Annotated in this window: 44 protein-coding genes (1 of these 44 running past the window's edge); 16 read left to right on the top strand and 28 right to left on the bottom strand. The window is 67.1% G+C overall.

The features are described from left to right. Nucleotides 1-637: the 5' portion of a dTDP-glucose 4,6-dehydratase gene (gene rfbB / locus AC1DEY_RS12265; protein WP_476868168.1), read on the bottom strand. 362 nt of this gene lie to the left of the window's left edge; the window shows 637 of its 999 coding nt (coding positions 1-637); it begins with the start codon at nucleotides 635-637; its stop codon lies off the left edge, out of view. A gap of 154 nt (nucleotides 638-791) precedes the next feature. On the opposite strand from rfbB, the gene AC1DEY_RS12260 reads away from it, so the two are divergent. Then, nucleotides 792-2,618 carry a GH25 family lysozyme gene (locus AC1DEY_RS12260; RefSeq protein ID WP_476868167.1) on the top strand — a complete coding sequence of 609 codons (1,827 nt, stop codon included), beginning with the start codon at nucleotides 792-794 and terminating at the stop codon, nucleotides 2,616-2,618. Between the two features lie 22 nt (nucleotides 2,619-2,640). Here AC1DEY_RS12260 and AC1DEY_RS12255 read toward each other — a convergent pair whose 3' ends face one another. Beyond that, nucleotides 2,641-3,393 carry a glycosyltransferase gene (locus AC1DEY_RS12255; protein WP_476868166.1) on the bottom strand — a complete coding sequence of 251 codons (753 nt, stop codon included), beginning with the start codon at nucleotides 3,391-3,393 and terminating at the stop codon, nucleotides 2,641-2,643. Nucleotides 3,394-3,480: 87 nt separating this feature from the next. Here AC1DEY_RS12255 and AC1DEY_RS12250 point away from each other — a divergent pair, with 87 nt between their 5' ends. From AC1DEY_RS12250 to AC1DEY_RS12220, 7 genes are all read left to right on the top strand, one after another. Then, complete coding sequence (locus tag AC1DEY_RS12250) at nucleotides 3,481-4,716, top strand: polysaccharide biosynthesis protein (protein ID WP_476868165.1); 1,236 nt, start codon at nucleotides 3,481-3,483, stop codon at nucleotides 4,714-4,716. After that, the gene (locus tag AC1DEY_RS12245; protein ID WP_476868164.1) at nucleotides 4,703-5,644 is read left to right on the top strand and encodes a glycosyltransferase; all 942 of its coding nucleotides are present in this window, start codon (nucleotides 4,703-4,705) and stop codon (nucleotides 5,642-5,644) included. The genes AC1DEY_RS12250 and AC1DEY_RS12245 overlap by 14 nt, the downstream gene beginning before the upstream one ends. A gap of 77 nt (nucleotides 5,645-5,721) precedes the next feature. Beyond that, entirely contained in the window at nucleotides 5,722-6,471 is a 750-nt protein-coding gene (locus AC1DEY_RS12240; RefSeq protein WP_476868163.1) for a glycosyltransferase family 2 protein, read from the top strand. A gap of 2 nt (nucleotides 6,472-6,473) precedes the next feature. Next, complete coding sequence (locus AC1DEY_RS12235) at nucleotides 6,474-6,965, top strand: DUF2304 family protein (RefSeq protein WP_476868162.1); 492 nt, start codon at nucleotides 6,474-6,476, stop codon at nucleotides 6,963-6,965. A gap of 1 nt (nucleotide 6,966) precedes the next feature. Continuing rightward, the gene (locus AC1DEY_RS12230) at nucleotides 6,967-7,854 is read left to right on the top strand and encodes a glycosyltransferase family 2 protein (RefSeq protein WP_476868161.1); all 888 of its coding nucleotides are present in this window, start codon (nucleotides 6,967-6,969) and stop codon (nucleotides 7,852-7,854) included. Between the two features lie 24 nt (nucleotides 7,855-7,878). Then, nucleotides 7,879-8,973 carry an NAD-dependent epimerase/dehydratase family protein gene (locus AC1DEY_RS12225; RefSeq protein ID WP_476868160.1) on the top strand — a complete coding sequence of 365 codons (1,095 nt, stop codon included), beginning with the start codon at nucleotides 7,879-7,881 and terminating at the stop codon, nucleotides 8,971-8,973. 17 nt (nucleotides 8,974-8,990) lie between these two features. Beyond that, nucleotides 8,991-9,884: a glycosyltransferase gene (locus AC1DEY_RS12220; RefSeq protein WP_476868159.1), complete on the top strand. Its 894-nt coding sequence runs from the start codon at nucleotides 8,991-8,993 to the stop codon at nucleotides 9,882-9,884. Between the two features lie 32 nt (nucleotides 9,885-9,916). On the opposite strand, the gene AC1DEY_RS12215 is transcribed toward AC1DEY_RS12220, so the two are convergent. Continuing rightward, a complete protein-coding gene (locus AC1DEY_RS12215) occupies nucleotides 9,917-10,921 on the bottom strand; it encodes an acyltransferase family protein (protein WP_476868158.1) in 1,005 nt (334 codons plus the stop codon). 252 nt (nucleotides 10,922-11,173) lie between these two features. On the opposite strand from AC1DEY_RS12215, the gene rfbA reads away from it, so the two are divergent. After that, the gene (gene rfbA, locus AC1DEY_RS12210; RefSeq protein WP_390203977.1) at nucleotides 11,174-12,043 is read left to right on the top strand and encodes a glucose-1-phosphate thymidylyltransferase RfbA; all 870 of its coding nucleotides are present in this window, start codon (nucleotides 11,174-11,176) and stop codon (nucleotides 12,041-12,043) included. Nucleotides 12,044-12,121: 78 nt separating this feature from the next. Continuing rightward, nucleotides 12,122-14,191, top strand: coding sequence for a DUF6541 family protein (locus AC1DEY_RS12205; protein WP_476868157.1), 2,070 nt, complete (start codon nucleotides 12,122-12,124; stop codon nucleotides 14,189-14,191). Here AC1DEY_RS12205 and AC1DEY_RS12200 read toward each other — a convergent pair. From AC1DEY_RS12200 to glf, 6 genes are all read right to left on the bottom strand, one after another. After that, complete coding sequence (locus AC1DEY_RS12200; RefSeq protein ID WP_476868156.1) at nucleotides 14,188-14,889, bottom strand: hypothetical protein; 702 nt, start codon at nucleotides 14,887-14,889, stop codon at nucleotides 14,188-14,190. The genes AC1DEY_RS12205 and AC1DEY_RS12200 overlap by 4 nt on opposite strands. A 10-nt stretch (nucleotides 14,890-14,899) precedes the next feature. After that, the gene (locus AC1DEY_RS12195; RefSeq protein ID WP_476868155.1) at nucleotides 14,900-16,702 is read right to left on the bottom strand and encodes a hypothetical protein; all 1,803 of its coding nucleotides are present in this window, start codon (nucleotides 16,700-16,702) and stop codon (nucleotides 14,900-14,902) included. A 274-nt stretch (nucleotides 16,703-16,976) separates the two neighbouring features. Next, on the bottom strand, nucleotides 16,977-17,729 hold the full coding sequence (locus AC1DEY_RS12190) for an ABC transporter ATP-binding protein (RefSeq protein ID WP_476868154.1): 753 nt from the start codon (nucleotides 17,727-17,729) through the stop codon (nucleotides 16,977-16,979). Nucleotide 17,730: 1 nt separating this feature from the next. Next, nucleotides 17,731-18,600 (bottom strand): ABC transporter permease, encoded by an 870-nt coding sequence (locus tag AC1DEY_RS12185; protein WP_476868153.1) that lies wholly within the window; start codon nucleotides 18,598-18,600, stop codon nucleotides 17,731-17,733. Continuing rightward, nucleotides 18,601-20,592: a glycosyltransferase gene (locus AC1DEY_RS12180; RefSeq protein ID WP_476868152.1), complete on the bottom strand. Its 1,992-nt coding sequence runs from the start codon at nucleotides 20,590-20,592 to the stop codon at nucleotides 18,601-18,603. Next, nucleotides 20,589-21,776: a UDP-galactopyranose mutase gene (gene glf / locus AC1DEY_RS12175; RefSeq protein ID WP_476868151.1), complete on the bottom strand. Its 1,188-nt coding sequence runs from the start codon at nucleotides 21,774-21,776 to the stop codon at nucleotides 20,589-20,591. The genes AC1DEY_RS12180 and glf overlap by 4 nt, the downstream gene beginning before the upstream one ends. A gap of 215 nt (nucleotides 21,777-21,991) precedes the next feature. On the opposite strand from glf, the gene AC1DEY_RS12170 reads away from it, so the two are divergent. Beyond that, nucleotides 21,992-26,134, top strand: a complete 4,143-nt coding sequence (locus AC1DEY_RS12170) for an FtsK/SpoIIIE domain-containing protein (RefSeq protein ID WP_476868150.1) — start codon at nucleotides 21,992-21,994, stop codon at nucleotides 26,132-26,134. On the opposite strand, the gene AC1DEY_RS12165 is transcribed toward AC1DEY_RS12170, so the two are convergent. Then, nucleotides 26,102-26,497, bottom strand: a complete 396-nt coding sequence (locus AC1DEY_RS12165; RefSeq protein ID WP_476868149.1) for a hypothetical protein — start codon at nucleotides 26,495-26,497, stop codon at nucleotides 26,102-26,104. The two genes, AC1DEY_RS12170 and AC1DEY_RS12165, sit on opposite strands and share 33 nt — an antisense overlap. Before the next feature lie 476 nt (nucleotides 26,498-26,973). On the opposite strand from AC1DEY_RS12165, the gene AC1DEY_RS12160 reads away from it, so the two are divergent. Continuing rightward, nucleotides 26,974-27,222, top strand: a complete 249-nt coding sequence (locus AC1DEY_RS12160) for a WhiB family transcriptional regulator (protein WP_003804966.1) — start codon at nucleotides 26,974-26,976, stop codon at nucleotides 27,220-27,222. A gap of 88 nt (nucleotides 27,223-27,310) precedes the next feature. Here the strand turns inward: AC1DEY_RS12160 and AC1DEY_RS12155 are convergent, their stop codons facing one another. From AC1DEY_RS12155 to AC1DEY_RS12140, 4 genes are read right to left on the bottom strand one after another with little or no spacing between them, the layout of a single operon-like run. Further along, on the bottom strand, nucleotides 27,311-28,780 hold the full coding sequence (locus AC1DEY_RS12155) for a sensor histidine kinase (RefSeq protein WP_476868148.1): 1,470 nt from the start codon (nucleotides 28,778-28,780) through the stop codon (nucleotides 27,311-27,313). Between the two features lie 35 nt (nucleotides 28,781-28,815). Beyond that, nucleotides 28,816-33,690: an NAD-glutamate dehydrogenase gene (locus tag AC1DEY_RS12150; protein WP_476868147.1), complete on the bottom strand. Its 4,875-nt coding sequence runs from the start codon at nucleotides 33,688-33,690 to the stop codon at nucleotides 28,816-28,818. 57 nt (nucleotides 33,691-33,747) lie between these two features. After that, entirely contained in the window at nucleotides 33,748-35,082 is a 1,335-nt protein-coding gene (locus tag AC1DEY_RS12145; RefSeq protein ID WP_476868146.1) for a CpaE/TadZ family protein, read from the bottom strand. Further along, nucleotides 35,079-35,723, bottom strand: a complete 645-nt coding sequence (locus AC1DEY_RS12140; protein WP_476868145.1) for a CpaB family protein — start codon at nucleotides 35,721-35,723, stop codon at nucleotides 35,079-35,081. The genes AC1DEY_RS12145 and AC1DEY_RS12140 overlap by 4 nt, the downstream gene beginning before the upstream one ends. 153 nt (nucleotides 35,724-35,876) lie before the next feature. On the opposite strand from AC1DEY_RS12140, the gene AC1DEY_RS12135 reads away from it, so the two are divergent. After that, nucleotides 35,877-36,098 carry a helix-turn-helix domain-containing protein gene (locus AC1DEY_RS12135; protein ID WP_018775212.1) on the top strand — a complete coding sequence of 74 codons (222 nt, stop codon included), beginning with the start codon at nucleotides 35,877-35,879 and terminating at the stop codon, nucleotides 36,096-36,098. A 25-nt stretch (nucleotides 36,099-36,123) separates the two neighbouring features. Here AC1DEY_RS12135 and AC1DEY_RS12130 read toward each other — a convergent pair whose 3' ends face one another. Then, nucleotides 36,124-36,693: a hypothetical protein gene (locus AC1DEY_RS12130; protein ID WP_476868144.1), complete on the bottom strand. Its 570-nt coding sequence runs from the start codon at nucleotides 36,691-36,693 to the stop codon at nucleotides 36,124-36,126. A 281-nt stretch (nucleotides 36,694-36,974) separates the two neighbouring features. On the opposite strand from AC1DEY_RS12130, the gene AC1DEY_RS12125 reads away from it, so the two are divergent. Beyond that, nucleotides 36,975-37,802 (top strand): LysM peptidoglycan-binding domain-containing protein, encoded by an 828-nt coding sequence (locus AC1DEY_RS12125; protein ID WP_476868143.1) that lies wholly within the window; start codon nucleotides 36,975-36,977, stop codon nucleotides 37,800-37,802. 140 nt (nucleotides 37,803-37,942) lie between these two features. Continuing rightward, nucleotides 37,943-38,425: an Rv3235 family protein gene (locus AC1DEY_RS12120; protein WP_476868142.1), complete on the top strand. Its 483-nt coding sequence runs from the start codon at nucleotides 37,943-37,945 to the stop codon at nucleotides 38,423-38,425. Between the two features lie 173 nt (nucleotides 38,426-38,598). On the opposite strand, the gene secA is transcribed toward AC1DEY_RS12120, so the two are convergent. From secA to mtrA, 7 genes are all read right to left on the bottom strand, one after another. Beyond that, the gene (gene secA, locus AC1DEY_RS12115; RefSeq protein WP_476868141.1) at nucleotides 38,599-41,337 is read right to left on the bottom strand and encodes a preprotein translocase subunit SecA; all 2,739 of its coding nucleotides are present in this window, start codon (nucleotides 41,335-41,337) and stop codon (nucleotides 38,599-38,601) included. A gap of 103 nt (nucleotides 41,338-41,440) precedes the next feature. Then, nucleotides 41,441-42,655 carry a winged helix-turn-helix domain-containing protein gene (locus tag AC1DEY_RS12110; protein WP_476868140.1) on the bottom strand — a complete coding sequence of 405 codons (1,215 nt, stop codon included), beginning with the start codon at nucleotides 42,653-42,655 and terminating at the stop codon, nucleotides 41,441-41,443. Nucleotides 42,656-42,687: 32 nt separating this feature from the next. Then, nucleotides 42,688-43,413 carry a ribosome hibernation-promoting factor, HPF/YfiA family gene (gene hpf, locus AC1DEY_RS12105; protein WP_441407420.1) on the bottom strand — a complete coding sequence of 242 codons (726 nt, stop codon included), beginning with the start codon at nucleotides 43,411-43,413 and terminating at the stop codon, nucleotides 42,688-42,690. A 170-nt stretch (nucleotides 43,414-43,583) separates the two neighbouring features. Then, complete coding sequence (locus tag AC1DEY_RS12100; RefSeq protein ID WP_476868139.1) at nucleotides 43,584-44,570, bottom strand: ComF family protein; 987 nt, start codon at nucleotides 44,568-44,570, stop codon at nucleotides 43,584-43,586. 68 nt (nucleotides 44,571-44,638) lie between these two features. Beyond that, nucleotides 44,639-46,363 carry an LpqB family beta-propeller domain-containing protein gene (locus tag AC1DEY_RS12095; RefSeq protein WP_476868138.1) on the bottom strand — a complete coding sequence of 575 codons (1,725 nt, stop codon included), beginning with the start codon at nucleotides 46,361-46,363 and terminating at the stop codon, nucleotides 44,639-44,641. After that, entirely contained in the window at nucleotides 46,360-48,447 is a 2,088-nt protein-coding gene (gene mtrB / locus AC1DEY_RS12090) for an MtrAB system histidine kinase MtrB (RefSeq protein ID WP_476868137.1), read from the bottom strand. Before mtrB ends, AC1DEY_RS12095 begins: the two co-directional genes overlap by 4 nt. Before the next feature lie 64 nt (nucleotides 48,448-48,511). Further along, nucleotides 48,512-49,186, bottom strand: coding sequence for an MtrAB system response regulator MtrA (gene mtrA / locus AC1DEY_RS12085; RefSeq protein ID WP_026538469.1), 675 nt, complete (start codon nucleotides 49,184-49,186; stop codon nucleotides 48,512-48,514). A 181-nt stretch (nucleotides 49,187-49,367) separates the two neighbouring features. Here mtrA and AC1DEY_RS12080 point away from each other — a divergent pair, with 181 nt between their 5' ends. Next, nucleotides 49,368-50,075 (top strand): DUF4166 domain-containing protein, encoded by a 708-nt coding sequence (locus AC1DEY_RS12080; protein WP_476868136.1) that lies wholly within the window; start codon nucleotides 49,368-49,370, stop codon nucleotides 50,073-50,075. Nucleotides 50,076-50,122: 47 nt separating this feature from the next. On the opposite strand, the gene AC1DEY_RS12075 is transcribed toward AC1DEY_RS12080, so the two are convergent. The 6 genes from AC1DEY_RS12075 to AC1DEY_RS12050 form a co-directional block, all read right to left on the bottom strand. Continuing rightward, entirely contained in the window at nucleotides 50,123-51,166 is a 1,044-nt protein-coding gene (locus AC1DEY_RS12075) for a uroporphyrinogen decarboxylase/cobalamine-independent methonine synthase family protein (RefSeq protein WP_476868135.1), read from the bottom strand. Between the two features lie 2 nt (nucleotides 51,167-51,168). After that, a complete protein-coding gene (locus AC1DEY_RS12070) occupies nucleotides 51,169-51,585 on the bottom strand; it encodes a chorismate mutase (RefSeq protein WP_476868134.1) in 417 nt (138 codons plus the stop codon). Between the two features lie 131 nt (nucleotides 51,586-51,716). Beyond that, nucleotides 51,717-53,420, bottom strand: a complete 1,704-nt coding sequence (locus AC1DEY_RS12065) for an ABC transporter ATP-binding protein (protein WP_476868133.1) — start codon at nucleotides 53,418-53,420, stop codon at nucleotides 51,717-51,719. After that, the gene (locus tag AC1DEY_RS12060; RefSeq protein WP_476868132.1) at nucleotides 53,417-54,430 is read right to left on the bottom strand and encodes an ABC transporter permease; all 1,014 of its coding nucleotides are present in this window, start codon (nucleotides 54,428-54,430) and stop codon (nucleotides 53,417-53,419) included. The genes AC1DEY_RS12065 and AC1DEY_RS12060 overlap by 4 nt, the downstream gene beginning before the upstream one ends. A gap of 2 nt (nucleotides 54,431-54,432) precedes the next feature. After that, nucleotides 54,433-55,524, bottom strand: coding sequence for an ABC transporter permease (locus AC1DEY_RS12055; protein ID WP_441407411.1), 1,092 nt, complete (start codon nucleotides 55,522-55,524; stop codon nucleotides 54,433-54,435). Nucleotides 55,525-55,658: 134 nt separating this feature from the next. Beyond that, the gene (locus AC1DEY_RS12050) at nucleotides 55,659-57,287 is read right to left on the bottom strand and encodes an ABC transporter substrate-binding protein (protein WP_441407410.1); all 1,629 of its coding nucleotides are present in this window, start codon (nucleotides 57,285-57,287) and stop codon (nucleotides 55,659-55,661) included. Between the last annotated feature and the right edge of the window lie 384 nt (nucleotides 57,288-57,671).

The following is a 57,671-nucleotide window of genomic DNA, read 5'->3' as shown; positions in this document are numbered from 1 at the left end:
CGCGGACGTTCTCGCCCTTGCCGTACAGCTTGGGCCGGATGCCGTCTATCACGTTGGTGATCTGGCGCGGGATGAACTTCTCCACGTGCTGGTACGGGCCGTAGTTGTTCGAGCAGTTGCTGATGGTCGCCTGCAGGCCGAAGGACCGCACCCAGGCGCGGACCAGCAGGTCCGAACCCGCCTTGGTGGAGGAGTACGGGCTGGAGGGGTTGTACGGCGTGCTCTCGGTGAACCGCTCCGGGTCGTCGAGCTCGAGGTCGCCGTAGACCTCGTCGGTGGAAATGTGGTGGAAGCGCTTGTTGTGCTTCCGCGCGGCCTCGATCAGCGTGTACGTTCCGATGATGTTCGTGTCCAGGAACGGGCGGGGATCGTGCAGGGAGTTGTCGTTGTGGGATTCGGCCGCGTAGTGGACCACGACGTCGGCCGCGGCCACCAGGTTTTCAACCACAGCGGCGTCGCAGATGTCGCCCTGCACCAGCGTGAAGCGGTCTGCAGCCAGGCCCGCCAGTGATTCCACATTGCCCGCGTAGGTGAGCTTGTCGAGGACCGTGATGTGGTGGTCTGTGTTCTCCAGTACGTAGTGGACAAAATTGGAACCGATGAATCCGGCACCGCCGGTGACAAGGAGTTTCTGCATTAAGCCAGCTTACCGGCTGCCAAAAATCTCCCTTCGCCGGGACTGACACACCAATCGCAACATTGGCCACAGTGGTATCAATGGGGGCAATTGGTTACTCTTTACGCACATGCGGGGGTGATCTTGGCCTCTGTCCAGACCCTCCGGAGTAATGGTGAAGACAACTAGAATCCACAAACTACGGACCGCGGCGGCACTCTGCCTTCCCTTCGCGCTGGCGCTGACCTGGGCTAATCCTGCTTCTGCGGCACCAGCGCCCAGCCCGTCCCCCGCGGCCAGCACTAAGGCCCCTGCGCCCGCCGCCACCCCCAAAACTGCCGCTCCCAAACCGGCCGCGACGTCGGCCAGCAGCACCGCTGCTGCCACGGCACCCGCAACCGCGCCGGCCAGCGCCCCCGTCACGGCCCCCGCAACCGCGCCGGCCCAGGCCAGCGCAGCTGCCACCGCCCCGGCGTCGCCGTCCGCCCGGGTGCAGGCGGCAACCGCCGCGGAGTCCGCGCCGGAACAGGGCCAGGCCCGCATGGGCCGGGCCGGGCTCAACCCGGCGTCGGCCTCGGCTGCCATGGCCAGGACACAGCAGGTCCCGATCACCCAGGCCACCGAGCCCTGGGTGGCGGAGCAGCCCTCCTTCACCCGCGGGCAGCCGCTGGGCCTGGATGTCAGCTCCTGGCAGGGAAGCGTCAACTGGTCTTCCGTGAAGGCCAACGGCGCCCGCTTCGCCTACGTCAAGGCCACGGAGGGCACCACCTACCGCAACAGCGAATTCGGGACCCAGTACACCGGGGCGAGTTCTGTCGGGCTGCTCCGCGGCGCCTACCACTTCGGCCGGCCGGATGTTTCCGACGGCGCCGCCCAGGCCCGGTTCTTCGTCAACAACGGCGGCGGCTGGTCCGCCGACGGCATCACGATGCCCCCGGTCCTGGACATCGAAGACAACCCCTATGCCGGCCTAAACCGCTGCTACGGCGCCTCGCCGGGGCAGCTGGCCACCTGGGTCCGCGACTTCACCCAGACCGTGTACCGCATGACCAACAAACAGGCCATGATCTACACCAGCTACTACTTCTGGCGCGACTGCCTGGGCAACACCAGCGAGTTCAGCCAGGTGAACCCGCTCTGGCTGGCCTCCTACTACACCAGTTCGCCCGCCGTTCCCGGCGGTTGGCCCACCTATACGGCCTGGCAGTACGCCAACGCCTTCGCTGACGCGTCCCAGACCACCAGGGCCACGTTCCCTGGCGACCAGAACGTCTTCAACGGCTCGATGGACCAGCTGCGGAAATTCGCCTCCACGCCTGACACCTATCCCATCGGCCTGATCCCGGGCGCTACCTTGCTGAGCGGCAAATGGGCAGGAGACGGCAAGTCCTACACCGGCTGGTTCAAGGACGGATTCTGGTGCCTGCAGATGCCCTCCGCGCCGCGGCGCTGCTTCAGCTACGGCAGCCCGGGCGACAAGCCCGTCGTCGGCGACTGGAACGGGGACGGCCGGGCCGGGATCGGGGTCTTCCGGAACGGCATGTGGTGGCTCGTGGACGACATCAACACCCGGGCCATCACAAAGGTCGTCGGCTTCGGCGTCGGATCCGACACACCCATCGTGGGCGACTGGAGCGGCTCCGGCCGGGACGGAATCGGCATCTGGCGCAACGCCAGCTTCCAGGTCAGCTACAACGTCAACAACCCGGTGGTCAATGAGTACACCGGCTTCGGCGTTCCTTCCGATACGCCGATCGCCGGCGACTGGGACGGGGACGGGAAAACCAGCATCGGGGTGTGGCGCAACGGAGAGTGGTGGCTGAGCAACCGCATCAAGTCCCCTGTGGTGTCCAACTTCATCGCCTTCGGGGTCGGCTCCGACCGTCCCATCACCGGGGACTGGAACGGGGACAAGCTGACCACTGTGGGCATTGTGCGCGGCAACAGCTGGCAGCTGACCAACAGCCTGACCAAGCGGACAGTGGACGTCTCCTACTTCTAGGAGGGCCGCCAGGCCCGGGCGGCTAGGACTGCCGGAGCCTCCGGCGGGCCTCGACCATGAGGCGCACGAGCACCACCCGGGCAGCCAGGATCACGCGGAGCGAGCGCCAGCCACGCGGGGTCGCGTTGCTCTCATGCAGCCGTCGCAGCAAGGTCGGGGCGTCCAGGTGGCGGATCGAGCCGGCAGTGTTGCCCAGGATCGCCAGCCACAGGTCGTGGGACTCGCGCAGGTAGGCGGGAACGGGGACGAAACTGCCGAGCACTTCCCGGCGGAAGGCCATCCCGCAGCCGTAGTACGCGCGGTAGCCCACCAGGATGCCCCAGAGATTGGCGCGGTGCCGGCCGCTGTCGGCGGCGCGGAGCCGGGGAATCCGGGGACGTTCGCCGCCGCCGAGCACATCGAAGTTACTGGCCACGACGGCGTGGGTCTGAAGCGCCTCCAGCATGGCGTCCAGCCGCCCTTCAATCCAGACGTCGTCCTGGTCCGCAAGGAAAATTGCCGCTCCACGGCTGGCCCGCACGGCCTGCTCGAAGGAACGGACGTAGCCCTGGTTGGCGGCGGCCTCGATCAAGCGGATCCGGGGATCTGTGAGCTCCCGGATGGCCGCCACGGTGTGGTCCTTGGAGGCGTCGTCGACGATCACGACCTCGTCGTCGGGGCCCAGCTGGGCCAGGATCGAGGCGAGCTGCTCCCCCACGAACTCCGCGCCGTTGTAGGTGGCCATGCAGATGCTGGCGCGGAGCGGAACGTCGGGCAACTGGTTCTGATCGTTCATCTGCACCATCCTAGGGGACCCCGGGCAGCGCCCCGGCATCCCGTAGGATCGAAGGACGATGTCTCAGAAACAAGGATTCCGGCTCGAATGAGAACCATACTGTTAAGACTTTCAGGGTTCACCGTTCTGCCCCTGCTGTCCTTGATAACCCCGCTGCTGCTGATCCCGGTCATCTCCGGATTCGTCGGCGGCGAAGGAATCTCCAGCGTCATCTCCGGACAGGCGATCGGCACTTTCGCCGCCACGGTGCTGATGTGGGGCTGGAACGTGGACGGGCCCGTCGCCGTCGCCCGGGCAGCCACCAGCACCGAGCGGGCCAGTGTCTACCTGCGCAGCATCCGGACCCGGCTGCTGCTGCTCGTCCTGACCCTGCCCGCCGCCGCCGTCGTCGCCGCATTCGTGGCCGTACCCGCATTCCGGTGGGACGCCGTGGCCATGGCCTGGGCGGTCGCCATCGCGGGGATGTCGCCGGCGTGGTTCTGCATCGGCCTGGGCCAGCCACGGCTGCTGGCCGTCTACGACACCGTCCCGCGCTTCATCGCCACTGCCCTGGCGGTTCCCGTCCTGCTGATCACCCMTCAGCTGTGGTACTACACGGCACTGATCGCGGCCACGGCCCTGGTCTCGCTGATCTTCTTTCACCGGACCTACTCCCCCGGGGGCAACTGGTGGCCGCGCGATCTCCGCGGCGCCGTCCGCGAACTGGGAGGGCAGGGCCGGACTGCGGGGATCAGCCTCGCGGGCAATGCCTACGCCTCCACGCCCACCCCGATTGCGACCGCCACCACAGCCCCGGCGGCATCGGCTGCCCTGGCGACGGCCGACACCCTCTACCGGTTCGGCTTGTTCACGGTGGTGGCCCTCGGCAATGCCTTCCAGGGCTGGACCCTGGAGCGCGATGCGTCCGGGCGCAAGCGGCGCCACCTGGCAGCCATCTGGTCCCACATCGGCCTCGGCGTGATCGGCGCGGCGGTCCTGACGGCCGCCGGACCGTTTGTCAGCAGCCTCCTCTTTGCCGGGCAGGCCCAGGCAACTACCGAGTTGTGCCTCTACTATGGGCTCGCGTTCCTCTTCCTGAGCGCCAGCACGCCGTTCATCCGCAACCTGCTCATCCCGGCCGGCCAGCAGGGCCTGGTGCTGCGCTGGACGCTGATTTCGGCCGTGTTCGGGGTCGCGGCCATGATCTTTGCCGGGTCTAGGGGAAACGCCCCGGGCATCGCGCTGGGCATGGCCCTCAGCGAAGCCATTTTGTTCGTGACTCTACTGATCCCGGGGTCGAAAGTGCTTGCCAAAGAAAGTATGGACGCAGTTGCCGCCAAATAATCCGTCGCCAAATGATCCGTCGCAGACCGTTGTCGCCGTCGTCGCCGCCTATCGGCCCGATCCATCGCTGACCGACACGGTGCGTGCCCTCCAGCAGCAGGTGCAGTACGTCGTCGTGGTTGACGACGGATCTCCCGCCGGCTCCGAATCCGTGCTGGCCGGTCTCGCGGACGCCGGCGCCCTGGTGGTCCGGCAGCCGAAGAATTCCGGAATCGCTGCCGCGCTGAACGCCGGAGTGGCGGATGCCCGGACCCGCTGGAACCCGGACTTTTATCTCACCCTGGATCAGGACTCCCGTCCCACCGGCGAGTACGTCCGGCGGGGCCTGGCCACCTACGCGCAGGCCACCGCGGCCGGCGTCGGCGTCGGGTTCGTGACGGCCGCCTCGTACAGCGGACACCCCATCCCCGTGTTGCACGCCGATGGCCGGTTCGTTCACGCCTTCGATCCGATGCAGTCCGGATTCCTCATCCCGGCCGCCACCGTGGACCGGCTCGGCCCCTTTGAGGAGGCCCTGTTTATCGACGGCGTGGACTCCGAATTCACCATGCGCACACGCGCCGCCGGGCTCGCCGTACTCGTGGGCGAGGGCTGCGACATCGCCCACGACCTCGGACAGCGCGAACCCGGCCGGCTTTTCGGCCGCCCGCTGCGGGTCCTGGGCCGGGAAATTTCGTACAATTACCACTCCCCGAGCCGGGTCTACTACATCAGCCGGAACGGCACCCTGCTGACCCTGCGCTACCTGCGCAGATATCCGGGCTGGGTGCTACGGCGCCTGGTGGAGGAGCTGAAGGCGCACGTCCTGCGCTTTGCCTTCAGCCCCGGCCGCGGCAAGCTCCTGCGGGCTGCCGCCGCCGGATTCGCGGACGCGTTCCGGGGCTCGACCGGGCGCATTCCGGCCGAGCTGGAACGGCGCCTGCTCTGACGGGCTGGCCGCCCTGCCCCGCCTGGGCGGCCCCCGCCAGCAAGGAACCTGAACGCAATTGATATAGTTTGGACGATATGGAAGCCCTACCCTCCCCGCGCGTCTTGGTGATCATGCCTGCCTGGAATGAAGGCGACGTAGTCGGCAGCACCGTGCGGGAAGTCCTCCACACGAATGCCCGCTACGACGTACTGGTCGTCAATGACGGCTCAACGGACTCGACGGCGGACTCGGCAGCAGCTGCCGGCGCAACTGTCCTGAACCTGCCCTTCAACCTCGGCGTCGGCGGCGCCATGCGGGCCGGCTTCAAGTACGCCCAGCGCCTCGGCTACGCCCAGGTCATCCAGGTGGACTCGGACGGCCAGCATGATCCCCGGAACATCGACGAGGTCCTCGCGGGCCTCGAGCATGCGGACATCTCGATCGGCGCCCGCTTCGCCGACCGCGGCGAATACAAGGTCACCGGTCCCCGGAAGTGGGCCATGCAGCTGCTGGCGAAGGTCATTTCCGGCCTCGCCAAGACGCGCCTGACGGACGTCACCAGCGGCTTCCGGGCCGCCAACGAGCGCGCAGTCGCCCAGTACCTCGACCATTACCCCGCCGAATACCTGGGCGACACCATCGACTCCCTCGTCGTGGCCATCCGCTCGGGCTGCACGGTCACGCAGGTGCCCGTGGAGATGCGGGCACGCCAGGGCGGCAAACCCAGCCACAACCCGGTCAAGGCCGCCATCTATCTCGGAAGGTCCGTGTTCGCCCTGCTCTTCGCCCTCACCCGGAAGCCCACACGACTGGCCGCCCGGGCCGCTGAACCCGCAGGAGCCTAGGAATGGGAAATATCGCCGCCTTTTTGCTGGCGCTTGCCATCGTTGCCCTGGTCATCGAAATGCTCCGGCGCAAGAAGCTGCGGGAAAAGTACGCTGTCCTCTGGCTGATCGTCGGTGTCGCCACGCTGGTCCTCGCCGCCTTCCCTCGGCTCCTGAACATCGTCGCCGAATACGTCGGCGTCCAGATCCCCTCCAACCTGCTCTTCGCCATGAGCATCCTCATGCTGCTGGGCGTCTGCCTGCACCTGTCATGGGAAATCTCCGTCGTGGAGGACGAAACCAGGACCCTGGCCGAGGAAGTCGCCATCCTGCGCACCCAGCTCGAGTCGCTCGAGCAGCACCGCCACCTGGCAACCCTGGACACGGTCCGCCCGGCGCCCCATGCGGCGCCGCGGCCTGATCCCCTCCCGGCTCCCCATGCGGGCGCGCCCGCCCCGGCCGCCCCGGCCGGCACGCACACCACCGACCGTCCCGCCGAAAGCTCGGAAGCCTAAGATGCCCCTCGATATTTTCATTCCCTACTGGGGCGACCCCGATTTCATGAAGGAAACCGTCCGCAGTGTCCTGGCCCAGGACAACGGCGACTGGCTCCTGACCGTGGTTGACGACGCCTACCCCGGCACGGAAATCGCCGAGTACATGACCGGAATCCAGGACGAGCGGGTCCGCTACATCCGCAAGGACGTCAACGCCGGCATCACGGAGAACTACCGCACCTGCGTGGGGATGGCCAGCCAGGAAATCATGGTCATCCTCGGCTGCGACGACGTCCTGCTGCCGAACTACGTAGACGTCATCCTGGCCGCCCACCAGCGGTTTCCCGACGCGGCAATCATCCAGCCCGGCGTGCAGGTCATCGACGAACAAAGCCAGGTGGTGGCCACGCTCGCGGACTCCGTCAAGCAGAAGCTCGTCCGCCCCCGGGGCCGCGGCAAGCAGCTGATCGCCGGCGAGGCCATCGCCAGCAACCTCATGCACGGCGACTGGCTCTACTGGCCCTCGCTGGCGTTCCGGACCGACAAGATCCGCGAAGTGGACTTCCGCGACGGGTTCCCGATCATCCAGGACCTCGCCCTCATCATGGACATGATCTACAAGGGCGACCAGCTGCTGATCGAGCCCACGGTGTGCTTCCAGTACCGCCGGCACTCCAACAGCGCCTCCTCAACCAAGCTGGTGGACGGCTCACGATTCGCCGGCGAACGCGAGTACTTCGCCCTCTCCGCGGAACAGGCCGACGCGCTGGGCTGGAACCGGGCCAAGCGCGCCGCCCAGCTCAGGCTCACGTCCCGCGCCCACGCGCTCTCCCTGCTTCCGCAGGCCGTCCTGGACCGCAACTCCACAGCCGTCAGCGCCCTCGTGCGCCACTCCTTCGGCAAGTAAACGCCCCGCAACGAAAGGTCCGCTGTGACTTCTTCCGAAACCTCCGCACGCCCCGGCGGAACCGTCCTTGTCACCGGCGGCGCCGGTTTCATCGGCTGCGCCATCTCCGCCTCCCTCGCAGACGCCTTCGATTCGCTGATTGTGGTGGACAGCCTCCACCCGCAGATCCATGCCACGGGCGAACGTCCCGCGGAGCTCGACGCGCGGGCCGAACTGATCGTGGCCGACGTCGCCGAAGCCGGGACCTGGGACAAGGTCCTGGCCGCGCACACCCCCGACGTCGTCATCCACCTGGCCGCCGAGACCGGCACGGGCCAGTCGCTGGAAGAGTCGACCCGGCACACGCACGTCAACGTCGTGGGCACCTCCCAGCTCCTGGACGGCCTCAACCGCCACGGCAAGCTTCCGCGCAGGATCGTCCTGTCCTCCAGCCGCGCCGTGTACGGCGAGGGCGCCTGGAGCGAAGCCGATGGCAAGGCCTTCTACCCGGGTCAGCGCACCAGCGCCACCCTGGACCAGTCCCAGTGGGACTTCCCCGGCGCCACCCCGCTGCCCATGAAGGCCTCCGAGACGTTCCCGGCCCCCGTTAGCGTCTACGGCGCCACCAAGCTGGCCCAGGAGCACGTCCTGCAGGCCTGGGCAAAGTCCTACGGTGTTGAGACGGTCATCCTGCGGCTGCAGAACGTCTACGGTCCCGGCCAGTCGCTGATCAACCCGTACACGGGCATCATGAGCCTGTTCTGCCGCATGGCGATGGGCGGCAAGTCCATTCCGCTGTATGAGGACGGCGAAGTGCGCCGCGACTTCATCCTGATTGACGACGTCGCCTCCGCGATTGTCGCCGGCGCGCTCTCGGCCACGGTCCAGGGCGCGCCCATGGACATCGGATCCGGCGAGTTCCAGACCATCGGCACCGCGGCGCAGCTCATCGCAAAGCACTACAACGCCCCCGAACCGCACGTCACCGGCCAGTACCGGCAGGGCGATGTCCGGCACGCCTGGGCAGACATCACCGCGGCGAAGGCCGTGCTCGGCTGGACCCCGCAGTACAACCTGGCCCAGGGCATCGACCGGCTCGCCAACTGGATCGACGCCCAGCCCGACGTCCAGCCCGCCTGACCCGGACGGACACCCCAGTGCCCCAGACTGCCGCCGTCGTCTCGCTGTTCAACCCCGACGAGGGCGTGCTGGCCAACGCCGCCGCGCTGCTCGCCCAGGTGGATGCCGTGGTGGTGGTCGACGACGGCAGCCCCGAGGACCCCGCGCGGATCCTGGCCGAGCTGGAGTCCATGGGCTGCATACCGGTGCGGCTCAAGGAGAATTCCGGCATCGCCGCGGCGCTCAACGCCGGAATCTCCGCCGCCCTGGCGGCTGAGCCGAAGCCGGACTACATCCTGACCATGGACCAGGATTCGCTCCTGGGTGCCGGGTATGTGGGTGCGCTCCTCGCCGCCGCGGCGGCCGCCCGGCACGCCGGCGTCGAGGTCGGCATGGTCGCRCCGGCGTCGGTCCGAGGCCTGCCGGTGCGCCGCGGCCCGGTCCTCAACGGCATCCAGCTCGGCGGCGAGCCCATCCAGTCAGGACTCCTGGTGCCCGTACCGGTGCTGGAACGRCTCGGCCTCTTCCAGGGCACGCTGTTCATCGACGGCGTGGACAGCGAGTTCTTCCTCCGCTGCGAGGCCGAAGGGCTGCGCACCGTACTGGCGCCGGACGCTTCGCTCAACCACGCCCTGGGCAGCCCGGCAGCGGCCAACGTCTTTGGCCGTGACGTGTCCGTCGCGGGCCGTCCGCTGAAGGTCAGGACGGCCGCGGACTGGCGCTACTACTACCTCTTCCGGAACCGGATCCTGCTCGCCCGCCAGTACGGCCGGCGCTTTCCGCTGTGGACGCTCAAGGGCCTGCTGGCCGACTATCGTCACCTGGCGATCGTCACGCTGCTGGCCCCCGGCCGCGGCATCCGGCTGGCAAATGCTCTCCGCGGGGTGGCCGACGGCGTGCGCGGCGTCTCGGGCCCCCGCGCGCGCCGCTAGCGCCTGGCGTTTCGGCAGGGGCTGCGTGCCGGTCAGCCGGCTTTCTTGGCCCGCCTCATGACCGGGCGCTCAATCAAGAACCAGCTGGCCGCTGCCAGCGGGATCGTACACAGCGTGGCCGCCACGGTGAACCACAGCACGCCCCAGTGGTACGCCCCGAACACGGCCAGCATCTGCTGGACGGGGAACGCGTAGATGTAGGCGCCGTAGGAAATGTCGTGACGGGCCACAATGGCCGGTTGGGGAAGCCAGGTGGAGATCCACAGCAGGCCGTAGGCGATGAAGGGGGCGGCGAGCTGGCCGCCGAATCCGTCCACCAAGAAGATCGACAGGCCAGCCAGCACGATCGCGACCGGCCCCGCGACCTTGTGGATGCCGATCTTGCTGCTGAGCACCTGCACCACCGCGCCGCCGAGGAAGTACGGGACCAGGCGTGCAGCGAGTTCAAAATCCAGGTTCGACTGGAAGTAGGGCTTCAGGACACCGATGTTGGCCCAGAGGACCACGCTGGCGATGAATGCGGCGATGATGGGCCACGGGGTCTTGCGGACCAACGGGATGAACCCCATCATCGCGACCAGCAGGTAGCACATGAACTCAAAATAGAGGGTCCACAGTGAGCCGTTCCACGCGCCCGGATAGGGCACCCCGGCCGGGGTGCCGGCAATGTCATAGCTGACAATCCGGAGGGACAGGTTCGCGAAGATGGAATTCAAAGGTGTGGTGGCCGTCTGCAGGAAGCCGTGCAGCGAACCGTGCTGGATCACGTAGGCGATCGGGGCGAAGACGAACGCCATGAAGACCAGGCAGACGATGAAGGCCGGGAAGATGCGCGCGACGCGGTGGACCAGGTACCGGCCGATCCCGCTGCCAAACCGGCTGGCGGTGATGAGATAACCGCTGATGCCAAAGAATCCGGCCACAGCCCAGCCACCGAGGTTTTCACCGCGGAACCCCCAGCCGTTGCCGGCGCCGACGACATGCCAGCTGTGCGCCAGCAGGACCGAAAACGCCAGAATCAGCCTGATGAGGTTCAAGCTGTTCTTCCTCGGGTCCAGCCGGCTCCCCACTGCCGGAGCCGGCTTTGCGTTGGGTGTCAGTACAGCTGAGCTCAAATCCCGGTATCCTTCGTTGCGTAGTCCAGACCCGTTACGTAGTCCAGACCCGTAATTCTACCTTGCGCGGCCTCCCGCGTGCCCCCGGCCCCGGCCGCCGAGCGCCTCCCCCGGGCCCACTGAAAGCGGTGCCGGGTTTGCTGTGACCGGCTAAGGTACGGGAGGATTGGGCCCATGCGTGGAATAATCCTGGCCGGCGGTACCGGCTCCCGGCTTCACCCGATAACCCTTGGCATCAGCAAGCAGCTGGTCCCGGTCTATGACAAGCCGATGATCTACTACCCCTTGTCCACGCTGATCCTCGCGGGCATCCGGGACATCCTCATCATCACCACGCCGCACGACGCGGAACAGTTCCAGCGGCTGCTGGGCGACGGGTCCAAGTTCGGCGTCAACCTGACCTACGTCCAGCAGCCCTCGCCTGACGGTCTGGCGCAGGCGTTCGTGCTCGGTGCCGAGCACATCGGGAACGAGACCGTGGCACTGGTCCTCGGTGACAACATCTTCTACGGCCAGGGCATGGGCACGCAGCTGCGCCGGCACGCCGACATCGACGGCGGTGCCGTGTTCGGCTATTGGGTCCGGGATCCCAAGGCCTACGGCGTTGTGGAATTCGACGACGACGGCAAGGCCCTCTCGCTGGAGGAAAAGCCCGCAAAGCCGCGCAGCCACTACGCCGTGCCGGGCCTGTACTTCTACGACAATGACGTCATTGACATCGCCAAGAACCTAAAGCCCTCGGCCCGCGGCGAGCTGGAAATTACCGACGTCAACCGGACCTACCTGGAACGCGGCAAGCTGCAGGTGGAGATCCTCCCCCGCGGAACTGCCTGGCTGGACACCGGAACCTTCGATGATCTCAGCGACGCCTCAAACTTCATCCGCACGGTGGAAAACCGCCAGGGCCTCAAAATCGGCGCTCCGGAAGAGATTTCCTGGCGGCTGGGCTTCCTGACCGACGACGAACTTCGCCAGCGCGCGGAACCCCTGGTCAAGAGCGGCTATGGAGCCTATCTGCTGGGACTGCTGGACCAGACCATCTGACGTGCCCGGCTCTCCTGACGCGCCCGCCTGCGGCGGGCCGCTACTTACCGGTGCCCGCATCTGTCCCGGACTGAAACGTTGAACTGGCTCCAGACGCTGCCGTATGTGCTTGAGGCGATGCTGTTCCTCCTGCTGCCCGGAGCCCTCGTGACTGCCAGCCTCGGCCTGAGGGGGCTCTCCGCGGCGGCCCTGGCCGGACCGGTCACGATTTCCATCGCGGCGGTGCTGGCAGTGCTCCTCCCGTTCGCGTCCATCCCGTGGACCCCTGCTGCCGTCCTCGCCGGCGGACTCCTGCTCTCCGCCGTGATCGCCGGGATCCGGCTCCGCGGAATCCGGCGCGCGGGCTGCAGTCTGCGGCAGGCCTTCCTCCCCTGGCGCACCGAGGCCTCCCAGTCTCCGGCGTCCGAGTCTCCGGCCACCCAGTCGCCGGCGAGCCGTCCACGGAGCGGGGCGTGGGTCGCCGCGGCGTTCGCCGTGGGGGCGGCGATGATCCTGGTGGAACTCGCGCTGGCCTTTGGTTCCCCGGAGAACTTCTCCCAGACCTTTGACAACGTGTTCCACCTGAACGGCGTGCGGTACGTCCTGGATACGGGCAGCGCCTCCTCTCTGACGATGTCCAAGATGACCAGCGGCGACGCGGCCCCCTACTTCTATCCGGCGGCGTGGCACGGACTGGCTGCGGCCTTTATCCAGCTGACGGGGTTGCCCCTTACGGTGGCCGTAAACGTCCTGAACATGGCTATCGCGGCCCTCGTTTGGCCGCTGGGCTGCATGATGCTGACACGGACTGTGGCGGGCAACCGGCCCGTGGCAGTGGGGGCCGCAGCGGTCCTGGCTGCCCTGTTCGCTCCCTTCCCCATCCTGCTGCTGGACTTCGGCGTGCTGTATCCGAATTTCCTGGCCATCAGCATGCTGCCGGCCGTCCTTGCCAGCATTGCCCTCCTGTTCCGGGTGGCGCGGCAGCTGGAATGGCCACCGGCGCCCAGGTTCACGCTTCCGCTGCTGGTCCTTCCGGGACTGGCCCTGGCCCACCCGAACGGTTTCATGTCGCTGGTGGCCCTCTCGGTTCCGATCATCCTGCAGGCGTACGCACGCCTCGCCGGCAACCGGGAATACCGGTCCCGGCACCGGACTCCCTGGATCCTTGCCACTGTCGGCCTCGGCCTCGGCGCAGTGGCCCTCTACGCGCTGTGGACCACGATCCGGCCGCCGGAGGACGCCGCGTTCTGGGAGCCGCTGCAGACACCCCGCGGTGCGGTCTGGGATGTCCTGGTGAACGGCGCCATTGACCGCCCCGCCGCGATCGGCGTCAGCGTCCTCATGCTGATCGGCCTGTTCCTGTGCTGGCGGCGCGGCGGCAGGACATGGATGATTGCCGGCTTTGTGATCATCGCCGTGCTGTACGTCGTCGTCTCCGGCACCATGAAAAGCGATCTGCGCAGCGCCCTGACGGGAATCTGGTACAACGACAGCAACAGGCTCGCTGCGCTCCTGCCGCTGACCGCGTTGCCGTTTGCCGCCGTCGGCGTCGATTCCGTCGCCTGCTGGCTCCGCCGCCGGCTGGACCGGCTGGCACAGTCACGATCGGCCGGGTCGGCGCGGCCCGTCAAGGATCATGCAAGCCCCGGCCACGGCAGCACGGTTGCCTACGCGGTCATCTGCAGCGCGCTCGCCCTGGCGGTCGCTGCTTCCCAGATTCCCTCGATGAGGTTCGCAATCGGCTCGGCCCGCAAAAGCTACCTCGAGACCGAGCATTCGCTGCTTATCTCAACGGACGAACAGAAGATCATCGACAAGCTGGACCAGATTGTTCCCGCGGACGCGGCCATCGCCGTGAACCCGTGGACGGGCGGGGCGCTGGCGTATGCCATCGCCCATCGAGAGACCACGGCAAAGCACATCCTGACGGCCAACACGGCCGACGTCGAGACCCTCAACCGGGACCTCCGGAACGCCGACACCGATCCGGCCGTCTGCGCCGCTTTGAAGGCGACCGGCGTCCGCTACGTCCTGGACTTTGGATCCAACGAAGTCCACTTCGGCGACCACCCCTTCCCGGGGCTGGAGAACCTGAACAACTCGCTGGCCGTCCGGCTGGTGCTGGCGGAGGGCGCCGCCCGGCTGTACGAAGTCACGGCCTGCCGCTAGCTGAGCCTTGCCACTTCGGCCAGTTTGCCTTTCATTGCCTCGGGTTCGGCCGCGTCCGCCGGGAGGGCAAGCGTGGCCCTGACCACGGACAAACCATCCACCATCTCCAGGACGTATTCCGTGGTCCCGGTCAGGCGGTTGACCGAATACCACGCCTTGGCGCCGGCCTCCGGGACCGGCTCCGGCGTCATCATCAGCCGCGGCAGCTTGAGGCTGTCCAGCCCCGCCTGGTCCGGGACCGTGGTCCTCGAGACGATCAGTGCGTTGCCCACGTCGGCGGCCTGCCCGGCACCGACCGGGGCCAAAGCGAAGGTGCACACGAGTTCGTCAACGCCGTCCTTGGTGGAGGCCTGAACGTCGGCCGGTTGAACGCTGCCAGCCACCGTGCCCAGTACCCGGCGGATCTCCGCCAGTGCCGGCTGCGCGCAGTCGGAGCCCGGCGCCGGCACCACGGTCCGGCCGTCGTGTGTCAATGGTTCGTTGCCGGGGGCGACGCCGGCGGTCCCCGTCGGGGTGGGGGCCGCGGCGGGGGCCGACGGTTCCGGCGTCGTGACCGCAGCTGAAGGCGCGGGAGCCGGAGCCGCTGTGCAGGCGCCCAGGGCCAGGGTTGCCGCGAGGGCGAGCAGGCAGGTGTTCCGCGCCGGGCGCCGGCGGCCCGGGGTGGTGGGCCCTGATGCAGCCGGGCYGGCTGGACTCATGGTGGCTGGACTAGTTGAAGATGTCATTCGCCACCCCCATAACAAACCGGTCCCCGGAATGGGCCGTCCGAAGGTACTGCAGGAGGTCGCCATCGTTGAGCGAAATGCATCCCCAGGTGGGGAGGTTGTTGCCGTGGAGGAAAATCGCGAATCCCGCATTCATGGTGATGGGCGCATCTGGTGGCCGGTTGTAGTTGATGACGACGCCCTGCCGATAGTCATGGGATGGCCGTGTTGCGAAGTACCACATGTTCTCGTCCGGGAAGACGTCCGAGCTCGACTCGAAGTATTTATTGTAGTTGGCGTTGAGTCGGCCGCCCCAGCGCGAATAGGGGTTGAGGGTCCGGTACGGCAGGGCCGTCCCGGGGTTGCCCAGGCCGAAGGCTTGGGTGACGGTGAAGGATCCGGTCGGGGAGAACATCTGCCAGGTGGGTCCGGTGGCGACGCCGGGCGCGGCGAAGCCGGACTCGCCGGCGTGGCCCAGCGCGCCCCACTCCTTGGCGTAGCTTCCGTCCGGCTGGCGGACGCAGGTGACGAAGGTGATCCGGGTGGACCTGTAGTCGTCGGCGATCGCGAAGGACACGCGTGAGGCGCCGGCGGTGCGGTACTTCACGGCCCCGGAATTGATGGCCGGGCAGTAGGCGGCCGAGGTCAGCCGGTAGCGGACTCCGGCTCCCGGGATCCATTGGAGGCGGCCGTACTGGAAGGACTGACTGCAGTACCCGCTCCGGTCGCAGGCTTCGGCCGTCACGGGATACCCGAGGGCGCCGTCCTGGGCCTTGCGGCCGGTATAGAACTGTCCGAGTCCGCCCCACACCGCCTGGGTTCCGGCGCCTGCCGCATAGTAGATGCGTCCGCGCTGGAAGGCCTGGGAGCAGCCCCCGCCGCGCAGGCCGCATTTTTCCATTCCCGTCGGGTAACCCAGGTAGCCGCGGCTGCCGTCCAGGGCAAGATACCGTGCATTGATGGCGCCCCACACCGGGAAAGTGCCGGCGCCGGGGGCAGAGTACACGGTGCCCCGCTGGAAGCGCTGCGAGCAGGCCCCGCCGGCCAGGCCGCACGTCTCGACCCCTACCGGGTAGCCGAGGTATCCCTTGAGGCCGCCGAGGGAGTCGTAGGTGGCCCTGATGGCGCCCCAGACGGGATAGGTTCCCTTCCCCGCGACGCTGTACAGGCTGCCGCTTTGGAACGCCTGCTGGCAGACCTTGGGTGTTCCCCCGCAGGCCGCTGCTCCAAGCGGGTAGGCCAAATGGCCGGTGACGCCGCCGGCGTTGAGCCACGCATTTTCGATGCCCCCGGTCAAGAGGTGGGCGCCGCTGGCTTGGCTCCAGGCAATGGTTCCGTGGGCGAAGCCCTGCTGGCAGCCGCCGCCGGCCAGCCCGCACTTCTGCCCGGCCGTGGCCGGGCCGACGGGTCCCGCCGAGCCGCCGAGGCGCTCGTATTCGACGCCGATGGCGCCGGGGACGCGGATGGCGGCCTCCGCAGCTGCCCTGGCGGCGGAAGTGGTCGGCGCCTGTGCCACATCAGGGGTCTTTGCTGTTGGTCCGGCGGCCGGCGTCGTCGCGGCCGGCGTCGTCGCCTTACCTGTCGGCTGGGGTGAGGGCCCTGGCGTCGGCTTCGATGCTGCCGGGCGGGTCGGGGCCCCGGTGGCCGCCGCCGACGGCGAGGTGGTGAACCGTGCGGCCGGCTCGGAGGTGCCGGCCGCGGGCGATGCTCCCGGCTGCCCTGTTGCCTGCGGGGACGGGGAGCTGTCCGCGGAGGCTCCCTGAGCGAGGCTTGCCGCCACGATTCCGGTTGCGGCCGCGATAGCCACTGCCCTGGTCATTGTCCGCAGCGGGCCGGCCCATGAGGGCCCCCGCCGCCTGTCTCGCCGCTCGCTGGACCCCACAGCTGTCATTTTTTGCTCCCCCGCGTCCCCCAGTACGGGGCTGAGCCCCCGTTCCGGGCTCATCCTAGCGGACGCCCGGTCCGGGAGCGGGGCGGGCTCGCCGCCACGCGGTGCGGCTGCGCAGTGACGCTGCACTGTGCAGTTACACCTAGCAGTTACACCCGGCAGCCACGGGGCGCCACAGGGCGCCACGGTGCCTCTACAGGGCGAGGGACCTGCGCCGGAGCTCGCCGACGACGTCGTGCACTTCGCCGTCCATGACAATTTCGCCGTGTTCCAGGAGCACGCCGCGCTCACACACGGTGGCCACCAGATCCAGGTCATGGCTCACGACAAACAGGGTCTTCCCCATCTCCGAGAGCTCCTTGATCTTCGCGATGCACTTGCGCTGGAAAGGTTCGTCGCCCACGGCGAGAATCTCGTCAATCAGGAAGACCTCCGGGTCCGTGTGCACGGCGATCGAAAACGCCAGACGCAGGTACATCCCGGAGGAATAGAACTTCACCTCGGTGTCGATGAACTCGCCGATTTCGGAGAATTCGACGATCGAATCGAACTTCTCATCGATCTGCTTCTCGGTCATTCCCAGGATGGCGCCGTTGAGGTAGACGTTGTCCCGGCCGCTGAGGTCATGGTGGAAGCCTGCGCCGACTTCGATCAGCCCGGCGACACGGCCGCGCGTGCGCACGATTCCGCCGTCGGGCTGCAGGACGCCGGAGATGAGCTTCAGGAGCGTCGATTTTCCGGAACCGTTGAGCCCCATGAGCGCGACGGTCTCGCCCTGCTTGACCTCAAGCGAGACATCCTTGAGGGCCAGGAACTTCTTGGAGAGGTCACCCTTGCGGCCCTTCACGAGCCAGACGAGGGCTTCCTTCAGGGAACGGGTGTGGCGGAGCACGAACTGCTTCCGGATGTCGGTGCAGATGATGGCCACGTGGCCGTGCGCGGTCATGTCAGAGCTCCTGTGCGAAGTGGACGGACAGCCGGCGGAAGGCCAGCTGGCCGAGGAACAGCACCGCCATTGTGATCAGCAGTGCCACGGGCAGCCAGAGGGTCAGCATGCCCGGAGGCGAGGCGTCGTTGACCATCTGGTCCGGCTTGAGCGTCGGTTCCCAGAAGGCCCAGTGGAAGACCTCGACGGCGACTGTCATCGGGTTCAGCTGGTAGATCCAGAACCAGTCGCCCATCACCTTTTGCACCATCGACCAGAGGTAGAGGACCGGGGAGGCCCACGTGACCACCATGACGATCATGTCCACGATGTTTTCGGAGTCGCGGAAATAGACGTTGACGGCACCGAAGAGCAGGCCGAGGCCTGTGCCGAGGACGGCCACCATCACGAAGATCAGGACCACCGCCGCCAGCTGCAGCAGCGAGGGTGCCCACCCCACGATCACGCATGCACCGACAAGCACGAGCAGCTGGGGCAGGAAGTGCGCAGCCGACACCCACACGGTGGCCACCGGGAACAGTTCCCGGGGCAGGTAGATCTTCCGGATCAGGTCGCGGTTGTCCACGATCGACCGGGTGGCGTTGGACAGCGATTCCGTGAAGAAGTTCACCAGGACTATGCCGGAGAACAGATAGATCGCGTAGTTCGGCGTCCCCCGCTGGAGGTTCAGGAAAATGCCCAGCGCCACGAAGTAGATCAGGAACTGCACGAGCGGCTTCACGTAGGACCACAGCAGGCCCAGCACGGAGCCGCGGTAGCGCACCTTGATTTCCTTGCGTACCAGCAGCTTCAGGAGGAAGCGGTCCCCGTAGACGTCCAGCAGCCCGTGCCCGGTTCCGGGCTTGATCAGCTGGTCGGTTTGGCCAGCCATCTACCTGCCGTCCTCGGAATTCGCCTCGAACGTCTTCTTCCACGCGTCGATCGAGCTGATCTCGGCCACCGCGCGGCGGTACTGCTCGGCAAGGCTGTCCCATTCCCGGAACAGCTTCGCGTGCAGCATGGTCGCCTCCGTCAGCATCGCCTTGAGCTTCTTCGGGTCGCGCTGGTACCACGAGGCGCCGGTGCCCTCCGCGTTGGAGACCACCACGCTGTCATAGTGCGCCACCCGGTACCACCGGTTGTCCCGGTGGGCCAGGAAGCCCTGGGGCCGCTCGGCGCTTTCCGGTCCCGGCGCCTTGATCAGCTGGCGCGCCACGGTCTTGATGCCCCACGGGATCAGCTGCTTCTTGCTGGGCAGCCCCACGACGGTCCCGCCCATCGGCCCGCGGCCGATCTTCGGCGCCGGGAAGTCATCGACGTCTTCCTTCAGCTGGGCATCCGGGTACTGCGCCTTCAGGGCGTTGATTTCCGGCAGCTTGGTGCCGAGCACCTTGTGCAGGTCGTCGGGGCCCTTCAGGAGGTCGCGCAGCGCGTCGATCCGGCCGTGCTCGGTGAAGTACTGCATCGAGACGAGGTGCTTGACGTCGGACTGGAACGACTCGCGCAGCACGCGGCCGCCCTTGGGGTACGGGCTGTGGATCAGCGTGGTGATCAGCCTGTTGCGCGCGTGGAAGTAGGCCTGCCAGCCGACGAGGTCGTCCTTGTCGATCCAGGACACGTGCCAGACGGCGGCACCGGGCATCGAGACCGTGGCAAAGCCGGCTTCCTGGGCGCGCAGGCCATATTCGGCGTCGTCCCATTTGATGAACAGCGGCAGGGACAGCCCGATTTCCTGGATCACCTTGGTGGGGATCAGGCACATCCACCAGCCGTTGTAGTCCACGTCCACGCGGCGGTGCAGCCACGGGGTCTGGCGCAGGTTCGCGACGGAGAAATCGTGCCGCGTTTCCATGTCGGCGTGGGGCAGGGCCGGGACGATCCGGTACGGGTCCACGACCTCGCCGAAGGTGTGCAGGACGCTGCGGTTGTAGAGGTCGAACATGTGGCCGCCGACGATCGTCGGCTTGCGGCAGTGGTCGGCGAAGGCCAGGAGCCGCACGATGCTTTCGGGTTCGACGACGATGTCGTCGTCGAGCAGCAGGGCGTAGTCACTGCCGTTTTCGACCGCCTCGAACATGCCGCGTGCGAAGCCTCCGGAGCCGCCCAGGTTTGCCTGGTTGATGACCCGGAGTTTGCCGCCGAGGGCGTCCCGGACGTCGGCGAAGCCTTCCTGGTCCTCGACCTTTTGCGTGCCCTGGTCAACGATCAGGATTTCCTTGACGTTTGCCAGGACGTCCGGGTTCTCCGCCAGGATCCGGGCGTTGTTCAGGCAGAAGTCGGGCTTGTTCATGGTGGTGATCTCGAGGGTCACCTGGCCCTTGGTCGCGGGACCGCCCGTGGCCTCCCACGCACCATTTTTCAGGACCAGGTCCCCGGTGCTGGCGGCCAGGTCGAACCAGTACCAGCCGCCGTCGCCGAAGGGCTTGAGGGAGAGCTCGAACGTGGAGGTGGCCTCGCCGTCGACGTGTTTGCCGTCGACGCGCTGGACCGACCCGCGGGCGTTCGACTTGTAGACCGTGACCGTTCCCGGGCCGCTGGTTTCAACGACCAGTCGGATGTCCCGCACCGAGGTCCACCGGCGCCAGTAGCTGGCCGGGAAGGCGTTGAAATAGGTACCGAAGGAGAGCTGCTCGCCCGAGCGCACCCGCATGGAGTGACGGCCCAGGAGGTCCTCGAAGTGCGCTACCCGGCTCTCGGAGCTGAACATCTGCAGCTTGTCTTCGAGCAGTTTCGGGTTGCGGGCGAACTCGTCGTTCTCCCGGAGCCGGATGCCGCTGGCGGTCCCGGCATCGGCGTAGAGGGGTACGGTGTCGGTCTGGTCCGTCGATGGCAGGATGACCCGCTGAATCGGGTTCCAGCCGGGTGTCGCTTCAGCGGCGCTCATGCGTCCACTCCTCCGCTTTCAATCGTGGCGCCGGCCTCGAAATGCGGCCGGATCTTGTTCTCGAACATGGTCAGGGCAGAGCCGATGGCCATGTGCATGTCCAGGTACTTGTAGGTGCCGAGGCGTCCGCCGAAAAGGACGTCCTTCTCGGCCGCCGCGAGGTCACGGTATTTGAGCAACCGTTCCCGGTCCGCGGCGGTGTTGATCGGGTAGTAGGGCTCGTCGCCCTTCTCCGCCGCGCGGGAGAACTCGCGCATGATGACGGTCTTTTCCGTCTGGTATTCGCGTTCGGGATGGAAGTGCCGCGGCTCGATGATGCGCGTGAACGGCACGTCGTCGTCGTTGTAGTTGATCACGGAGGTGCCCTGGAAATCGCCGACGTCGAGGACTTCTTCCTCGAAATCGATGGTGCGCCAGGAAAGGTCGCCCTCGGCGTAGTCGAAGTAGCGGTCAACAGGCCCGGTGTAGACCACGGGGATGTTGCCGACCACCTTGTCCTTGCTGTACTCGTGCGACTCGTCGAAAAAGTCCGTGTTCAGCCGAACCTCGATGTTCGGGTGCTCGGCCATCTTTTCGATCCAGGCCGTGTAGCCGTTGGTCGGCAGGCCCTCGTACTTGTCGTTGAAGTACCGGTTGTCATAGTTGTACCGGACGGGAAGGCGGGAAATGATGCCCGCGGGCAGGTCCTTGGGATCGGTCTGCCACTGCTTGCCGGTGTAGTGCTTGATGAACGCCTCGTAGAGCGGCCGTCCGATGAGCTGGATGCCCTTGTCGTTCAGGTTCTGCGGATCGGTGCCCGCCAGTTCGCCGGCCTGTTCCTTGATCAGGTCCTGTGCCTCGCCGGGAGTGAGGTTGGCGCGGAAGAACTGGTTGATCGTGGCCAGGTTGATGGGCAGGGAGTAGACCTCGCCCTTGTGCACGCCGTACACCTTGTGGACGTAGTTCGTAAACGTGGTGAAGCGGTTCACGTACTCCCACACGCGGTCGTTGGACGTGTGGAAAAGGTGCGCACCGTAGCGGTGCACCTCGATGCCGGTCTGCTCTTCCTTTTCGCTGTAGGCATTGCCGCCGATGTGGTGGCGGCGGTCGATGACGACTACCTTCAAGCCCAGCTCAGTGGCGGCCTGTTCTGCGATTGTCAGGCCAAAGAAGCCCGACCCTACGATGACGAGGTCAGCGGTCACAAACTCTCCTGATTCGAATGCGGGCAGCCCAATGTTGCGCATTGTCTGCTGAACAAGCCTACCCGAGGCTCCCTTGCAGTCGGCGCCCGGCCCTTGCCGCACGGTCCACGCACGGCTGCCTCCTGGTTATCCACATGGCGCATTTCCCCGCGCGCAGCCGGGCCCGGGCATCCCTAACGTGGAACCGGGCGGCCACGTTAGGAAAGGATGCCCGGATGATCTTGCACTGCACTCTCGCACGGTGCGCCCTCACGTCAGGTTCGACGCCGGACGGGCAGCTCATTGAGCTGGCCGTCCAGGTTCCCGACCGCTGTCCGGGCGCGGACCTGGAGGCCGCCATCGCACGGCGCTACGGGACCGGCGGGCTGTCCGTCCGGGGAGCGCCGGTTGCCGCCATGAGCGTTGGCGTGCCTCCCCTGGTCCAGGGTGCCGTGCTGGTTGAAGGCGCTGGAGCATCCCTCCCCCGTCAAGGCCGGCCGCGCACCGCCACGCTGCTGCTCACGGTGGACAGCGGGCCCGGCGCGGGGACGCTTGTTGCCCTGTACAGGGGGCGGTTCCGGATCGGTCGCAGCGGCACCGAGATCGTGATCCCGGATGCCACCCTCTCGCGGGAGCACGCCCGCCTGGACGTGTCAGACTCGAAGGTCACGATCGTGGACCTCGGGAGTGCGAACGGAACCAGCGTCGACGGCCGGAGAGTGCGGACCGCGGCGGTGAGCACGGCGTCCTCGATCAGGTGCGGCGACTCCACGATTTCGCTCCGCCTCGGGCCGCCGTCCGTGCCTGAGAATGCCGCGGACTCCGTGACGGCTCTCGCGGGCTCCAGCGTTGCCGCCCCGCTGGTTGTCCGCGGCGCGGCCGCCCCCGGCCACCGGGTCGCCATGGCCCTGGCCGCGGCGCTGCCATTGCTGGTCGGCGTCGGGCTGGCGCTTCTTACCGGCATGTGGATGTTTCTGGCCTTCACCGCCGTGTCTGCCGTCTCCGTCCTCGTCCCGTTGCTGTCAGGGCGCCGCCAGCGCCGCGAACTGATCGCCGCAGTTGCCCAGGCCGCGGTGCAGGACGGGGAACGCCGCCGGCAGGCCGCCCCTTCCGCGGCCGACCTGGCCGTGGCCTGCGCGGCGGGACTGATCGCGGCGGGCCGCACAGCCGAGGGGCAGTCATCGGACATCTGTCTGCGGCTCGGGTTGGCTGATCAGGCGGCGAATATCCGGATTGAACCACCGGATTCCGCGTTCCGGCCACCGCCTCTGGGGCAGGTGCCCCTGATGTTGGACCCGGCACCGGAGGTGGTATCCATCCTTGGTCCCGCGACCGCCATGGCCGGGCTGGTGCGCTCGTTCGTCTTGCAACTGGCCGCCTATCCGGCCTGCGGCAGCACCCGCATGCTCCTGCATGGCCCGGCGGATACGCTACCGCTGTCGGCGCGTTTTCTGCCGGGCGTCACGTTGTCGGCACATGACGCCAGCACCGTTGCCATTTTGACCGGCGGTCCCGGCGGAACTGGCGGTACCGGCGGTCCCGGCGGCGGATTCGACCGCGGAGTCCTCATCCTTTGGGACTCACCCGGACTGCCGGGGACAGCTGCGAGGACACGGGCGGCCGGTGAGGGGCCGGCGTTCCGGTCCCTTGCCACAGCACACGGGTGGAGAGTGATCGAGTGCTCGCCGGAGCAGCGCCCCGGAAAAGACCCTGGAATTGTCCTCGGCCGGCGCAGCTTCCTCGTCACAGCGGGGACTCCGCCCAGGGTCTTCATCCCCGATCTGGTCCCTGCCGTGGTCTTTGACCGTTTCTGCCGGGGCTTCGGTGCTGCACCGCGCACCACGGCGACTCCCCCGCCGGCCGTCCCGGATCGCCGCAACCTGGCTGACGTCCTTCCCCTCGGAGCGCGGGAAGTCTCCCGGCGCTGGTCCCGGAGCGGTCCGGACGCCGGACTCGGTGCGCCCGTTGGCGCAGGGATCCTCGGGACTCTGCGGATCGATCTGAAGGCGGACGGTCCGCACTTCCTGGTCGCGGGAACCACCGGTTCAGGGAAATCCGAGTTCTTGCGGACTCTGGCCGCGGGCCTGGCGGCCAGCCACTCACCGGACCGCGTCAACCTTCTCTTTATCGATTTCAAGGGCGGCTCGGGTCTTGGCCCGCTGGCAGGGCTTCCGCACTGCGTCGGCATGCTGACGGATCTGGGCGCCGCGGAGGTGGAGCGGACGCTTGTTTCGTTGCGGGCCGAGGTCCGGCGAAGGGAGGAGCTCCTTGCCCGGGCGTTGGCTCCGGATCTCGCGGCGTATGAGTCGTCGCAGGCGGCCGGGCCGCCCGTCCCCTATCTGGTCATCTTCATAGACGAGTTCAGGATCCTGGTCGATGAAGTGCCCGGCGCCCTCTCCGAGCTCATGAGGATTGCCGCCATCGGCCGGTCCCTGGGGATCCATCTGATCATGGCCACTCAGCGCCCGCAGGGAGCACTGAACGCCGACATCAGGGCCAATGTCACCTCCTCCATTGCCCTCCGTGTCCAGTCCGGGCCCGAATCGTTTGATGTCATGGGCTCTGGGCTCGCGTCCGCCATCCCCATCACCCGACCAGGACGGGCGTTCCTGAGCCGCGGCGCACAGGACCCGGAGGAGTTCCAGACGGCCACGCTGACGCCCGGGGTCGCCGCGCTGACGGACGGAGCGGTCACTGTCCGTACGGTCACGGAGCATCTGATGCGGCCGCAGGCCGTTGCCGGGCTTCGCCCCGGTGACTCCCCCGGCCACGATGCTCCCGGCGGCGGCCCGGTCATGACTCCGGCCCAGGGGGCGGCGCCGCTCATCGACACTGTTGTGCGCCTGTGGCAGGATTCCGGCGGGCGGCGGCCCCGCCGGCCGGTGGCAGATCCCCTGCCGCTGCAGTTGTCATGTCCCGATTCCTGGTCCGGCGACCGAAACACGGTCCGGCTGGGGCGGGTGGACCTGCCGGAACTCCAATGCGTCGCTGCGCTGGACTGGAGCCCTGCCGGGCATGGGCATCTGGGCTTTGTCGAGGCTGGCGCGGGCACCGCCGACCCCGCCGTGGTCCTCGCTGTCGATCAGCTCCTGAACCGCACCGTGGAGTCGCACTTATACATACTCGACGCCGCCGGTGCCTTCAGCGCCGCCGCAGCGGCCCCCCGGGTCGGCGCCGTGGCCGGCCTGCACGAAGTGCGCCGCGCCGCCCGGGTGCTGCGGCGGGTCGCCGAAGAGGTCACATCACGGTTGAGTGCACCCGAGGCCGGACCGCGGCCCGGGCTCGTTCTGGTACTCAGTGGCTGGGGTGCCTGGGTTTCGGCCTTCCGTTCCGGGCCGTTGGCGTGGGCCGAAGACCTGGTTCATGACATCGTGCGGGACGGTTCCAGGGCGGCGATTACGGTCATCGCCTCCGGCGGGCGCGAGCTCGTGACTGCCAGGTTTTTCGCTGGCCTGCCAAACCGGATCTACTTTCCCGCAGGTTCCACCGAAGAGGGCCGACTTGCATGGCCGCGGCTGCCGGCGCTGGAACCGGTCTCCGGCCGCGTCGCTGTGTTCGGCGCCTTTGTGCAGGGCCCCCTGGCGAGCGGCCACGCGGCCCAGCTGTTTGAACCAGCGGTCACCGGCGCGCCGTACCCCACTGGCGGGGCAATCGCGACGAGGCCCTTCCGTGTGGACCCGCTGCCTCCGTTGGTGACCGTGGACGAGGTGCTGGCCCGCGGCGGCAGCCCCGGCCCGGGCCAGCCGGCAGCACCGCTGCTCCTCGGGGTCGGCGGCGACGAACTTCGGACGGAGGCAGTTCGGTTGCCGGACGGTGGCGTTCTCGCGGTCCTCGGCGGCCCCGGATCCGGAAAGAGCAGCCTGCTGGCTGCGCTCCCGCGGATGAACCCTGGCCGCACCTGGCTCGCGCCGCAGCCGGGCACCGATCCCGGCAAGTACTGGCCCGATGTCCACGCCAGCGCGCTCAGGGGCGTCCTGGACCGCACAGCGATAGCGCTCGCAGACGACGCTGACTTGCTTTCACACGAGGCCAACAGCGCCCTGGCGGCCCTGAACAGTCTTGGGTGGAGCGTGATCCTCGCTGCGGGATTCGGCCCGGCCTTCGGGCAACGGGTGGTCCTCGCTGCCATCGCCCGCAGCCAGGGACGGGCGATCCTGATTTGTCCGCGGGGGCTCATGGATGGAGAGCCGTTTGGGGTCCGGTTTGACGCGGAAGACAGCCCTCCGCCGGGACGCGCCGTCGTCATTTCCGACGGCCGGGCGACCCCGGTCCAGTTGGCTGCGGCGTGGCCTGCCGGCGGGCAGCTCCGCTTGCTCCCCGGGCAGCATGCGGCCCGCGGCGGCCCACTAGAGAGCGGGCGGGGCTCCGGCGGCCCGTGAGGCGAAGGCTATGACCCGCTTGTCGAACAGGAGCACGATCGCGGTCACAGCGGGGATAAGCATAGCCAGACCGGCCACCGGATAGCCGCCTGTCAGGGTCGGGAAGCCAATGGTCAGTACGAAGAGCTGGGCCACCAGGGCACCTGCCCGCGGCCAACGGAACCCGCGCAGCAAAAAGCGTGCCACGGCAAAGAGCCATATGGAGAACGCCAGGAGCAGGCACAGCGTGAAGACTGCGCCCCAGAAGGAGTGGACAGGCGCGCCGGTCAGGAGCTGAGTTCCGTACCAGCCGCCGGCCACGAGCAGCGCCGCGGCCTCCAGCGCGACGACGACCGCGACGACAATAATTCCGCGTGGCCGCACAGAGATTCCGGCAGAGTCCCCGGCGGCGGCTCCGGCCGGCTCGCCGGCTGGGCTCGGGAGCGAATTTCCACCGGCATTTTCACGCGGGTCTTCACCGGCATTTTCACGCGGGTCTTCACCGGCATTTTCACGCGGGTCTTCACCGGCATTTTCACGCGGGTCTTCACCGGCATTTTCACGCGGGTCTTCACCGGCATTTTCACGCGGGTCTTCAGGGTTCACAGGGGGCCTTGACACACTGGCACACTACCGGACATAGTCGTCTAGATGTGAGGACGCCGCCACTGAATGTGATGCATCGCTCACGGTCTCGAGGCATCTTGACCTCTATTACCCCTTGTTTACACAGCGTTAACATGACACGCTTAATCCAGATGACCGAGGGGGCCCCAATGGGCCCTTTTCTTATGAAGCCTCTAGTGAATAATTTCACAAAGGCATTTAACGAGTTCCCAGGAATGGAGTGACTGATCAGCATGGATTGGCGTAATCGCGCAGCCTGCCTTGACAAGGACCCGGAGCTGTTCTTCCCCGTAGGAAACACCGGCCCTGCCCTCCTGCAGATCGAGGAAGCGAAAAGCGTTTGCCGGCGCTGCCCCGTCGTGGACACCTGCCTGCAATGGGCCCTGGAGTCCGGCCAGGACGCCGGCGTCTGGGGCGGCATGAGCGAGGACGAACGCCGCGCCCTGAAGCGCCGCGCAGCACGGGCACGGCGCGCTTCCTGATCCCGCTGCCGGAATACCGGCCGCCAAGCACCAAACCGCAGCAATGGCCGCGGACCCACGGGTCCGCGGCCATTGCCCGTTTAAGCCCTCAACGCGCCGTAAGGCTCAGGACAATCTGGACTGCGGTTCCCCCGCCCTCCCTGGCCTGCCAGTGGATGGTGCCGCCAAGCTCGCTCATGACCAGTGTGCGCACGATCTGCAGGCCAAGACCCTCGGTGTACGGTTTGTCGGGCAGCCCGACGCCGTCGTCCTCCACCCTCACGGTAAGAAGTTCGTCGCCGTCCTCGGTTTCTGAGCGGTCGGCCAGCAGCCAGACAGTACCGGTCCGGCCTTCGAGCCCGTGTTCGACGGCGTTCGTGACCAGTTCGTTGATGACGAGGGCCAACGGGGTGGCGAAGTCGCTCGGCAGGTCCCCGAAGAGTCCAGAACGCTGGGTCTTGACCTGCTGCGAGGGTGAGGCGACCTCGGCCGAAAGCCGGAACTGGCGGCCGATCAGCTCGTCAAAGTCAACGCTCTGGGTCAGGCCCTGCGACAGCGTCTCATGGACGAGGGCAATGGTCGCCACCCGCCGCATGGCCTGTTCGAGCCCCTGCTTGGCCTCGTCACTGACCATGCGCCGCGACTGCATCCGCAGCAGGGCGGCCACAGTCTGCAGGTTGTTCTTCACCCGGTGGTGGATCTCGCGGATGGTGGCGTCCTTGGTGACCAGTTCCATCTCCCGGCGACGCAGCTCCGAAACGTCCCGGCACAGGACCAGGGCGCCGAACCGCTGCTGCTCGTCGCGCAGCGGGATGGCCCGCAAAGACAGGCTGACGCCGCGCGACTCAATTTCGCTGCGCCACGGCATGCGGCCCGTGACGACGAGCGGCAGTGTCTCATCGACCATGCGCCGGTCCTTCAGGAGCCCGGCGGTCACCTCGGCGAGGGACCGGCCCTCGAGGGACTCCCCGTCGCCGAGGCGGCGGAACGCGGAAACGCCGTTGGGGCTGGCGTACTGCACGATCCCCTCGGCGTCGAGCCTGATCAGGCCGTCACCTACGCGGGGGGCGCCGCGCCGCGAGCCCGTGGGCGACGCGAAGTCCGGCCACAGCCCCAGGGTTCCCATGCGCAGCAGATCGTAGGCGCATTGGCGGTAGGTGAGCTCAAGGCGCGAGGGCATCCGCGAACTGGAGAGGTCCATGTGCGAGGTCACGACGGCAAGGGTGCGGCCGTTGCGGACCATCGGGACCGCCTCGACCCGCAGGGCCATGTCGCTGCTCCAGTTGGTCTCGTTGGAGCGCTCGATCGCGCGGCTCTCCCAGGCCTTGTCGACCAGCGGCTGCAGGTCCGACCTGATCCCCTCCCCCACGAAGTCGGCGTGGAACACCGTGTGCGTGGTGGAGGGGCGGACGTGGGCGAGAGCCACGTAGCCGAACTCAGGATGCGGGAACCACAGGGCAAGGTCGGCGAACGCGAGGTCGGCGACCATCTGCCAGTCGCCGACCAGGAGGTGCAGCCACTCGGCGTCCCCCGGCCCAAAATCAGCATGCTCCCTGATAGGGTCCGTAAAGATTGCCACAGCACCTCCATTTGCGACACTGGGGACGGCAGCCCCTAGCGTCGAACGATTGACCTCAAGAGCCTCAATGCTACCGACAGCGAGGCCATGTCATCGGCCTCGAGGGCATTGACCTCGTCAAACATGGACTTCGCCCGGCCGAGCTGCTCCACATTCTGGCCTTCCCAGGCCACCAGCCTCTCTTCCGCGGGTGTCCCGGCAGGAGTGCTCTCCAGGACCGCCATCGTCATGTCCGAGACGGTGGAGTAGAGGTCATCGCGCAGGGCTGCACGGGCCAACGCCTGCCAGCGGTCCGCCCTCGGCAGCTTGGTGATGCGTTCGAGGAGCGAATCTGCGTGGAAGCGGTTGAACACCGTGTAGTACACGTGGGCAATGTCGGCCACGGATTCCGGGCTGACATGGACGATCTTGGCGATGTCCAGGAGCACGAAGCTCTCGAACAGCTCCGCCCAGCGGTGCGCCAGGTCCTCGGGAAGGTCCCAGCCGCGCGCCTTCTCCAGCCATTCGGCCACACGGGCGCGGTCGTCGCCGCGGAGGTAGTCCAGCAGCCGGGCCCGCATGGGATCCATGAGCGGCTTGAATTCGGCCACGATGTCGGCGATGGGACGGGACGCGGAGCCCTGGCCCAGGAGCCACCGGACGGCGCGGTCCAGGAGCCGCCGGATGTCCAGGTGGACGGTGCTCCAGTGTTCGGTCGGGAACGACGCCGGAAGTTCGTTGAGTTCCTTGACCATGATGTCCAGCTCGTAGACCTCGCGGAGGGCCACGAACGCCTTGGCTACGGCAGATTCAGTGGCCGAGGTTTCCTCAATCGTGCGGAACGCGAAGGTAATGCCGCCGAGGTTGATCATGTCGTTGGCAACCACGGTCGCGATGATTTCGCGGCGCAGCGGGTGGGTGTCGAGTTCGGCGTCGAACCTCTCCCGCAGCTGCTTCGGGAAGTAGGCCCGCAGCGTCGTGCGGAACCACGGGTCATCGGCGAGGTCGCTGTCGCGCAGCGCGCTGGCAAGTTCGATCTTGGCGTAAGCGGCCAGGACCGAAAGTTCCGGGGACGTCAGCCCCTGGCCCTGTTCCAGGCGCTCCTGCAACGTGGCAGTGGTGGGCAGCGCCTCGAGGTCGCGCTTGAGGTCGGCAGACTTTTCCAGCCAGTCCATGAGCCGTTCGTAGCTGGGGCTCCATTCGGAGACCCGCATGCGGTCGTTGAGCAGGAGGATGTTCTGGTCGATGTTGTCCTCGAGCACCAGCCGGCCGACTTCCTCGGTCATGGAGGCCAGGAAGTCCGCACGTTCGGCGGGGTCAAGCTTGCCGGCCGCGACCATCCGGTCCACGAAGATCTTGATGTTGACCTCGTGGTCCGAGCAGTCAACGCCGGCCGAGTTGTCGATCGCATCGGTGTTGAGGATGACGCCCTGGAGCGCTGCCTCTATGCGTCCGCGCTGGGTCATGCCCAGGTTTCCGCCCTCACCGACCACCTTGACCCGCAGCTCGCGGCCGTCGACACGGATGGAGTCGTTGGCCTTGTCGCCGACCTCGGCATTCGTTTCGGTGCTGGCTTTTACGTAGGTGCCGATGCCGCCGTTGTAGAGCAGGTCCGCCGGCGCGAGGAGGATGGCGCGCAGGAGTTCCGGCGGGCTCAGCTCCGTGGTGCCCTCCGGGAGGCCGAGGGCGGCGCGGACCTGTGCCGACACGGGGATCGATTTGGCCTGCCGGGCAAAGACGCCGCCGCCTTCGCTGATGAGCGACTTGTTGTAGTCGTCCCAGGATGACCGGGGCAGTTCAAAGAGCCGCAGGCGCTCCGCGTAGGACGTTGCCTCGTCCGGCGTGGGGTCCAGGAAGATGTGCCGGTGGTCGAAGGCTGCCAGCAGACGGATGTGCTTGGAGAGCAGCATGCCGTTGCCGAACACGTCTCCGGACATGTCGCCGACGCCCACGACCGTGAACGGTTCGGACTGTGTGTCGAGGTCCAGCTCGCTGAAGTGGCGCTTGACCGACTCCCAGGCGCCGCGGGCGGTGATGCCCATGGCCTTGTGGTCATAGCCCACCGAGCCGCCGGAGGCGAACGCGTCGCCGAGCCAGAAGCCGTATTCCGCGGCCAGGCCGTTGGCGATGTCGGAGAAGGACGCCGTGCCCTTGTCCGCTGCCACCACGAGGTAGGAATCGTCGTCGTCATGGCGCACGACGTCGGCCGGCGGCACCAGGGTTTCGCCTTCCGGCGTCGTGATGAGGTTGTCCGTGATGTCCAGCAGGCCGCGGATGAAGGTCTTGTAGCTTTCGATGCCCTCGGCCATCCAGGCGCTGCGGTCAGCGGCCGGATCCGGCAGCTGCTTCGCGTAGAAGCCGCCCTTGGCGCCGGTGGGGACGATCACGGCGTTCTTGACGGTCTGCGCCTTGACCAGGCCCAGGATTTCGGTGCGGAAGTCCTCCCGCCGGTCGGACCAGCGCAGCCCGCCGCGGGCCACCTTGCCGAAGCGGAGGTGGACACCCTCGACCCGGGGAGAGTAGACCCAGATCTCGAACATGGGGCGCGGGAACGGCAGGCCCTCGATCCGCGAAGGATCCAGTTTGAAGCTCAGGTGGGCCTTGTTCTGGTAGTAGTTGGTCCGAAGCGTGGCCTGGATCAGGTTCTTAAACGTTCGCAGAACCCGGTCGGCGTCGAGGGTCGCGACCTGCTCGATCGCCTCATCCAGTCCGGCGAGGACCTCGATCTCCTTGAGCACGCGGTCGGCGTCGCTGAGCGCCGGGTCAAAGCGTGCCGCGAACAGGGCGCTGAGTCCCCGGGTGACATCCGGGTTCGCCAGCAGGGTGTCGGCCAGGAAGCCGAAGGAGTTGGTGTTGCCCATTTGCCGCATGTACTTGGCGTAGGCGCGGAGCACCACCACCTGGCGCCAGTGCATTCCCTCGCGCAGCACCAGCCGGTCGAAGCTGTCCGACTCCACGGCGCCGGTGACAGCGGCGCCGAAGGACTCGGCCAGCAGCTGGCCCGTGGCGCGGGGATCCACTCCGGCGGGGTACTTGAGGCCGAGGTCGTAGAGGAAGAAGTCCCGGTGGTCCGCGGTCTCGATCTCGAACGGGCGTTCGTCCAGGACCTCGAGGCCCAGGTTATGGAAGTACGGCAGGATCTGGCTCAGGCTCTTTGGCTCGAGCATGTAGAGCTTGACCCGGGCGTCCTCTTCCAGCGTGGCTCCGGCACCTTCGGGCAGGTACACGTGGACGCCGGGCAGCTCCTTGGCGGCCTCCGCGGCACGTTCGGCCGCGGCGCCGTACTTCTCGAAGCGGTCGATGTCCTCCAGCGCGTCCTCGATCTCGTAGTCCACGCGATAGCTGGCCGGGAACGCCTCGGCCCAGACAGCGGCCAGTTCCTTGGACCCGTCCTCCCTGACGCCGGACCCGCCGCTGTCGGCGCGGGCGCGCAGGACCTCGGAGATGCCTTCGCCCCAGGAACGGGCGGCCCGGACCAGGCGCTTCTCCAGCTCATCGCTGTTGACGTGGCTGACGTCGGCGTCCTTCGGCAGCCGGATCCGGAAGAACAGGCGGGCCAGCGCGGATTCGGTCATCCGCGCCTCGTAGTCGATGGACACTGCGTTGAACGTCTCCCGCAGTTCCTGCTCAATGCGCAGGCGTACGTTGGTGGTGTAGCGGTCGCGCGGCAGGTAGACCACGGCGGACATGAACCGTCCGTAGATGTCGGGGCGCAGGAAGAGCCGGGTCCGTCGGCGTTCCTGAAGCCGCTGGATGCCAGTTGCGATGGCGGCGAGGTCCGGGATTTCGATCTGGAAGAGCTCGTCGCGCGGATAGGTTTCGAGGATGCCCAGCAGGTCCTTGCCCGAGTGCGAATCCGGCGGGAAGCCGGCGTCGTGCAGCACAGCGGCCACTTTTTCCCGGACCACCGGGATGTCCCGGACGGATCCGGCGTAAGCGGTCGTCGCGAAGAGGCCGATGAAGCGCCGCTCGCCGTTGACGTTGCCCGCGGCGTCGAAGCTCTTCACGCCGATGTAGTCCAGGTAGGCCGGGCGGTGCACGGTGGAGCGCGAGTTTGCCTTGGTGATGACGAGGGCGCGCTTCTCGCGGGCCTTCTTCCTGCCGGCCTCGGTGAGGTGCTGGATTTGACGGGTGTCCGCGCCGGCGCGGAGCAGGCCCAGTCCGCTTTCCTCGCGCAGTTCCAGCACATCCTCGCCGGACTCGTTCACGAGGTCGTATTCGCGGTAGCCGAGGAAAGTGAAGTTTCCGTCATCGAGCCAGCGGAGCAGGTCCTGGGCCTGGCGGAGCTCGGCAATTTGCGCCCGGTTGGCCAGCCGGTCCAGGTCCGCGGCGATTTCAAGGGCCTTGGTGCGCATCTTCGGCCAGTCTTCGACGGCGGCGCGGACGTCGCCGAGCACCCTGGAGATTCCCTTGACGAGTTCCGCGCGCTTGTCCTCGCCGGCGAGGTCGATTTCGACGGCGATCCAGGACTCCATGTGCGAGGCGTTGTCGCCCTCGGCGATCAGGTGGGAGAGGTTCGGCATGGCCGCGGTGTCTCCGCTGGAGATGCCCAGGTGGGAGGGGACGCGCGCGACTTTGACCAGTTCGCCGGTCTCGCGGTTGCGGGTCACCACGAAAAGCGGGTGGAGCACGAGGTGGATGGGGGCGTTCTGGCGGACCAGTTCGGCATTGACGGAATCCACGAGGAAGGGCATGTCATCGGTGACGATGTACAGGACGGTGCAGTCGGCCTCGTCGTGGATGGCAATGTTCGCGACGCCGGGCAGCCGGGTCGCCGCGATTTGGCGGTGGGTATCGGCCCTTGCCGTCAGGACTTCCTCCGGATATGCCCGGAAGTCCTCCTCCGCGAGGTGCTCGTAGTAATCCCCGAGGTAGCTCTTGCTACCACTGATCGAAACGGGCTGATCCTCCACGCTGGACCCAGACGACATCGAAACGCCTCCATAAAAGAAGTTCACAGCCGCCTCTTTGCGGCCCTTACGATGACCCTAACTGTTTGTCCGGCGCCGTGCTGTGGAAGAAAAGACAAAGGATTTCGTGTTTCGCTGGTCAGGTGCACAAACCAGTTTGGCGATCGCCCGCCGCAGCTCGGATTCGGGGGCCGCTTCGAGCAAAAGCGCCCCCGAGAGCAGCGCCGCATCGCTCGCCGCCGGGTCCGACGGCAGGAACGCCGACAGGGACACCGCCGGGCCGTAGCGCTCCCACGCTGCCCGGAGTTGGCGTTCCGGCGACCGGCCGACGGCGGCGGCGCGGACTTTGTTCATGACCACCTGGGGTGATGCCTGCGGGACGGCTGCCTGAAGCTCGGCCAGGCCGCGGACCAGCCTCGGCACTCCTATGGAGTCGGCCGCTCCGACGGCAAAGACCGTGTCGGCCAATTCCAGGCTCCTCAGGGTCGCAGCATTGCGCCGCGGCGCACCCGCGTCAAAGCCCAGCTCGTCATCGGCTTCGAGGCAGAAACCGGTGTCCACCACAGTGACATCGGCGATCTCGCGTGCCCGCTCCAGGACTAGCGTGAGCGCCGCGGCACGCAGTTCGGTCCAGCGGTCCGCCCGCGTGATCCCGGTGAGCACGCGGAACGTCCCGGCCTTGGTCGCCACGGTGGTGGCGATCCTGAGCAGGGCCTCGGCGTCGAGCAGCCCCTGGTCCGCCAGCCGGCAGGCCTGCGCCAGCCCGGCAGCCTCATCGAGCAGCCCCAGGAGGKCGGCCACGCTGGCGCCGTAACTGTCGGCGTCGACCAGCAGCACGGATTGTCCTTCCGCGGCCAGTTCACCTGCGATGTTGGCGGCCACCAGGGTGCGGCCCGGCGCGCCGGCCGGGCCCCAGACCGCTATGATCCGGCCCTTCGCGGCAGCGCTGCGGGTGCCTGCGGCGCGCGCTCCGGATGGCCGCGCCGCCTGTCCAGCGGCTGTGGCTGCGGCGGAGGAGGCGGCGTCGACGTCGGCCGCGGCTGGCTCCTGGCGGTGTCCGTCGCCGCTGAGCTGGGCCACCGCTGCAGAAATCCGCGACGCCAGGGCTGCGGCATCAACGGCACGGGCTTCTGCGGCCACTCCGATGGTCCGCAGCCGGGACGTTTCCTCCGGATTGTCGGTCAGGGCGATGACCACCACCCCGACGGCAGACAGCCGGTCCACCAGCGAGGCCGTCAGCTCTTCACTTCCCGTCGCGACGACGGCGGCGCGGGCCAGCCCGCTCTGGCAGGCTGCCAGCAGTTCAGCCAGTTCGCCGCACCGCCGGACAACGGAGACGGGTCCGTGCAGCCGCTCCAAACCGCCGACCAGATCGTCGCGGGAATCCCCCACAGTCACGACGGGAATGCTCATCGGGCGGCACCGCCCGGATTCCACACGACCGCGATCTTTGCTTTGTTGGCCTGGGCTCCCAGCAGCTTGGGCATCTGGGCGTCCGGCACGAGCACCATCACCACTGTGGACCGGGAGGACCCCAGGGCACTGCTGCCCACGGTGACCTGCGCAATTTCTGCGCCGGACAGGAGCAGGGTGGGCTCGCTGAAACCGTTGCGGGTGTCCGGCAACGCCACCCAGACGTCCACGCGGGAGCCCGCCACGGCCTGGGCGGGGAGATTATCCTCAACGGTGACGGCGACGGGCTTGCGGTCCAGCCCATCGAGCCGGCCGACGCTTTCGCGCGGCAGCAGCTGGTCCTTGCCGATCCTCTGCACGGCCACGAGCCCGGATTCCAGGCCGGCCTCCGGGGTCAGATAGTGCTCCTCCACGTCGCCGAGCCGTACTTTGACCCGGTGCACCTTCTCGAGCGTCAGCGTCTCGCCGACGGCGATCGGCTCGCGCGCCGCGTACGCCTCGGTGGTCTGGTCCGCGGCGCCGACCAGCGAGACAACGCCCACCACGGATGCCAGGACCAGCAGGATTCCGACGAGGAGCCGGGGGTCCTTCCAGGACGGCCTCTTCAAACGGGCCCCTTCGGCTGCCGCGCTTCCACTCATGCGTCCGCTCCCCCTGTCGTCGCCGTCCGTTCCCGGGATGCCGGACATCCCCTATTGTTACGCCCGGGCGGTCCGGGCGGAAGATCCACGGCCAAACAGACGCAAACTGTGGATAACGGCACCAAGAGGCATCAACGGTGGCAAAATGGACTCATGCCCCGATTCCTGACTCTCGCAGATGTTGCCGAGCAGCTCCAGATCAACTCCCCAGCCGCTTACGCGCTGGTTCGCAGCGGCGAGCTGAAGGCCATCCAGGTGGGCGGACGCGGCCAGTGGCGCGTCGAGGAGAAAATGCTGGAGCAGTACATCCAGGAACGCTATGCCGAGGCCAGCCGGATGATCGAAGAGGCGAAGGCGAAGTCTGCCGGGAGTTGAGCCCACTGCCCTTGCTGGCGACCGGCTAGCCGCCCGCGGCTCCGGCGGACCTGATGCCCGCGAGGGCGCCAAAAGGAATGCTCACCACCTGCCGGGCGCTTGCCGGAGCCCGCTCCTGGCCCTCGCGGGTCACGGCCAGGTCCAGGAAGTCCCGGCCCACCGTTTCAATGGCGCCGTGAAGCCCCGCCTCTGCCCGCCCGCGCGCAACAAAAACTGTTACCCGTGCACGGTTCCTGGCGAGCCCGCGCAGGGCGCTGCCCAAACCGAGCCGCCGGCGGACGGCGGACGGCTCGGTGACCGCCACCCGTGAAAGACCCACATACTGTGCGGCCGCCGCGTAGGGAATGAGCACCTGATGCTGGGACTCATCAAGCACCAGGGCTTCGCTGCCTGCGTGGCTGAGCTCGCCCTCGAACGACGCCCCTGAGGACACCTGCACGCGGATCCTCAGCCCGAGGGACCCGCGGAGCCGGTCCGCGAGCTCCACCCCAGCCGAGTCCACGAGTGCGCGTTCGGCAACTTCCGCCTCAAAATCCAGCCGCTGGCGCGCAGCCAGCTGTGCCTCCATGTCGTCAAACAGGGCGTCCCACCGCATGGCGCCAGCGTAGGCGCGCCTACCGCACCGGTCAATCGGCAGGTGAATCCAGGGGTCAGTCCACCGCTCAGTCCACCCGTCAATCCACTGGTGTCCACCGCTCAGCCCACCACTCAGTCCACCGCTGTCCGGGATTCCACAGCTGGCCGACAATCCACAGGCAATGGAAAGCATCTAGACAAACGGATCCTTACGGGACCAGACTTCCCTCAAGAGCATTAAAAGTAACCAAACAACATCAAATGATATCAAACGATGTTGAACGAAAGGAGGCAGGAGCCATGGACCGGACAGGAGGAACGCATTCCCAGTCCCAGTCTCAGGCCGGGGCCGTGGGGGTGGCCCTGCCCGGGGTCCGGCAAACGGTTCGGGCCGACGCGGCCATGGCCGCGGTCATTTTGTTGCTGGGGATCTTCCTCGCGGCCACGGGAAGTTTCCTCGTCCAGCGGTGGCAGTCGGCTTCGGCGCGCCAGCAGTCGCTTTCCTTCGAGGACCAGCTCGGGATCGCGGCAAATACCGCCGGGCTGATCGTCATCACCTGGTGGGTGATGTCCTTCGGCATCGCCGTCGCAGCGGCAATGCTCGACCGACTCGGCAGGACCCGCGCGGCGGCCGCCACGGGCCGGTTCAGTCCGGCGTTCATGCGACGGCTGGTTCTCGCCGCCGTCGGGCTGCAACTGCTGACCGCACCTTTGGCCACCGCGGCCACCGCACCCGACGGGTCCGGCCCGGGCGGGCCCGCCCAGGCAGCGGTATCGGCGTCGTGGACACCGTCACCCGGGCAGGCTCCAGTGCCGGAGCCGCAAGGTCCAGGCGCCACTACGGGGGTGGATCCACGATGGAAGCCGCTGAGTCCGATCGTGGATGCCGGCCCTCTCACCGCACGCCCCGTGCGGTCGCAGGACACTCCTGCCGCCCGCAGGGAGGTGACGGTCAGGTCCGGCGACTCATTGTGGAGCATCGCCGCGGCGTCGCTGGGGCCGTTCGCGTCCGACGCCGACATCGCCCGGGAGTGGCCCCGGCTGTATGCGGGCAACCGCCAAGCGATCGGACCCAACCCGCATCTGCTGCGGCCCGGACAGGTCCTCATCCTCCCGCCGGGAGGCTAAGTCACCGGCCGCGCCGCGACAAGGCCGGCCGAACACCCAGAACCAGCAATCCGCACGAACATCAGCACCCGCACCCGCAGGAGCCTCACCCCCAGAAGAATCGCCTCCATCCGTCACCCGCTATAAGCAAAGGAACCGTCATGAACGCAGTCACCGGGATCCGCCCGGCCGCGGCTACCCCAGTCCCGCACGTCCCTGCCCTCCGGGTTGTGTCCGGCACGGCAACGCCGGCCATCCACGCCGCCGCGGCCGCTCCGCCGCTGCAGGTCGTTGACGAAGCCCGCGAGATTTGTGCGATCTCGCGCAGCACCGTGCAGGCCGCCATAGAGGTGCTGGCCGGCACCCGGCCGGCCCAGCAGCTCTCCCGCCGCCTGGATCCGCGTTGCCTGGCGGCCCTGCAGCACCGCGCCGCGCTGACCCGCCGGGTCGCCTCCGGCAGCTCGCCAACAGCGGGCCGGCTGCACCGTAACCCTTCCGTGCGGACCGTCCGGGCCTGCCGCGTGTCTGATGGCATCTACGAGGCCAGCGCTGTGGTGGTCGAGGAAGCACGGGTCCGCGCCGTCGCGCTGCGACTGGAGCGAGGCACGGTTGCCTGGCGCGTCACCGTGCTGGAAATCGGCTGAACCGCGGGGACGTAATCCAAGGCAGCGGAGCCGAGGGCAGAACCAGCCCCCAACAGCCAGCAACAGGCAGGAACCGGGCCGTCCCTGACCGGGCCGGGCCTGTCAGGAAAGGAGGCGGAAATACGGGAGGACCGGAGCAGTTGCTCCGGTCCTCCCGTGCGTTGGCTTCGTGCCTAGCGCCGCTTCTTCTTTGCCGCGCGGCGGCCGATGTCCTGCGCGGCGGCCTTGGCCGGGTTTCCCGATCGCCCGGAGCTCTTGGCCTCGATCCGGGTCTGGGCGGCGCCGTCCTCGCCGGGGGCGGTGTACTGCAGCTGCGCGGGTTTCTCCGGGGCTTCGAGTCCGGCAGCGTGGATCTGCGGCTCGTGGTGTTCGGTGTGCTGGCCCTCGGCGTCCGCGACAACAACGTCCTCGGCCGGCGTCACTTCGACGTCGAGGTTGAACAGGAAGCCGACGCTCTCCTCGCGGATGGCCTCCATCATGGCCTGGAACATGATGAAGCCCTCGCGCTGGTACTCGACCAGGGGATCGCGCTGGGCCATGGCGCGSAGCCCGATGCCCTCCTTGAGRTAGTCCATCTCGTAGAGGTGTTCCTGCCACTTCCGCCCGATGACGGACAGCACCACCCGGCGTTCCAGTTCGCGCATGCTCTCGGAGCCGATCGCCTGTTCCCTGGCCTGGTAGACCAGGCGGGCATCGGAGAGGATCTCTTCGCGGAGGAAGTCGACGGTGATGCGGGACTTGCCGCCGGCTTCGTCAATGACGTCGCGCGGCGTGAAGCTCACCGGGTAGAGGGTCTTGAGGTTGGACCACAGCAGGTTGAAGTCCCAGTCGTCGCCGGTGCCCTCGGCCGTGGCCGCATCGATGAAGGCGTTGATGGTGTCTTCCAGGAAGTACTGGACCTTCTCGTGGAGGTCGTCGCCTTCCAGAATGCGGCGCCGGTCACCGTAGATGGCCTCGCGCTGGCGGTTCAGGACGTCGTCGTACTTCAGCACGTTCTTGCGCTGCTCGGCGTTGCGGCCTTCCACCTGGCCCTGGGCCGAGGCAATGGCACGCGAGACGAGCTTGGATTCGAGCGCGACGTCGTCCGGCACCGAGCTGTTCATGAGCCGTTCGGCCGCGCCGGAGTTGAACAGGCGCATGAGGTCATCGGTCAGCGAGAGGTAGAACCGGGACTCGCCCGGGTCACCTTGGCGTCCGGAACGTCCGCGGAGCTGGTTGTCGATGCGGCGGGACTCGTGCCGTTCGGTACCCAGAACGTAGAGCCCGCCCAGGTTCAGGACTTCCTCGTGCTCGTCCTTGACGGCCTGCTTGGCAGACTCGAACGCCTCGGGCCATGCGGCCTCGTATTCCTCGGAGTTTTCCTCCGGGTCCAGGCCCCGCTTGGCCAGTTCGGCGACGGCGGTGAACTCGGCGTTGCCGCCGAGCATGATGTCGGTACCGCGGCCGGCCATGTTGGTCGCGACGGTGACGGCGCCCTTGCGGCCGGCCTGGGCCACAATGGACGCTTCACGGGCGTGGTTCTTGGCGTTCAGGACCTCGTGCCGGACGCCTTCCTTGGCCAGCAACCGGGAGAGGTATTCGCTCTTCTCGACGCTGGTGGTGCCCACGAGGACCGGCTGGCCGTTTTCGTGGCGTTCGGCGATGTCCTGGACCACGGCGTCGAACTTGACGGTCTCGTTCTTGTAGACGAGGTCGGCCTGGTCAATACGCGTCATGTCGCGGTTGGTGGGAATCGCGACGACGCCGAGCTTGTAGGTGCTCATGAACTCGGCGGCCTCGGTCTCGGCCGTGCCGGTCATGCCCGCGAGCTTGTCGTACATGCGGAAGTAGTTCTGCAGTGTGACCGTGGCGAGGGTCTGGTTTTCGGCCTTGATCTCGACGCCTTCCTTGGCTTCGATGGCCTGGTGCATGCCCTCGTTGTAGCGCCGGCCGGCGAGGATGCGGCCGGTGTGCTCATCGACGATCAGCACCTCGCCGTCGAGGATGACGTAGTCCTTGTCGCGTTTGAACAGTTCCTTGGCCTTGATGGCGTTGTTCAGGAAGCCGATCAGAGGCGTGTTGGCGGACTCGTAGAGGTTGTGGATGCCGAGGTAGTCCTCGACCTTTTCGATGCCGGCCTCCAGGACACCGACGGTGCGCTTCTTCTCATCGACTTCGTAGTCGGTCTCGGCGTGCAGGCGGGTGACCACCTTGGCGAATTCGCTGTACCACCGGTTGGTGTCGCCCTGGGCGGGGCCAGAGATGATGAGCGGGGTGCGGGCCTCGTCGATGAGGATCGAGTCCACTTCGTCAACGACGGCAAAGTGGTGGCCGCGCTGGACGAGTTCGGAACTGTCCCACGCCATGTTGTCGCGCAGGTAGTCGAAGCCGAATTCGTTGTTGGTGCCGTAGGTGATGTCCGCGGCGTACTGCTCGCGGCGCAGCGCGGGGTCCTGGTTGGAGAGGATGCAGCCGCTGGTCAGGCCTAGGAAACGGTAGACGCGGCCCATGAGGTCGGACTGGTATTCGGCGAGGTAGTCGTTCACGGTGACTACGTGGACGCCCTTGCCGGAGAGGGCATTGAGGTAGGCCGGAGCAGTGGCCACCAGGGTCTTACCTTCACCGGTCTTCATCTCGGCGATGTTGCCCAGGTGCAGGGCGGCACCGCCCATGAGCTGGACGTCGAAGTGGCGCATGCCCAGGGTACGGGAGGAGGCCTCGCGTACCGCAGCGAACGCTTCGGGCAGCAGATCGTCGAGCTTTTCGCCGGCCTGGTGGCGTTCGCGCAGACGGTCCGTCTCCTCGCGGAGCTCGGCGTCCGTGAAGGTCTGGAAGGAGCTCTCCAGGGCATTAATGGAATCGGCATAGTTCCGCAGTTGCCGCAGGGTTTTTTTGTCACCCGTGCGGAGAAGTTTTTCGATAAGTGATGCCACGTGAAATTGCTCCCAGTCTCAATCTGCCGAATTCYGGCGTGTTYAGTCTACGGGAGAGACGCAGGGCSGGWGGCGCCTGTTCCCTCACAGCGGATACTGCTGTTTACCGGGCAGCCACGGCTTCGGCGAGCGCCGGCGCGAGGTCCCCCGTTGGCGAGACAACAACCCCGGCCAGTCCCAGCCACTCTGCCATGAGGTGCAGTTCCGCGGCCAGTTCGACGGCGGTGTCCGCCGGCGCGCCGGGTTCGGCGTGGGCGGCCCTGACCAGGAGCCGGCCGCCGGCCCGGTCCGCCTTGAGGTCCACCCGCGCGACGATCCCGTCGCGGAGCAGGAACGGCAGGACGTAGTAGCCGTACTTCCGCTTCGGCTCCGGAGTGTAGATCTCGATCCGGTAGTGGAACCCGAACAGTTCCTCGAGCCGGCGGCGTTCGAACACCAGGGAGTCGAAGGGGCTCAGGAGCGCCCGGCCGGTGGCTGAACGCGGAAGTTTGGCCTCTGCGTGGCGGTACAGCGGCCGGTCCCAGCCGGCGACCTTTACCGGCTGCAGCCGGCCGGTGTCCACGAGGTTCGCGACTGACACGGCGGCGGCTTTCTGCGGCGTCCGGAAATAGTCCGCGAAGCACCGCACCGTCCCAATGCCGTGGGCCTGGGCCGCGGCGTCGATCAAACGGTCCATCGCGACGGCCGCGTCCGGTTCGGGCTCCGGCGTTCCTCCCGGCCCGGGCAGCACCCTGGCGGTGAGCATATAGCGCCGTTCGAAGGAATCGGTCCGCGACGATGCGGAGACAAGGCCCTCTTCGAACAGATGTTCCAGCACCCTCTTGACCACATTCCAGTTCCAGCCCCAGTTGTCCTGCTGCCGGTCCTCCACGTGGCCGAGCCTGGCCGTCAGTTCGCCCGCTGTCATTGGTTTGCCGGCCGCCAGGGTTTCCAGCACCCGGGCCGCCACGCCGTTGCGCAGTTCCGGGTCCATGGTGTGCGCGCCCACCCATTTGCGGTTCTGCCACTGCACGAGATCCTGGAAGTGGTCCGGGCGGATGAAGCACGCTTCGTGGGCCCAGTACTCGATCATCCGGCGGGGGTGGGTCCCGGCCATCCGCTGCAGGATGGTGCGGTCGTAGTTGCCCAGCCGCGAGAAGAATGGCAGGAAGTGGCTGCGGGACACCACATTGACGGAGTCGATCTGGACCAAGTGCAGCCGGGCAAAGGTACGGCCCACCGCCCGTGCGCTCACGGGTCCGGCGGGCCGTACTTTGTCCAATCCCTGGGCTGCCAATGCGATCCGCCGTGCCTGTGACAGGCTCAGCGATGCTTGCACGTTAGTCCCTTCGTCGGATGTTTTGCCCCAGCTTATGCGCTGGCGGGCTCATCCTCTGAACGGTAGGCCAGGATTTTCTCTTCCAGACTCGAATGTCCGGGCTCGCACGTCTGGTCCAAGGAGATGACCCCGTAGGTCCAGCCCTCGCGCCGGTAAACGACCGACGGCGCCTTGGTTTCCTTGTCCACGAAAAGGTAGAAGTCGTGACCCACAAGTTCCATGTTGTCGACGGCGTCATCGAGGGTGATCTGGGCCGCGGGGAATACCTTCCGGCGGATCAGCACGGGCGAATCGCCGGCCGGAATATCGTTCTCGACATCGTAGGGGGACTTCTCGGCCGCCGGCGTTTGGGTCTCCTGCTGGTGCGCCGCCTCCACGTAAAGAGGTTCGCTGGGGCTGGCCGGTTCGAGGGCTGCTGTCGCCTCGGTGACGGACTTCGGGGTGTGCCGGCCGTGGTGGACCTTCCTGCGGTCCCTGGCCCTGCGCAGGCGTTCAAGAAGCTTGTTGTAGGCGAGGTCGAACGCGGCGAACTTGTCGGCGGCACTCGCTTCTGCGCGGATAACCGGGCCGCGCCCCAGGACTGTCAACTCAACCGTGAGCGATTCGGCGGTCTGGCGGGCTTTGGTCTCCTTGGTGACCTTCGCGTCTACCCTCTGGACCTTGTCTCCCAGCGACGCGATCTTTGAGATCTTGTCGTCGGCATATTCGCGGAATCGGTCTGAGACCGTCAAGTTGCGTCCGCTAATCATGAACTCCATGGTGCCCTCCAAATGACTTCGGTGACACGACGGCGGTACTTCCCGGGGCCGATCTGACTGACAGTCGAGCCCCTTTCCGAGCCGCTATCGACAGGTACATCTGTTCTTGGTACCCATCATCGACGTTAGTTCATAGACACCTGTTATTCATCCTTTTACGGTTTATTTTTTTACGTCCCGCCCTTTACGCCCGCCATGTCGGGCCTGGCGACGCCGACGTCGGCAGGGGCAGGCGGGCGTGTCGCGGCCACCACCACGGCACCGCTGACAATGGCCCCCGCAGCCCGCAGCGCGCGGGCCGCCTCCGCCAGGGTCGCGCCGGTGGTCAGCACGTCATCGACGATGATGCAGGGCCGTCCCCAGACCTGCGGCGACCAGGGGCCGGCTCGGGCCCGCATGGACCCGCGGACCCGTAAAGCGCGGGCACCGCGGTCCAGTCCTTWCTGTCCGCCGCGCAGGTACCGCTCCCCGTTCCGGCGGGACCGCAGMAGTTCGAGCGGCATCCAACTCACCGCCGGCGGCCGCGTTTTTCGCAGGGCATCGGCGACGGTGAAGCTCGGGATTCCGCCGCCGCGGACGAGCCGGCGGAGCAGGAGATGGACGGGACTGAAACCGCGTTTGCGGTACGCGGCGGAGCTTGTGGGCACCGGGACGAGGACGAGACCCTGCGCCTGCCCGGCCGCGGCGTGCAGAGCCCGCGCCAAGCCCCGGGCCAGCTCGCCGGCCAGCCGCTGCTGCCCATGGCTTTTGAAGGACAGCAGGCACTGGGCCAGCTCTGCCCGGTAGGCCCCTGCAGCCACCACGGGCAACAGCACCGACCCGTCCATGTCCATCAGGGCCGGGGCCTGGGCCTCGGCCCGGAACGGCTTCAGCGTCAGCAGGCGGAGCTGCCGGGAGCAAGCGCCGCAGAGCGCCGAGTCTTCCGCGCCGCAGCACACGCAGTCCACGGGAATGGCCAGGGCGACCACCTCCGCCGCTGCCTCGGCCGTCCGGTCGCACAGTCTCGCCAGCGGCCGGGCGTAACTGCCGCGGTGCCGCGCCGATGTGGCTGCGGCCGGGGCAAGGTCCGGATCCGCGGCCGGCCGCCCGTGCCCGATGTCCTGTCCGGTGTGCTGGGTTGCTTGCAGGGCAGTCTGCCGGGCTGGGTGGCTGTTCATCSTCCGATCCTGGACCGGGGACGGCGTCGGTGGCAGCGCCGYGGGCCGCTATGTGGACAACTCCCCGGTCAGCCGGGGAACGACGGGTCGATCGGTCCCTTGAGCTGCGGTGACCAGCCGTTGCCCAGCCGCTGGAAGATCCCTTCCGCTGACTGGCCGTAGATCTCGGATGTGCCGTTGCCTGCGCTGAGGGCAGTGAGACCTGGCCACGGCGCCAGCTGCTGCGGCTCCGCTGAAGTCAGGGACAACAGCTCGGGGGTGACGGCATCGCTGGCGGAGGCCTTCATGACCGCGACCGTGGTGTCATCCACCCAGACCCCCTGGTCAGGATCCCGGGGGGTGAGCAGCGTCAGGGGCACGGTCAGRTCCCTTGGCGTGCCGTCGGCGTTWCGGATGATSCCGGTGATCTGGACTTTGCTCTTCCCGTTCTGCTCCGAAATGACCAGCGCGCGCGTRCCGTCCCGGGAAATCCGGAACTCCTTGACGGTCCTGCCGGCGAGCCAACCCGGYGTMAGGGTGACRGTGGGCACGGTGGCGCTCTCCGCCACGCCGACGGGCCGGTAGGCCACCACTTCCGTGGCTCCGGCCGCRCCCGGTCCGGCGGTCCAGACCCAGTCGTACCGGCCGAAGGACGGCCTGGACAGSGAGGCCCGCGTGGTCAGTGCCCTGGCAGGCTGGCCCGGAACGATTGAGTACAGCGTGGTGCGGGCGGCGTTGAGGAACGCGGCGGCCTGCGACTCGGTCGACTCCGCAGGYGCCCGCGGCGAGAGGGCCGCGACGGACTGGATGTCWGGCAGCGGTGAGAGCCGGTTGTTCTCGTACCGGACCAGGTCGTTGTTGCTGACGGCGATCTGGTAGGCGGGGATGCTTTCATCCCGGACAGGGGGCAGGACCGTGCCGTTGTCCTCGACACGCACCAGGTCCTGGTTTGCCCGGAGCTCGACATTGATGACATCCGGCTGGCTGCGGAACGTCAGGGCCAGCTGGGTCTGCATCCGCAGCCGGTCCTCGTTGGAGGCGTCGACGAGGTCCTTGGCGGTGAGATCGACCTGCGCTGCGCCGGAGACCACGGGCACGGACTCGCGGGCCAGCTTGATGCCGGACGGGAACGCACTGACGACGGCGCCCTTGAGGTACGGGGCAGGTCCGCCCAGCAGGGCGCTCGTCATGGCCTTGACGGTCTTCTTGCGGATGAACCACCGGACGTCCGGCACGGCGTACGTGAACGTGGGGTCGTAGAAATAAATCGGGTACGCGCCGTAGATGACCTTGAAGGTCTCTTCCGGAATGGCCGTCCCGTCCGGGAGATCGGAGATCCGCCACTCGCCGTCCACCTGGGTCAGCGTGACCGGGATGCTCTCGGTGGTGCCTTCGGGAAGCTGCGTGGCCACGCCGTCGGCGTCCACCGAATAGGCGACGTCGAGCTGGTAGTTGAAGACGTTTTCGACGCCGGTGGCCACCACTGTGGCCTTTCGGAAAACGAGGGCCCGCTGGTCCGGTTTCCAGGTCACCGACGAACCCTGGGTGAGGTACTGCCGGGCCACGGCGTAGTCATCCTCATAGCCGCTGCCGGCCAGGTAGAAGTCCTCGATGACAGCCTCGGGTCCCGCGCCCGGACGCGGCGCGGACGGGAAGAAGACCGGGGCGTTGGGGTTTCCCGCGCTCTCGTCMGTGCTCTTGCCCACCGGCCCGGAGCGCGGAATCTGGGCACACGAGGTCAACAGCAGCAGGAGCACAGCAAGCAACGCTGCCCCCACCCGGGTGAATTTTCCCGACATGGAAACACTGCTCATGCCCTGCCCTCCGTCCCAGTTCCCCCGGGGCCGGCCGGTCCGCCGTCCGGGTTTGCCCCGCCGACGGCCCCGCCGACGGCGCCGCCGTCGCTGCCGCCGCCGTCGCCAGTGAAGTCATCAGCAAAATCATCTGTGGCGCCGTCTGCCGCGGCCCCGCGGGCGACGCCGGTCTCCGGGGTCCCCGGCGAGGCTTCCGCGGTTCGCGGCGGGTCCAGCAGCACGACGGTCCGCTGGGTGCCCGCCGCCGGGAGGCCGACATGCACCGGCTCGAGCTGGAGCGGGGACTTGGTGATCGGCTCGTCGCGGCGCAGCGGAAGGGTCAGGCGGAAGTTCGAGCCGTGGCCCTTGCTCCCCCACGCCTGCAGCCAGCCGTCGTGGAGCTTGGTGTCCTCCGCGGCGATGGACAGGCCCAGGCCGCTGCCGCCCGTGGTGCGGGCCCGGGCGGGATCGGCGCGCCAGAAGCGGTCGAAGACGCGGGCGGCCTCAGCCGGGGTCATGCCGATGCCGTGATCCCGTACGGCCACGGCTACCGAAGTGCCGTTGGCGGCCACGGAGACGTTGACGGGCCGGCCCTCGCCGTGYTCAAGGGCGTTCAGGATGAGGTTRCGCAGGATCCGRTCGATCCTGCGGTCGTCCATGTCGACAATGATGCTGCCGGCCGGRGYGTTGAGGGTCACGGCTGAGCCRTATTCGGCGGCGACCGGCGCCACCCCCTCAATGACGTGCGCCACGAGYTGCACAATGTCCGTYGGTTCGGCGTCGAGGGTGGCCGCGCCCGCGTCAAAGCGGGAAATTTCCAGGAGGTCCGCCAGGAGCGAYTGGAAGCGCTCCACCTGGTTGTAGAGCAGCTCTGCGGACCGCTTGTTGATGGGGTCGAAATCYTCGCGCGCGTCATAAAGGACTTCCGCGGCCATGCGCACCGTGGTCAGCGGCGTGCGGAGCTCGTGGGAGACATCGGAGACGAAGCGCTGCTGCATTTGCGAGAGCGTGGCCAGCTGCGTGATTTGCTCCTGGAGGCTTGCCGCCATGTGGTTGAASGAGGCACCGAGCCGGGCGACCTCGTCCTCGCCCTTGACCACCATGCGTTCCTGCAGCTGTCCGGCCGCGAGCTTCTCCGARACGACGGCGGCATGGCTGACCGGGCTGACCACGTTGCGGGTGACATACCAGGCGACGCCGCCGATCATCAGCACCAGCAGGGCACCGCCGGCCAGCAGGACGTTCTGGATCTCGTCCAGTGTCTTCTGCGCCGTGTTGAGGTCGTAGATGAGGTAAAGCTCGTAGACGGTGCCGTTGAAGGTCACCTTGTTSCCGACGGCGATGCCGGGYCGGTCCTCGGTCCCCACGGGGAACTGCGTGGAGGCCCAGTACTGGTCCTTGCCGGAGTCCTGCACGGCTTTGCGCAGGTCCGGSGGGATGACGCCGATGGTGAGCTGGTCGGAGGCCCGGGATTCAACCCAGCGGTTGCGCGGCTTGGTCTGCTCCGGCATGGCCTCGAAGACGTAGCGACGCTGGATCACGGACCCGCGGCCCTCGACGGCGTTCAGGGTGTCGTAGACCAGCGTGATGACGCTGGACTGGTCCGTGACCTGGGCGCCGTCGAACGTGTCCTGGACCTGCTTGACGTTGTAGCGCGTCTCCGATTCGGCCTGGGCGAGCCGCTCCTGGAACAGGTTGTTGGCGATCTGGTTGGACAGGTAGGCGCCAACGACCGCGAACGAGCCGATGGCCAGCAGGAGCGTGGTCAGGACGGTCCGGAACTGCAGCGAACGCCGCCACTTCTTCTGCACCGAGCGGAGCAGGTAGAGGACGCCGGGCCAGAAGCGCCGTCCCCCGGTCCGGACCAGGCGTGCGACCCGGACGCCAACGATCCTCGCGCGCTTGGCCCACAGCCGGGTACGGAAGGCGAATCCGCGCCAAAGACCCGGTCCGCCGCCGGCAGGGGGCGTCCCGGGCTCGTGCAGGATCTCGGGCACGATGGCGGGCTCGCCGTCGAGGTCGACGGYGGGCAGGGCGGCGGGCGGAGCGGCGGACGGGGCGGACGACTCWGCGGACAACTCTGCCGGCGCCGYGTCYKGCGTCATTTCCGGCGTCATYTCCGGCGACTCCGCCGTCGCTATGCKCTGCGGGACACTGCGGTCCGCRGGCTCAGGAACCTGCTTTATAGCCGACACCACGGACCGTCAATACAACTTCGGGGGCTTCTGGATCGCGTTCAATCTTGGACCTCAGCCGCTGGACATGGACATTGACCAGCCGGGTGTCGGCGGCGTGCCGGTAGCCCCAGACCTGCTCCAGGAGCAGTTCACGCGTAAACACTTGCCACGGCTTGCGGGCCAGGGCGACAAGGAGGTCGAATTCCAGCGGCGTCAGGGAGATCCGGTCGTTGCCGCGGCTGACCAGGTGGCCGGCGACGTCGATCGTGACGTCGGCGATCCGCAGCGTTTCCGGGGCCTTCTGGTCGCCCGGGCGGAGCCGGGCCCGGACGCGGGCGACCAGCTCGGCGGGTTTGAAAGGCTTGGGAACGTAGTCATCGGCCCCGGACTCCAGGCCGCGGACCACGTCCGAGGTGTCCGCTTTGGCGGTCAGCATCACGATCGGGACGTCTGACTCGGCACGGACCTGGCGGCACACTTCAATGCCGTCCATGCCCGGAAGCATCAGGTCAAGCAGGACGAGGTCCGGTTTGGAGGAGCGGAACACGTCCAGCGCCTGTGCTCCGTCGGCGCAGAAGACGGGTTCGAAGCCGTCATTGCGCAGCACAATACCWATCATCTCGGCGAGCGCCTCGTCATCGTCCACTACCAGAATGCGTGCCTTCATAGTTATATATTCCCCCATTGAATTGGCTTTGTCGTATCGGGCGGCCCACCGGCATGGCGCAGGCGGGCGTGCCGTGGCGGCCCGGACCGCGCCGAGGCGCCGGAAAGTTGTGACAATTGCCGCCATGTCCTGCATGCTGTGGAAAAGCCCCTTACACCGGYCCGGACCGCAGGAGGAACCCGTGAACACCCCCATCTACAAGCGCGCCCTGGGCCCTGACTCTGCCCGGCTGCAGCCGGAACTYCAAGAATACTTCGCGTTGGCGCCGGGGTCCGGCCACTATGGCGTCGGCGAGGGGGTCTTCGACGTCGTCGGCTGCCGGCAGGCCTGGCTRAGGCCCCTGCTGCGGCTCACCGCCGGCGAGCAGGCCTTCTTCCCCGAATACGGCGAGGGCGTCCGCTTCCGGATCGAAAACCACGCCCATCTGGACCCGTTCGGCAGGTCAAGCCTGACGGCCCGGCGCGAGATCTTCTTCCCCGGAACCACCCGGCTGTTCCACGACACCACCAGCCTTGACGAATCCGGGGGCCAGCCGCGGCTCGTGGACTACGTGGGCAGGTTCCGGCGGCTCACCACCGACCTCAATCTCAGCGTGACGCCCGAGGGCAGGCTCCGCGGCGTCTCCGAGGCCTCCCGGCTGTTCCTCGGTCCACTGCGGATTCCGCTGCCGGCGGCGCTCGACGCCAAGGCCTATGCCGAGCAGTGGTGGGAGCCGCAGGACGGCGGCCGCCACCGGATCCAGGTCAAGGTGATCCAGCCCCAGCTCGGCCTGGTCCTGGTGTACGCCGGCCACTTCGACTACCGGCTCGAGCCTTATCCCGGCGGTGTGGCGACGCTGGGCTTCCTGCCCGGGCACGCACGTCCGGACGGCTGGGAGAGCAGGGTCTGAGTCGGGATGCCGGCGTCACCGGCGTCACCGGCGGACCCGGGCGCTGGCTAGCCGAGGGCGAGCTGGTTGAGTCCGTCCGCCGCCTGGGTCAGCCGGGTCAGGACCGCCCTCGCCGCGGCCGGTGCGTGCAGCGCCAGACCCTCCGACGGCGTGACCCTCAGCGCCCCCAGCGTGGACGCCGGCAGACCCAGCTGCCGCCACGGGCGCCACACGTTTTCCACGACGTCGCCAACCCTGGGCAGCCTCGCAGCGGGATCCGTCACGTCCAGCGCGCCGGCCCAGAGCCGCTTGCCGGCCTCCACCGCGCCCGCGAGTTGYTCCCACTGGCGCGAGGTCARGGCCCGGAGCGGCACGGCGATTCCGTCGGCGCCGGCCGCCAGGATCCRCTCGAAGGGCGCCTCGACCTCGGAGACGGCCACGACGGTTTCCACGGCGCCGGCGGCCCGGAGCGCGTCGATGACCAATTGCCAGGACTCGGTGACTTCCCGGCCCGGCACCGAGCGCAGGGTCCGGTAACCGCTGGAGGTGGGAATGGTGCCGGCCAGCACGGAGGMAATCTCAGGTTCGTCGATTTGGACCACGATCCGGGCACCKGGGGCAGCCTCTGCCACCCGYTTGAGGTARCCTTCCACACCCGCTGCCAGCGAAGCCGCAATCTCRCGKCGGGCRCCAAAGTCGATCAGGGCCCGTTCCCCGTTGTGCAGGTGCAGGCCGGCGGCAAGGCTGAGCGGCCCGCGCAGCTGGATCTTGATATCCTCCGACGGCGCTTCCTCGGCCCCGATCACGTCCGCCAGGATGTTGATGTCGGTGGACAGGGCGGATTTTGCCCGCTGCAGGTCCTTGCCGGGACGGTCCACGAACCTCCAGCCATGCGGCTGGACGTCGACTGCCAGCTCCACGAGCAGGGACGCTGTCCGGCCCAGTGCATCGGAGCCGACGCCGCGGTCGGGAAGTTCGGCAAGGAACGGCAGGTGCGGGGTGCCCAGTTCACCGCGGATGATGCGGGCGGCCTCAGCCGGGTCCTCGCCGGGCCACGGGCCCAGGCCCGTCGCGGTCACTTGCCCCGGAGCGGGCGAGTCTGTTCCGGCCATGGTCAGGCGTCTGCGGTGCGGGCTGCGTCCGCGGAGCCGGAGGCCTGGGCGGCCTGGTGGTCTTCGGCAATGGCCTCGTGGTGGCGGATGACCTCGCCGATGATGAAGTTCAGGAATTTCTCCGCGAATGCCGGGTCGAGGTGGGCCTCGGCGGCGAGGTGCCGCAGCCGGGCGATCTGGGCCGTTTCCCGGCCGGGGTCCCCGGCGGGAAGTTTGTGTGCGGCCTTGAGGAAGCCGACCTTCTGGGTCGCCTTGAAGCGCTCGGCCAGGAGGAAGACGAGGGTGGCATCGATGTTGTCGATGCTGGAGCGGATCGACAACAGCTCCGCCATCACCGCGGGGTCCACGGAACCGGCCAGGGAGCTTGCCGCCGGGTCGTAGGAATCGGTTTCAGGAAGATTGAGGTTCTGCTCGGTCATTGATCCAGTCTAGGGGCACGGCGGCTAATGCCTTCGGCTGTTAAGCGCCGTTGCAGGGGCCTGGCCCGGCACGCAAAAGGGACATGCCCACCGTTCATGGTGAACGGTGGGCATGTCCCTTGGCGGTGGGCCTAGCTGTGAAGCACGGCCTTGAACGCCTCGCGGCGCCTGGCCTGCTCGTCGGGATCCGGAACAGGCAGCGAAGCGATGAGCTTCTTCGTGTAGTCGTGCTGCGGGTTGCCCATCACCTGGTTACCGAGGCCCTGCTCCACCATCTTGCCCTTGTAGAGCACCCCGACCCAGTGGGAGAGCATGTCCACCACGGCGAGGTCRTGGCTGATGAASAGGSMSGCGAAGCCGAAYTCCTSCTGGATTTCCTTGAACAGTTCCAGCACCACGGCCTGCACGGACACGTCCAGGGCCGAGGTCGGCTCATCCGCGATAAGCAGCTTCGGGTTCAGGATGAGCGCCCGCGCCAGGGAGGCACGCTGGCGCTGCCCGCCGGAGAGTTCGTGCGGGAACCGGTCAGCGTACGACGCCGGCAGCTGCACTGACTCGAGCAGCTCACCGACCCGCTTGCGCGCCTCAGCCGCGGTCGGGTTCGAGTGGATGATCAGCGGTTCCGCCACACAGTCGCCGATGGTCAGCTGCGGGTTGAACGAGGCCGCCGGGTCCTGGAATACGAAGCCGATCTCCTTGCGGAGCGGCTTGAAGGTGCGCTCCTTGAAGTTCAGCATTTCGTAACCCAGCACATTCAGGCTGCCGCCCGTGGTCCGGTTGAGTCCCGCGATCGCCCGGCCGATGGTGGTCTTGCCGGAACCGGACTCCCCCACGAGACCGAAAACTTCGCCTTCGGACACGGTGAAGCTGACGCCGTCAACGGCCTTGAAGGCCGGGCTGCCCAGCCGCCCCGGGTACTCGATGGTCAGGTTCTTGGCCTCAACCAGCACTTTGCCGCCCTGGTGGGCGCGCTCCACCATACCCTCCGACGCGGAGTTGCGGCCCAAGTGCGGCACAGCGGCGAGGAGCTTCTTGGTGTAGTCCTCCTTGGGCTGGGCGAAGAGCACCCGTGAGGATGCCTCCTCCACAACGTCGCCCTGGTACATGACCACGACGCGGTCGGCGAGGTCGGCGACAACGCCCATATTGTGCGTAATCAGAACGATGGACGTTCCGTAGTTGTCGCGCAGGTCCCGCAGCAGTTCAAGGATCTCGGCCTGCACGGTGACGTCCAGGGCAGTCGTCGGCTCGTCCGCCACGATGAGGCCAGGGTTCAGGGCCAGCGCTGCGGCAATCACAACGCGCTGTTTCTGGCCGCCCGAGAACTGGTGCGGGTAGTAGTTGACCCGCGTTTCCGGGTCCGGGATGCCCACTTTGCGGAGGGCTTCAATTGCCCGCGCCTTGGCTTCCTTGGCCGAGACCTTGCTGCGGCCGCCAGTGCCGGCGTGTGCGCGGATTCCTTCGGCGATCTGCCAGCCCACGGTGAAGACCGGGTTAAGGGCGGTGGATGGTTCCTGGAACACCATGGCCACATCGCGGCCCCTGATCTCCCGCAGTTTCGCCTCGCTGACGCTGATGACGTTGTTGCCGTTGATCAGGACCGCGCCCTGACTGATAGCCGTCTCCGGCAAGAGTCCCAGGATGGTCTTGGCCGTTACAGTCTTGCCGGATCCCGATTCGCCAACGATGGCCACAACCTCGCCGGGGTTGACCTGGAGGCTGACGTCCTTGACGGCGTACACGTCCCCGGCATCAGTGGCGAACGTGACCTTGAGGCGGTCGATGTCCAGGACCGGGCCCGCGCCCTGGCCAGGCTTGTCGATGTTGATGGTCATAGAACTCTCGATTCTGCTTCGAGTGCAGCCTGGGCACCGGCGGTGGAGTCAGGTCCGCCCTTGCCTGCCACAGCCTTCTTCCGGCCCCGCAGGCGGGGATCGTTGAGGTCGTTGATGCTCTCACCGACGAGGGTCAGCCCAAGCACGGTCAGGACGATCGCCGTACCGGGGTAAACACCGGTCCACCAGATGCCCGAGGAGGCGTCTGCTATGGCCTTGTTCAGGTCGTAGCCCCACTCGGCGGCAGAGGTCGGTTCGATGCCGAACCCGAGGAAGCCGAGGCCCGCCAGGGTCAGGATGGCCTCGGACGCATTCAACGTGAAAATCAATGGCAGCGTGCGGGTTGCGTTCTTGAAGATGTGCCGACCCATGATGCGAACGCTTGAGGCACCCACCACCTTGGCTGACTCGACGTACGGCTCCGCCTTTAGCCGGATGGTCTCGGCCCGGATGACGCGGAAGTACTGCGGGACGAACACCACCGAGATGGAGATGGAGCAGGCAACAATGCCTCCCCAGAAACTGGACTGGCCGTGGCTGATGACTATTGACATCACGATGGCCAGCAGCAGGGACGGGAATGCGTAGATCGCATCGGCGATCACCACGAGCAACCGATCGAGCCAGCCGCCGAAGTACCCGCTGACGAGGCCGAGGGCTACGCCGAGGAAGATTGACATGGCCACGGCGACGATGATGACCACCGCGGCCGTCTGGGCGCCCCAGAGCACTCGGGAATAGACGTCATAGCCACCCACCGTGGTGCCCCAGATGTGGGCCGGACTGGGGGGCTGCTGTGTCGGGAAGGGACCCGCTGCGTCGCTGAGCTGGGCAAACCCGTAGGGCGCGATCCACGGCGCAAACACGGCGACGAGCAGGAAGACGACGGACAGGACCAGGCCGGTGACGAGCATGCCGCGCTGCAGCCCGACGCTCGAGCGGAAATGCGAGATCACCGGCAGCCGGTAGAAGAGGGGCTGCTTGCGCCCGCTTACTTTGGTTGCATTCATGGTTAGTACCTCACTCGCGGGTCGATCAGGGCTGCGACGACGTCCACGATGAAGTTCGTGACGGCAACGATAACCGCCAGCATCACGACGATTCCCTGGACGGCGACGAAGTCGCGGGCGTTCAGGTATTGCACCAGCTGGTAGCCGAGGCCCTTCCACTCGAAGGTGGACTCAGTGAGAACGGCGCCGCCGAGCAGGAGGGCAATCTGGAGCCCCATGACTGTGATGATCGGAATCAGGGCAGGCTTGTAGGCATGCTTGGTCACGAGCCGGAAATTGCTGACGCCGCGGGACCTGCCGGCCTCGACGTAGTCCTTGCCCAGTGTTCCGATGACGTTGGTGCGGACCAGCCGCAGGAAGACCCCTGCCGTCAGCAGCCCCAGAGTGAGTGCGGGGAGGACTGAATGGGACGCGACGTCGCCGAACGCAGCCATGTTGCCGCTGCGCAAGGCATCCAGCCAGTAGATCCCGGTCGGTGCGGCCAGGCTTCCCATGGCCAGTTCGGTCCTGGTGGAGGCCCGTCCTGCGACGGGCAGCCAGCCGAGCCAGACGGAGAAGGCCAGCTTCATCAGCAGGCCGGCGAAGAATACCGGGGTGGCATAGCAGAGGATGGCGAAGAACCGCAGGACGGCGTCGGGCGCCTTATCGCGTTTGTAGGCGGAGATGAGCCCGAGCGGGATGCCGACCAAAAGCGCCACGATGAGGGCATTGATGGCCAGTTCCAGGGTTGCCGTGCCAAAGGTGATGATCATTTCGACAACGGGCCGGCGGTCGGTGATGGTGGTGCCGAAATTGCCGGTCGCCACCTGGCCAACGTATTCGAGGTACTGCACGAGGATCGGGCGGTCGTAGCCGGCGTCGTGGATGCGCTGCGCGAGCGCCTCCGGGGGAAGCCTGCCGCCCTGCGCTGCGGTGATGGGGTCGCCGATGACCCGCATCAGGAAGAAGACCAAAGTCACCAAAATGAAAATGGTCGGAATGATCAGGAAGAACCGGACCAGGATGTAGGTCCCCAAGCCCCCACCCGAGGATTTTTTCTTGGACGGAAGAAGTCCGTCGGCGTCGTTTAGCGGCGCCTCAGTCAATGTTGTCATTGGTACCTAAGATTGTGCTGTCGCGGCCTTGGGCGGGCCGGCGTGAACTGCGGGGTGCGGCAATGACCAGCAAAGGCGGGGCGCCTTCAGGGCGCCCCGCCTCGCAGGCTGGTCAGGACAGCACGGATGCAGCCTTACTTGGAAATAGTTCCCAAACGGAACTTGAAGGAGGCATCGAGGGTGGAATCGACACCCTTGACACCGCTGCCGGAAATGGCAACCTGCGCGCCCTGGAGCAACGGAAGCGTGGAGATGTCCTTGGCGAGGGCATTCTGCGCATCCTTGATCGTGGACTCGCGTTCAGTCTTATCAACGGTGGTGAGCTGCTTGCTGATCAGGTCGTTGACGGTCGGGTTGTTGTAGTGGTTCTTCAGGAAGCCGCCCTCCGGGAAGAACGGGGTCAGGTAGTTGTCGGCGTCGCTGAAGTCCGGGAACCAGCCAAACTGGAACAGGGGGTACTCATCGGCCCGGCTGGCCTTGCTGTAGGTGACCCATTCCGTGGACTGCAGGTTGACCTTGAACAAACCGGACTTCTCCAGCTGGTCCTTGATCATGGCGTACTCGTCGCCGGAGGACTTGCCGTAGTGGTCCGGGTTGTACTGCAGGTTCATCGAGACGGGAGTCGTCACACCGGCGTCGGCCAGGACCTTCTTGGCCTTGTCCAGGCTGGGCTTGCCGGCGTCGCCGTAAGCGTCCTTGAACGATTCGTTGGCGCCGAGGAAACCGCTGGGAACGTTGGAGTACAGCGGCAGGTAGGTGCCCTTGTAGACCTGGTCCGCGATGGACTGGCGGTCAACGAGGTTCGCGATGGCCTGGCGGACGGCGAGCGCCTTGGCCGGATCTGCATCCGGAGCCTTCGCGCCGAACGGCATGGTGTCGTAGTTGAACGTGATGTAGCGGATTTCGCCGCCGGGGCCAATGTTGACCTTGACCTTGGAGTCCTTCTTCAGGTCATCGACGTCGGTGGCGCTCAGGCTGCGGTTCGCGACGTCGATGTTCCCCTGCTGGATGTCCAGCTTCATGTTGGTGGGGTCGGCGTAGTACTTGATCGTGGCGGCATCGTTGGCCGGCTTGCCGAGGACTCCCTGGTAGTCAGGGAATGCCTTGAAGCTGACCAGCTCGTTCTTCTTGTACGTGTCGATCACGTACTGGCCGTAGAACGCCTTGGCCTTGACGATCGAGTCGTCGTCAAGCAGTTTGTCGGCCGGGAAGACTTCATCGTCTACGATCGGCGCGGCGGGGCTGCTGAGGATCTGAGCGAACGTCTGGTCGTTTGCCTGCTTCAGCTTGAAGACCACGGTGTTGGCATCGGGGGCGGTGATGCTGTCGATGTTGGTCAGCAGGCTGGCGGGGCCGGCGGGATCGTTGATCTTGGTCTGCCGGTCGAAGGAGAACTTGACGTCCTTGGAGTCGAGCGTGTGCCCGTTGGCCCATTTGAGGCCCGGCTTGAGCTTGACCGTGTACTCGGTCGGCGAGGTGAAGGACGCAGACTCGGCCAGGTCCGGCACGGGATCTGCGCTGCCGGGCTTCGAGTTGAGGAGGAAAGAGTAGATCTGGTTCATCACCATAAACGAACCGTTGTCATACGCGCCCGCAGGATCCAAGGCGGTGACCTTGTCCGTGGTGCCGTAGGCGATCGGACCGCTTGCTGCGGCTGATGACCCGCCAGCGCCGCCGGTCGGCCCTGTGCAGGCCGTCAGTGCAAAGGCGGAAACCCCGGCCAGCGCGATGACGCTCTGCCAGGCCTTTTTGTTCATTGCCATCTGTGAACTTTCTGTTCGATGCGTTCTAGCGCAGCCCAAAGTGAAACGAATGACTCGATGGGCGGCACGCTTTGCTGATTCCTAGATTCAACCAGACAACCATTCGGTGAATCGTTGCATTTTGTGAGTTGAGACACAAAATTTACACGATTCGAAGGTTTCTCTCATTTTCTTCAGGATTCTGCCCGGATCTTCGACAGGTAGCGGGCGCATCTGCAACGCCCGCGGCAAGCCGGGGCAACGCGACGAAGGGCCCCGCCACGTGGCGGGGCCCTTCGTTTGATTGCGTGGGGACTGGGTGTGGCGGGCGCCTAGAGCGCGGCCCGCTGCAGSGASCGGGCGGCRTCGATCGTGGCCTGGCCCAGCACRCGGCTGCCCTGGTAC

It is taken from the genome of Arthrobacter sp. 05T47, assembly GCF_056395825.1.
The sequence above is the reverse complement of the archived record's forward strand: the minus strand, read 5'-3'. Positions and strand labels throughout refer to the sequence as shown.

Excerpts from the sequence above, each read along its gene's own strand:
- AC1DEY_RS12255 (WP_476868166.1), bottom strand. The coding sequence starts at position 3,393 with ATGAACGATCAGAACCAGTTGCCCGACGTTCCGCTCCGCGCCAGCATC.
- AC1DEY_RS12240 (WP_476868163.1), top strand. The coding sequence starts at position 5,722 with ATGGAAGCCCTACCCTCCCCGCGCGTCTTGGTGATCATGCCTGCCTGG.
- AC1DEY_RS12235 (WP_476868162.1), top strand. The coding sequence starts at position 6,474 with ATGGGAAATATCGCCGCCTTTTTGCTGGCGCTTGCCATCGTTGCCCTG.
- AC1DEY_RS12230 (WP_476868161.1), top strand. The coding sequence starts at position 6,967 with ATGCCCCTCGATATTTTCATTCCCTACTGGGGCGACCCCGATTTCATG.
- rfbA (WP_390203977.1), top strand. The coding sequence starts at position 11,174 with ATGCGTGGAATAATCCTGGCCGGCGGTACCGGCTCCCGGCTTCACCCG.
- AC1DEY_RS12190 (WP_476868154.1), bottom strand. The coding sequence starts at position 17,729 with ATGACCGCGCACGGCCACGTGGCCATCATCTGCACCGACATCCGGAAG.
- AC1DEY_RS12185 (WP_476868153.1), bottom strand. The coding sequence starts at position 18,600 with ATGGCTGGCCAAACCGACCAGCTGATCAAGCCCGGAACCGGGCACGGG.
- AC1DEY_RS12180 (WP_476868152.1), bottom strand. The coding sequence starts at position 20,592 with ATGAGCGCCGCTGAAGCGACACCCGGCTGGAACCCGATTCAGCGGGTC.
- AC1DEY_RS12170 (WP_476868150.1), top strand. The coding sequence starts at position 21,992 with ATGATCTTGCACTGCACTCTCGCACGGTGCGCCCTCACGTCAGGTTCG.
- AC1DEY_RS12160 (WP_003804966.1), top strand. The coding sequence starts at position 26,974 with ATGGATTGGCGTAATCGCGCAGCCTGCCTTGACAAGGACCCGGAGCTG.
- AC1DEY_RS12150 (WP_476868147.1), bottom strand. The coding sequence starts at position 33,690 with ATGTCGTCTGGGTCCAGCGTGGAGGATCAGCCCGTTTCGATCAGTGGT.
- AC1DEY_RS12140 (WP_476868145.1), bottom strand. The coding sequence starts at position 35,723 with ATGAGTGGAAGCGCGGCAGCCGAAGGGGCCCGTTTGAAGAGGCCGTCC.
- AC1DEY_RS12135 (WP_018775212.1), top strand. The coding sequence starts at position 35,877 with ATGCCCCGATTCCTGACTCTCGCAGATGTTGCCGAGCAGCTCCAGATC.
- AC1DEY_RS12130 (WP_476868144.1), bottom strand. The coding sequence starts at position 36,693 with ATGCGGTGGGACGCCCTGTTTGACGACATGGAGGCACAGCTGGCTGCG.
- AC1DEY_RS12125 (WP_476868143.1), top strand. The coding sequence starts at position 36,975 with ATGGACCGGACAGGAGGAACGCATTCCCAGTCCCAGTCTCAGGCCGGG.
- AC1DEY_RS12120 (WP_476868142.1), top strand. The coding sequence starts at position 37,943 with ATGAACGCAGTCACCGGGATCCGCCCGGCCGCGGCTACCCCAGTCCCG.
- hpf (WP_441407420.1), bottom strand. The coding sequence starts at position 43,413 with ATGGAGTTCATGATTAGCGGACGCAACTTGACGGTCTCAGACCGATTC.
- AC1DEY_RS12070 (WP_476868134.1), bottom strand. The coding sequence starts at position 51,585 with ATGACCGAGCAGAACCTCAATCTTCCTGAAACCGATTCCTACGACCCG.
- AC1DEY_RS12060 (WP_476868132.1), bottom strand. The coding sequence starts at position 54,430 with ATGAATGCAACCAAAGTAAGCGGGCGCAAGCAGCCCCTCTTCTACCGG.
- AC1DEY_RS12055 (WP_441407411.1), bottom strand. The coding sequence starts at position 55,524 with ATGACAACATTGACTGAGGCGCCGCTAAACGACGCCGACGGACTTCTT.
- AC1DEY_RS12050 (WP_441407410.1), bottom strand. The coding sequence starts at position 57,287 with ATGGCAATGAACAAAAAGGCCTGGCAGAGCGTCATCGCGCTGGCCGGG.